This window comes from Methyloversatilis sp. NSM2 (assembly GCF_038066675.1).
GTDB lineage: Bacteria > Pseudomonadota > Gammaproteobacteria > Burkholderiales > Rhodocyclaceae > Methyloversatilis > Methyloversatilis discipulorum_A.
Window position 1 is genome coordinate 917,609 of record NZ_JBBUKV010000001.1, and the last position, 57,671, is coordinate 975,279.

The following is a 57,671-nucleotide window of genomic DNA, read 5'->3' on the forward strand; positions in this document are numbered from 1 at the left end:
CGTGCAGGGCGGCGGCGTCGAGCTGATCTCCAGCTCGGGCCAGATCGGCACCGACGCGCAGGCGCTCGTGGTGCAGACCCAGGCCACGCCGCAGGGCGGTCTGCGCGCTACCGCCAGCGGCGACATCCATCTGATGCAGCCGGACGGCGACATGCAGCTCGACAAGATCGAGTCGCAATCGGGCGACGTGACGCTCACCGCGCTCGGCGGTCGCATCACCGACGGCAACCGCAACGAAACCCGCGATACGCGTGCCGAAGCCGAACTCGATGCGCTGTGGAATGATCTGCGCCTGCGCGAATCGGACGGCGCCGCCGACAGTCTGGCCGACGCGCTGAAGGGCCACCGCTCGCAGATCAGCCGCGAGTACCAGGAGTACTGGTCGCTGCGCAACGTCGAACTGATCGAGGATCCGCAGAACGCCGGCACCTTCGTCTATCGCGCCGACAGCTACAACGCGGCCAGCGCATCGACGCGGCTGCGTACGCTGCACGACAAGCTGAGCGGACTTGGCATCTCGCTCGGGAGCACGGGTGCCAGCTACGACAGCAACTTCAGCTACGTCGGCTCGGCCGCGACCGATAGCGTCATCGCCGGCATGTCCGACGGTACCCATGTGTGGACCGACAACCAGGTGCGCTACGGCGTCAGCGCAGCGATCTACAACAAGTCCACGTCGGACACCGAAACGCGCGTCGAACAGCCCAATGTGGTCGGCCGCCACATCGTGCTGAACGCCAACAGCGCCAATGGCGGCGTCGGCCGCGACGAAGGCCAGTTCACCGTCAGCATCGCCAGTCTGACCGCGCTCACGCCGGATCAGCGCCGCGCGCTGTCGGCGGCCGAGGCTGACGACGTGGCCATCGACACGGTGGCCAAGACCGCCACCGTGCTCAAGCGCGACGACGTCGATATCGCCACCACGGCGGGTGGCTCGGTCACCGTCAACGCGCGCGGCCACGTCTTCCTCGGCGCAGACGACTACGACCGCAACGGCACCGTGCTGCCGGGCGACATCAATCTGGTGTCGCTGGATGCGACCGGCGGCGGCGTCGACTTCAGCAAGACGATACGGCTCAAGGTGTCCGGTGGCATCGTCGATGCCAGCACGACGAACGCGCCGAACCTGCGCGGCGGCAGCACCATCATCGAAGCGGGCAGCGGCAGCATAGGCAGTGCAGCCAGGCCGATCACCCTCGATCTGGGCGAGGCGGCGACACTGACCGCGCGCGCCTCGACCGGCATCTGGCTGAACGAGATGAGCGGTCCGATGCGGGTGGCCGAAATGTTCGCCGGCAGCGGTGGTATCCACCTCAGCAGTGCCGGCAGCATCCTGAGTGCCAGTGGCGCGCAGCGCGCGGTGGCGATGCAGACGGCGGCCGGCGACATCGACCTGGTGGCGCTCGGCGGCAGCATCGGTGCTGACGGCCAGCCGCTGCTGATCGCGCAGGATGCGGGCGGGCTGGTCAATGCGCAGGCCAGCGGCGACGTGCATCTGTCCGGCACGCGGGCGGTCGAACCCGGCCTGTCGCCGGCGCTGACTATCGGCTCCGTCAGTGCCGGTGGTTCGATGTCGCTCGCCGCACCGGTCGGCGATCTGCGTCAGACCGGCGACGCCGAGGCAGCGGGCGATATCGCGGTGCAGGCAGGGCGTTACCTGATGGACGACGGCACTGTGCTGCGCGCCGACAGCGGCACCATCGACATCGAGGCCACCGGCGACGTCGTGGTCGGTCGCATCGAGGCGACGAACAACGCGACTGCCGACGCCATCCGCATCACCACCGGTAGCCGCATTCTCGATGGCGGTGACATCGGCACCTGGGATCTGGTCGCTGCCACGCCCGGTGCCGGCGTCACGCTGGACGCCGCCGGCGGCGTCGGCAACGCAAGCTGGAACAATGGCTCTCCGCGTCCGATAGCGGATGCGCTGGAAACCGACATCGCGAAGATCGACGCCATCAGCACTGCCGGCGGCGTGCATATCGACGAGCGCGACGACATCGAGATCGGCCGCATCGAGGTTCGCGACGACGCCTGGGTACGTGCCGCCGGCGACATCGCCAACGGCACGGTGTATGCATCGCACGGCAATATCGATCTGCTGTCCGGCGGCAGGGTGACCGTGGTCGACGCGACGGCGGACCTGGGCAGCACGACGGTGATCGCCGAGGACGACATCCTGATGGATGCGGTCACCGCCGGCAACGGCGTGACGCTGGAGTCGAACAACGGCAGCGTCAGCGTGTCGCGCATCACCGGCGACATCCTGTCGCTGTCGGCGAAGAAGGATCTGAACCTCGGCACGCTGAGCGTCGGCCGCTCGCTGTACTTCAACTCGGAGTCGGTCACTGCCCGCATCCTGCATACCCGCAACGACGCACCGCTGGCGATGCGTGCGGTCGGCCGTGGCGGCGTGCCGGCGCGCTGGGTCGATCTGACCATCAACAGCGAAATCGGCGTGCGTTTCGATCGCTTCAGCGCACTCGATGCCGAAGTGACGATGGAACGCGGCTTCCTGCGCATCGACCAGGGCCGCATCGAGAACCGTGCGCGCTTCATCAACCCGGTCAGCAACATCTACATGGACAACCTGACCACGGTGGTCGAGCCGGCCGACGTGCAACTGCATCATCCTGGCAAGGTGTTCGGCAACATGCTGCTCGACGACTGGCTGCTGGTGACCGACCCCTACGTCGTGATGCGCGATCCGCTGCACGAGGTCGTGATGAACACCGTGCTCGACTACAGCGGCCGCGAGCAGTCGCGAGAACTCATCGTCACCCGCGTCAATACGCCGGACAAGCAGTCGGCTGCGGGCCAGGTGCCGCAGATCGCATCGGTATCGATCAACGTGCCGCTCGACATCCCGGCCGTGAATTCCGGCGAGGAAGAGAGCGAAGAAGAAGCCGAGGCCCGCCGTCGGGCCGAAGAGGAGGTTGTCGAGTGAGTCGTGCTCAAGGTCGTACGAAGGTGGGGCAGGGCGCAGCGTGCGCACTGGTGTCGGCGTGCTGCGTGCTGCTGTCACAGCCGGTCGGTGCGCAGGCAGTACCGCAGATTCCGGCAGCCGCCGATCCGGGCGTGATCCAGGAGCGCTCGCGCGACATCGAACGACGACTGCGCGAAGAGCGCGAACGACGGCCTGATGACACGCCCACCATCGACGACGACGCGCTGAAGCCGGTGCCGGTCAAGCCGGCTGCCGGTGCGCGTTTCATGCTCAAGCGCATCGATTTCACCCGCTCCGAACTGCTGGACGAGTCCATGCTGCGCGAGCTGGCGGCGGGCCTCGAAGGGCGCGAGGTCACGCTGGGCGAGGTGCAGGAACTGGTCGACCGCATCAACGCGCTGTACCGCGAACGGGGCGTGCCGACCGCGCAGGCGGTGCTGCCGGCGCAGGAGGTGGCCGACGGTGCGATCACCATCAAGCTGGTCGAGGGCCGCGTCGGCAAGGTGGTGATGAGCGGCAACGACAGCACTTCGGAGGCCTTCATCCGCGAGCGTCTCGGCCAGAAACCGGGCGAACTGGCGGACGTCGCCGCGCTCGAGCGCAGCATGATGCGCTTCAACCGCACCCAGGACGTGCAACTGCGGGCCGAGCTGAAGCCGGGCGCGAAGTTCGGCGAGACCGATTTCGCGCTGTCGGTGAAGGAACCGCCGAAGCACGAAATGCGGCTGTTCGCCGACAGCAGCGGCAGCCAGGCGACCGGCGTCTATCGTGTCGGCGCCTTCTACCAGAACCGCAGCCTGCTGGGTTTCCGCGATGCGCTGGGCGTCACGCTGGTTGGCGCCGACGGGCACGAGGGCAGGGCCGTGTCGTACAGCTTCCCGCTCGGTACGCTGGGGACGCGGCTGACGCTGTCATGGTTCAACGACCATACGCGCATCATCGACGGTCCTTTCCGGCCGCTGCGCATCCGCGGCGAGTCGACGGCGTGGACCGCGCTGCTGCGGCATCCGGTGCTGATCGGTGGCAACTACCAGCTCGACCTGCTGGGCGGCGCAAAGAAGCGCAAGACCGAGAGCTGGATTTCCGGACGGCTGTTCCAATCAACCGATATCGACGACCTGTCGCTCGGCGTCGACGGCCAGTGGTGGGAAAAGGACCGCATCTGGACCGGCTCGCTGACCTATTCGAACGGCAAGGCCGACCCGATCGACGACATCGTCAGCACATCGTTCTCGATCTGGCGAGGTTCGCTACGCCGCGTCCAGGATCTGTCGGACGGCTGGTCGGTGCAGAGCAACCTTGCCTTCCAGTACACGCGTGACGAGAACCTCACGTCGAGCGAGCAGTTCCTGATCGGCGGCGACAACAGCGTGCGCGGCTACCAGACCGGCCTGTTCAGCGGCGACAAGGGTCTCGCCGCGTCGATCGAACTGCACCACCCGTTGCCGCAGCCGCCGGTGGCGCCGGTGCGCACGGCCGGCTTCCTCTTCCTCGACTACGGCGCAACCCAGCCTTTCCGTCCGGTCGGTTCGACGCGCGGCACCGACACGCTGGCCAGCTACGGCTGGGGCGTGAACGCCAACATCAACGATCGCGTGTCAGCCCGCCTCACGCTCGGCCTGCCCATTCGCGACCGCGTGCAGGATCCGCGCAACTACTACGTGCACTTCCAGATCGTCGCGCAGCTGTTCTGAGCGACGGCGCACGCGCTCTCCGGACGGTGCGCCCGAGCGGCGACTCCGTCGCGGCCAAGGCCGCTCCCACATGCGGTGCATGAGATCCGCGACCTGAGCCTGGGCCGGGGTTCTGTGGGAGGGGTCTTCTGAGCCCGACTGCAGTCTGAATCGAAGCGGGCAGACCGCGGCGGCCGCGTCGCGGCCGAGGCCACTCCCACAGGAGATGCGCCTGCGCGAGTCAGACCGCGACGAAATCCAGTGTTTTCGACAGCATGAACATGACGGTGCAGCCGGTGTCCGTCTCGTGCGGTCCGTGCACGGTGCCAGCCGGTGCGGCGAACACGGCGCCCGGACCGTAGCGGCGGCCGTTCTCGATGAACTCGCCTTCGAGCACATAGGCGACCTCGTCGGCCTCGGTGTGCAGATGGTTCTGCACCGCCGATCCGGGGTCGAAGCGGTAGACGACGACTGAAGCGCCTTCGGCTGGGTTGCCGTCGAGCACCTTGTAATGCACGCCCTCGATGCCGCTGGCCTGCCAGCTCAGATCGTCGGCGTGGAACTGGGTGGTGTACATGCGGGGCTCCGGAATGGCCGGGTCGGCTTGACCCGCACGACGTTGCGCACGGACCATGCCACCCGCCTCGTCTGCCACACCCGCGCGACACGCCCCCGCACGATGGCGTCGACACGCCGTTTGCCGCCTATCGACGCCATCCGGACATACCTCCGAACGCCGCGGTCGGTCGTTCCACAGACTGAAAGTCGAACCGCCCACCGGCGGGCGGACGAATTCCGGACTGTGGCGATCGCTCGCTGACGATGGCCAGCCGTCTGTTCAGACGCGCCGGCGTGCGATCAGCCCGACCAGACCCAGGCCCGCGGCCAGCATGGCCCAGGTGCCGGGCTCCGGTACCGCCGTCACCTGCAACAACTGGCCGCGGATCTCGCCGCCGGGAAAGACCGCGTTATGGATGTTCACGTAATAGCCCCCCGCCAGCAGATCGGTCAGATCGAGCGCGCCCGGGCCGCTCTGGGTGAATGCGGCGGCTGTCCAGCTGCCGTCGCCCTGCATCGCCTGCAGGATGTCGTCAGCGAAATCGAATACCACTGGTCCGTTGCTGCCGGCCGGACCCTCGTGAATATGGGCGCCGGTCACCGAGGCGGCCAGGCCGCCGGCGCCGAAGATGAGCTGGGTGATGCTGTTCGTGCTGTCGTCGAACGTGAGATAGGCGCTGCCGGACGCCGTGGAGGCATTTGCCGGCACCTGGTTCGCGCCCGACAGGTTGGCGACGAACTGGAAAGTGGCGGCCTGTGCGGACGAGGTGGCCAAGGCGAGGGCGGCAATGACGACTTTGCAGGCTTTCAGACGGGTCATGACGAAATCTCCATAACGGTTGTCGGGAATGTTCCGGCCGGACACGGCATGCATCCTGGGCGGTACCTCTCGTGCTACACGGCAGGTGCCATTCCGGATGCAGGCATCGCCTGAAAGTCGAACCGCCCGGTCGGCGGGCTGCGGCCGATTTTCGGACTTCCCGTCTGGTGCGCTGCAGCGTTTCCCCGTGAGCAGGCACTTCACCTCCTTCCGGACTGGCGTTCCCGTCCATGTTGCGTTGCACACGATGCGCGCCGGCACAGGCTTTGCTGAATCTCCTTGGGACAACTCGCGGCGACGTCGCGAAACACCGATGCAACAAGGAGGAGGCAGATGAAAAAGCTCTACCCGGACGCGAAGAGCGCGCTCAAGGGTTTGCTCAAGGACGGACAGACGCTGGCAGTCGGCGGCTTCGGGCTGTGCGGCATACCCGAGCAGCTGATCGACGCGGTGGCCGATAGCGGCACGCATGACCTCACGGTGATCAGCAACAACGCCGGGGTCGATGGCATCGGCCTCGGCAAGCTGCTGGCCAATCGCCAGGTGCGCCGGATGATCGCGTCCTACGTCGGCGAGAACGAGGAATTCGAGCGCCAGCTGCTGTCGGGCGAACTGGAGGTCGAACTGACGCCGCAGGGCACGCTGGCCGAGAAGCTGCGCGCCGGCGGCGCCGGCATCCCCGCCTTCTACACGCGTACCGGCGTCGGCACGCCGGTCGCCGACGGCAAGGAAACGCGCGACTTCGGCGGCCACCGCTATCTGCTCGAGCACGCACTGCTGGCCGACGTCGCGCTGGTCAAGGCGTGGAAGGCGGACGGCGCGGGCAACCTGGTCTTCCGCAAGACCGCGCGCAACTTCAATCCGATGATCGCCACCGCCGGACGCACGACGATTGCCGAGGTCGAGGAAATCGTGCCGACCGGTCAGCTCGACCCGGACCAGATCCACACGCCGGGCATTTTCGTGCAGCGCGTGATCGTCAATCGCACCCCTTCGAAGCACATCGAAAAACGTACGACGAGGACTGCCTGACATGGCCTGGACACGAGACGACATGGCGCGCCGCGCGGCGCGCGAACTGCGCGACGGCTACTACGTGAACCTCGGCATCGGCATGCCGACGCTGGTGGCCAACCACATTCCCGAGGGCATGGACGTGTGGCTGCAGTCGGAAAACGGCCTGCTCGGCATCGGCCCCTTTCCGACCGAGGACGAGGTCGACGCCGACCTGATCAACGCCGGCAAGCAAACGGTGAGCACGCTGCCCGGCAGCAGCTTCTTCAGCAGCGCCGACTCGTTCGCGATGATCCGCGGTGGTCACATCGACCTCGCCATCCTCGGCGCGATGCAGGTGAGCGAGCGCGGCGACCTGGCGAACTGGATGATTCCGGGCAAGCTGGTCAAGGGCATGGGCGGCGCGATGGATCTGGTGGCCGGTGTGCGTCGTGTCATCGTCATGATGGAGCACTGCAGCCGCAGCGGCGAACACAAGATACTGAAGCAGTGCGACCTGCCGCTGACCGGGGTCGGCGTGGTGAGCCTCATCATCACCGACCTGTGCGTGCTGGCGGTGACGCCGGACGGTCTGGAGCTGCGCGAACTGGCGCCCGGCGTGAGTATCGACGAGGTGCTCGAAAAGACCGGTGCGCCGGTGCTCACTGCACCGGTGGTGCTGTGCTGACGCCGGGCGGTGCGGCGCCTGGCGCCGCCGCGCGTCGCAGCGCGCGCGCCGACGTGATCACGCTGCAGCAGCTGGTGCAGGGCTACGGCATTCCGCTGGCCCGGATTTCCGCCTTCGAGGAGCTCGGCATCATCGATGCGGCCGGTGCCGACCGCTACAGCTGCGACGACGACGACCGACTCATCATCGCCGCGGCCGCCGTGCAGCTCGGCTTCACGCTGCGCGAACTGCGCGAGCTGATGGACCTGTACGACGAAGCGTCGCCGGCGCGCCGCGCATTGCCCAACTTCATGAAGCTGCTCGCCAGCTACCAGCGCCTGATGGCCTGGCGCCAGCCCGAGGGCTACGACCCGCCGCCGGCAGGGCGTCAGCGCAAGCCTTTCCGTGCCCGGCATTTCCGCCCGGAAATCGTCTCTTCAAAGGAATCGACATGAGCATCCTGGTTGGCCAGACGGCGCCGGACTTCACCGAGAACGCGGTATGGGGCGACAACGAGTTCCGCCCCTACACGCTGTCGGACGGTCGCGGGCGCTACACCGTGCTGTTCTTCTATCCGCTGGACTTCACCTTCGTCTGTCCGTCGGAACTGATCGCCTTCGAGCGGCGCATGCCCGAGTTCGCCCGCCGCAACGTCGATGTCGTCGGCTGTTCCATCGACTCGGCCTACACCCACCTGGCATGGAAGAAGACCTCGTATGCCGAGGGGGGCGTCGGTCCGCTCAGCTATCCGCTGATCTCCGACATGACGCATGCGGTGTCGCGTGCCTACGGCGTCGAGGGCCCGATGGGCATCTCGCTGCGCGGCACCTTCCTGATCGATCGTTCCGGCGTGGTGCAGCACCAGATCGTGAACAACCTCGCGCTGGGCCGCGACATCGACGAGTTGCTGCGCGTGATCGACGCCCTGCAGCACACGGAGCTGCACGGCGAGGTCTGCCCCGCCGGATGGCAGAAGGGCAAGGCCGGCATGACGCCGACCGACCGTGGCGTTGCGAGCTACCTCGCCGAACATTCGGACATGCTGTGATGGCACCCTGGGAGAGCGGACACATGAAACTGTACGACTGGCACGCAGCCCCGAACCCGAAGCGGGTTCGCATGTTTCTCGTCGAGAAGGACCTGGACCTGAACATCGTCGAAGTGTCGGGCGAGAACTTGCGCCTGCGCGCCGACTACATCGAGAAGTTTCCGCAGGCCATGGTGCCCATGCTGGAGCTGCCGGACGGCCGCCAGATCGGCGAGTCGATGGCGATCTGCCGTTACCTCGAAGAACTGCATCCGGCGCCGCCGCTGCTCGGTCGCAACGCCTACGAGCGCGCCATCGTCGACATGTGGGAACGGCGTGCCTTCGACGAAGGCATGATGGCCGCCGGTGAAGTGTTCCGGAATACCGCCGACGCCTTCCGCGACCGCGGCCTGCCGGGCTTCGCATCGCCGGTGGCACAGATTCCCGCCCTGGTCGAACGCGGCCGCGAGCGGCTCGGTCATTTCTTCCGCAAGTTCGACCAGCAGCTCGGCAAGCACCGCTACGTTGCCGGCGAGACCTTCTCGGTGGCCGACTGCACCACCTTCTGCAGCATCGAGTTCGCCGGCTGGTCGGATATCGGCATTCCGGCCGACTGCAGCAACCTGCTGCGCTGGCACAAGGACGTGAGCGCGCGCCCGAGCGCGCGCGCCTGAGGACTGCCGCCATGCGATACCGGATGAGTGGCGACACGCTGCAGGGCAGGGCGGCGCGCGAATCCGGATCGCATCGAGGCCACTGAGCACTGCATCGGGGGATGCGCGAATGATCGACCTTTACTCTGCACCGACACCTGATGGCTGGAAGGTTTCGATTGCGCTCGAAGAGCTGCGCATCCCCTATGCCGTGCACCCGATGGAAGCCTGCAGTGGCGAACGCCTGGCGCCGGAGTTCATGCGCGTCAGCGCCTGCGCCTGTTCGCCCACCATCGTCGATCACGACGCAGCGGGTTTTTCGGTCAGCGATGCCGGCCCGGTTCTGGTCTATCTCGCCGAACGCAGCGGTCAACTGATGCCGAGCGACGCCATCGGTCGCTCGCGTGTGATGCAGTGGCTCATGCTGCCGGTCGATGCCGCCGACGCGGCGAAGACGGGCGACGCGAAGGCCGCACGGGCGGAAATGCTTCGTCTGTTCGCGCTGTTCGATCATCACCTGCGCAGCGCCGACTACCTTGCCGGCACGTTCAGCATTGCGGACATCGCACACTGGGCCTGGATGCGCATGCACGCCTGGTCCGACGTGGATATGCATCGCTTCAACGCGCTGGCGCGCTGGCTTCAGCGCGTCGCGGCGCGCGACGCCACGTCGCGCGGCCTGCGCGCGCTGCCGTCGCCGTCGCTCGAACGGCCGGCCGAGCATGTGTGGAAAGTGAAATCCATCCTGCTGCGTTGAGCGGGCGAGCGACCTTGGCCGCGACGCGCCTGTTGCGGGCCGCCGGCTTCGAGCAAGGTCGCAATCGCGAGCAAGCTCGCTCCCAAAGGCTTCGCTCCAGTAACCGCGCGAGGGCGCTCTGCGGGAAGTAGTCATGATTACCGCCTGGGCTTGAACCAAGCGCCGCGCACTGCCCACCGTCGCTGTCGGGGTCAGAAGACCCCTCCCACAGAAAGCCCGGCTTCGACCGCGTGTCGTGCGCACTTCCTGTGGGAGCGGCCCTGGCTAACGCCGAGACCTGAACCGTGCGCCGCGCACTGCCCACCGTCGCTGTCGGGGTCAGATGACCCCTGCCACAAAAGCCCTGGTTTCCGCCTTGGGTCGCGCGCACTCCCTGTGGGAGCAGCCATGGCTATCGCCGAGGCCTGAACCAAGCGCTGCACCACGTCCCTCGTCGCTGTCGCTGTCGAGGTCAGAACACCCCTCTCACAAGAAGCCGGCTTCGACCGCGTGTCGTGCGCATTTCCTGTGGGAGCGGCCTTGGCCGCGACGCGGCTTCGGCTGGCCGCCGGCTTCTATCAAGGCAGCAATCGCCCGAGCAAATTCGCTCTCCCAGTCGTCCCGCGACGCCGCGTGAGCTGCGGAGTTGGCGCAGCCCGGAAGTTGCTGCAATGCACCATGTCAAAACCGTCCGAAACGACCGTCCGACGCGGGTTTCCGGACTGTCCGATCGCACTACGGTCGCCTCATACGATGCCGTCCGAATTCCATCCGTCCGATGCCCGTCGGCCTGTTGTCCCCCGTTCGGGCGGGAAAGTTAACCGTCGACAAATCAATTGCTTGCGAGATTGCGGCGTGCCGGAATCCGCACTGGCACCGTCCTTGCACTTTGAGCTTCGTTCGATCGCGGCCAGATCGATCAGGAAACACCGGCCCACGGGGGTCGGAGGCGAAGAGCAGTTGGACTATTCAAATGGAGACGTGGAGATGACGATCGATAACTCGTCGGTTCAGGTGCTGGGGATTGATGCAGGCGGCACCATGACCGACACCTTCTTTGTCCGTGCGGACGGCCGCTTCGTGGTCGGCAAGGCACAGAGCAATCCCGGGGACGAATCCCTGGCGATCTACAACTCGTCGGTCGATGCGCTGGCACACTGGGGCCGCGAAGTCGACGACGTGTACCCGGAGCTGGTGACCTGCGTGTACTCCGGTACCGCGATGCTGAACCGCGTGCTGATGCGCAAGGGCCTGGACGTCGGCCTGATCTGCAACCGCGGCTTCGAGCAGGTGCATTCGATGGGCCGCGCACTGCAGAGCTACCTGGGCTACGCGCTGGAAGACCGTATCCACCTGAACACGCACCGCTATGACGAGCCGCTGGTGCCGGTGTCGCGTACCCGTGGCGTGACGGAGCGTACGGACGTGCAGGGCAAGATCGTCATCCCGCTGCGTGAAGCCGAAGTGCGCACTGCCGTGAAGGAACTGGTCGATGCCGGCTCGCAGGCCATCGTCATCTGCTTCCTGCAGTCGCACAAGAATGGCACCAGCGAACAGCGTGCGCGCGACATCGTCAAGGAAGAGCTGAAGAAGCTCGGCGTCGATATTCCGGTCTTTGCCTCGGTGGACTACTACCCGCAGCGCAAGGAAAGCCACCGCATGAACACGACCATTCTCGAAGCCTACGGCGCGGAACCGTCGCGCGAGACGCTGAAGAAGGTGAGCGACCGCTTCAAGAAGCACGGTGGCAAGTTCGACCTGCGCGTGATGGCCACGCACGGCGGCACCATCAGCTGGAAGGCCAAGGAACTGGCCCGCACCATTGTGTCCGGCCCGATCGGCGGCGTGATCGGTTCCAAGCTGCTGGGCGAGGCGCTCGGTGACGAGAACATCGCCTGCTCCGACATCGGCGGCACCTCGTTCGACGTGGCGCTGATCACCAAGGGTTCGTTCGCCATCAAGTCCGATCCGGACATGGCTCGTCTGGTGCTGTCGCTGCCGCTGGTGGCGATGGACTCGGTCGGCGCCGGTGCCGGCTCCTTCGTGCGCCTGGATCCGTACTCGAAGTCGCTGAAGCTGGGCCCGGACAGCGCCGGCTACCGTGTCGGCACCTGCTGGCCGGAGTCCGGTCTGGACACCGTGTCGGTGTCGGACTGCCACGTCGTTCTGGGTTACCTGAACCCGAACAACTTCCTCGGCGGCGCGATCAAGCTCGACGTGCAGCGTGCGCGTGACCACATCAAGGCGCAGATCGCCGACCCGCTGGGCCTGTCGGTGGAGGACGCAGCGGCCGGCGTGATCGAGCTGCTCGACCTGACGCTGTCCGAGTACCTGCGCGCCAACATCAGCGCCAAGGGCTACAACCCGGCGGAGTTCACCTGCTTCTCCTACGGCGGTGCCGGCCCGGTACACACCTACGGCTACACCGAGGGCGTCGGCTTCAAGGACGTCGTCGTACCGGCCTGGGCTGCCGGCTTCTCGGCCTTTGGCTGCGCCTGCGCCGACTTCGAGTATCGCTACGACAAGTCGGTCGACCTCGGTGTCGCCCAGCTGGCCAGCGACGCCGACAAGGCGGCCGCATGCCAGACCCTGCAGGCGGCCTGGACTGAGCTGGCGGGCAAGGTGATCGAGGAGTTCGTGATCAACGGCTTCAAGCCGGAAGACGTGATGCTGATCCCCGGCTACAAGATGCAGTACATGGGTCAGCTGAACGACCTGGAAATCATCTCGCCGGTGTCGACCGCAGCGACCGCGTCCGACTGGGACAAGATCGTCGAAGCGTTCGAGAACACTTACGGCCGCGTCTATGCGAGCTCCGCACGTTCGCCCGAACTGGGCTTTTCGGCCACCGGCGCAATCATGCGCGGCACCGTGGTGACGCAGAAGCCGGTGCTGCCGGAAGACCCGGACTGCGGCCCCACGCCGCCGCCGGAAGCGCGCATCGGTACCCGTCCGTTCTATCGCCACAAGAAGTGGGTCGATGCGGTGATCTGGAAGATGGAAGCGCTGAAGTCGGGCAACCACATCGTCGGCCCGGCCATCATCGAATCCGATGCCACCACCTTCGTCGTGCCGGACGGTTTCGAAACCTTCGTCGACAAGCACCGCCTGTTCCACCTGAAGGAAGTCAAGTAAGCGCCGGTTTCCTGAAGGGCTGTCGGCACCCATCCGGGGCCGGCAGCACAGCGACCCGGAAAAAACTCCAAAGGAGAGACTGAATGAACATGTTGAGCAACAACGAGACCGGCTTTGCCGATCTCCTGAAGAACGGCCAGACGCTGAAGCAGTTCCGCGACGGCATCATCGAACGGACCAAGGCGTCCGGCCACTACAACGGCCTGGAGAAGCTTGAGCTGCGCGACGCCGACCCGATCGGCTACGAAAAGCTGTTCTCCAAGCTGCGCGGCGGCCTGGTGCATGCCCGCGAAACGGCGAAGAAGATTGCCGCCAGCCCGATCGTCGAGCAGGAAGGCGAACTGTGCTTCACGCTGTACAACGCGGTCGGCGACTGCGTGCTCACCTCGACCGGCATCATCATCCACGTCGGCACGATGGGCGCGGCGATCAAGTACATGATCGAGAACAACTGGGAAGCCAACCCCGGCATCAATCCCGGTGACATGTTCACGAACAACGACTGCTCGATCGGCAACGTGCACCCGTGCGACATCGCCACCATCGTCCCGATCTTCTGGGAAGGCCGTCTGATCGGCTGGGTGGGCGGCGTGACGCACGTGATCGATACCGGCGCGGTGACCCCGGGTTCGATGTCGACCGGTCAGGTGCAGCGCTTCGGCGACGGCTACATGATCACCTGCCGCAAGACCGGTGTGAATGACACGCCGCTGCGCGACTGGCTGCACGAGTCGCAGCGTTCGGTGCGTACGCCGAAGTACTGGATTCTCGACGAGAAGACCCGTATCGCCGGTTGCCACATGATCCGCGAACTGGTTGAGGAAGTGATCCGTGCCGACGGCATCGAGGCCTACGAGAAGTTCGCCTACGAAGTCATCGAGGAAGGCCGTCGTGGTCTGATGAATCGCATCAAGGCGATGACGCTGCCGGGCAAGTACCGCAAGGTGTCCTTCGTCGATGTGCCGTACAAGCACGAGGATGTGCAGGTGTCGTCCGCCTTCGCCAAGCTCGACTCGATCATGCACTCGCCGTGCGAAATGACGATCAAGCCGGACGGCAAGTGGCGCCTCGACTTCGAAGGCGCGAGCCGCTGGGGCTGGCATACCTTCAACGCCCACCAGGTGGCTTTCACCTCGGGTATCTGGGTGATGATGTGCCAGACGCTGGTGCCGACGCAGCGCATCAACGACGGTGCCTACTTCGCCACCGAGTTCCACCTGCCCAAGGGCACCTGGTGCAACCCGGATGACCGTCGCACCGGTCACGCCTACGCATGGCACTTCCTGGTGTCCGGCTGGGCGGCGCTGTGGCGCGGTCTGTCGCAGTCCTACTTCAGCCGCGGCTACCTGGAAGAGGTGAACGCCGGCAACGCCAACACCTCGAACTGGCTGCAGGGTGGCGGTATCAACCAGGACGGCGAGATCCACGCGGTGAACAGTTTCGAAGCCTCGTCGTGCGGTACTGGTGCATGCGCCGTCAAGGACGGCCTGAACCACGCCGCCGCCATCTGGAATCCGGAAGGCGACATGGGCGACATCGAAATCTGGGAAATGGCCGAGCCGCTGCTCTACATGGGCCGCAACGTGAAGGCCAACTCCGGCGGCTACGGCAAGTACCGTGGCGGCTGCGGTTTCGAGACGCTGCGCATGGTGTGGAACGCTCAGGACTGGACCATGTTCTTCATGGGCAACGGCTTCATGAACAGTGACTGGGGCATGATGGGTGGTTACCCGGCTGCCACCGGCTACCGCTTCGAAGCGCACAAGACCGGCCTGGAGCGTCGCATCGCCAACGGCGAAAGCCTGCCGCTGGGTGGCGACATCGATCCGAGCTCGCCGACCTACGAGCACAACATCGATGCCACCGCACGGATCAAGCGCGACAAGCAGTGCATGACCACGGAAGACTGCTACGACAACCACGATCTGTACCTGAACTACCTGCGTGGCGGCCCCGGCTTCGGCGACCCGATCGACCGCGAGCCGAAGGCGATCGAGAAGGATCTGAACGAGAAGTTCCTGCTGCCCGAGTACGCCCAGAAGGTGTACGGCGCCGTCTTCACCCAGAACGCCAAGGGTGCGTATGTCATCGACGTAGCCAAGACCCAGGCCCGTCGCGCAGAGATGCGCAAGGAACGTCTGGCCCGTGCGGTGCCGGTGCGCGAATGGATGAAGGAAGAGCGCGAACGCATCATCAACAAGCACGCGTCGCAGGCCGTCCAGCACATGTTCGCCACCAGCTTCGCGCTGTCCGAGAAGTTCACCAAGCACTTCAAGGACTTCTGGAGCCTGCCGGCCGAATGGCAACTGCTGGAGACCGAACTGGGCGTTCCGTCCTACGGTTCCAAGCACCGCATGGACCTGTCGCTGATGCCTGACGTCACCACCGTCGTCCAGGTCGAAGAGTGACCTCCAACAGACCGATCACGCGAATCAAGGAGCAATAAATGTCGACTTACACCAACGAGCAGGTCGCTCACCTGGCCGAGGGCACGCTGGACTGGGAGACCACCTTCCGCATGCTGTCGATGCCGAAGGACAACAGCCGCTTCAAGCAGTACGTCGAGGCGCTGCAGAAGAAGGTGACCTTCAAGGACAAGATCGTGCTGCCGCTGGCTCCGCACATGTACATCGTGCAGACCGCGAAGAAGCAGTGGGTCATCAAGTGCGATTGCGGTCACGAGTTCTGCGACTACACCGACAACTGGAAGATGCACGCGCACATCTACGTGCGCGACACGGAAGAGGCGATGACCGAGGTCTATCCGAAGCTGATGGCGCCGGATACCAACTGGCAGGTGTACCGCGAGTACTACTGCCCGACCTGCGGCACGCTGCACGACGTCGAGGCACCGACCCCGTGGTACCCGGTGATCCACGACTTCGAGCCGGACATCGAAGCCTTCTACAAGGAGTGGGTCGGCCTCCCGGTGCCCGAACGGGCGTCGTGATGCAGCACCGGGGCGCCCACAAGGTGCCCCGGTGAAACCGGCCGGGGGAGGCCGGTCGCAGCGACAGCGGCCGGTTCCGGCCGGCCGCCTTCCTCCAAACACCCTGACGCGGAATCGGCAGTACCCGTATGCGGCCTCTGGCGGCTGCAGGGGGCCCCTCACGCCGAAATGTCCGTCCAGGTCATGAAAAGCGTCGTGCGCCCAGCGCACGGAACGGCGCCAGAAGGAGACAGAAGATGCTTCACCAGCTCAAGCGGTTCGGCAGCGGTGCACGTGCCGCGGTCAATGTCGTCACCTCGACGCTTCCCATCGCCATCATCGGTGGTCTGCTGTACGCGGGCTTCTTCGTGAAGGCCGAAGCCGTCATCAACAAGGTCGAGCCCAAGGCAGTCGAGCGGCGCGACAACTTCTTCAGCGTCACCGCACCGAGCGAGCAGATCGCCTGGGCTGCCGGTACCGGCGGCAAGATCGTTCGCAGCGACGACGGCGGAAAGACCTGGCACCGCCAGGTGGCCCCCACCTACGAGAACCTGCAGGGCATCGCCGCCTGGGATGCGCAGCACGCGGTGGTCGCGGGCAATCACGGCGTCATTCTCTACACCGCCGACGGCGGAAGCTCCTGGAAGGCCGGGCAGGTGCCGAAGTCGGACAACCCCAACAAGCTGTTCCGCGTGCACATCTTCGACGGCGTGGCCTGGGCGGTCGGCGAATTCGGTTCGCTGCTGCGCTCGGAAGACAAGGGCGTGACCTGGGCGCGCGCGATGGAAGAAAAGGACCGCGCCTGGAACGACATCTACTTCCGCGGCCAGAACGGCTGGCTGGTCGGCGAATTCGGCACCGTCATGCGCACCACCGACGGCGGCGCGACCTGGACCGAGAACGAACTCGAAAACAAGGTGAGCCTGATGGGCGTCGATTTCCGCGACGACCAGAACGGCGTTGCCGTGGGCCTGACCGGGACTCTGCTGGTGACCAGCGATGGTGGCGCCAGCTGGCGCGAAGTGCCGCGCCTGACCCGCGAACACCTGCTCGACATCGCATGGGACGAGAACCGCTGGGTCGCCGTCGGCGACAAGGGCGTGATGGTCACGTCGGACGCCGCAGCCTCCGAATGGAAGCTCGGTCGCATCTCCGAGGGTGACGTCTCCTGGCGCACGCAGATCGCGCGTGCCGGCAATCGCTACTACGTATCGGGCGCCAATCTGGGCGTGCTCGAGGGCGGCAAGCTGACCATCGTCGGTCGATAAGAAGCGCAGGGGGAGAATGCTGTGAAAAACGAAACTTTCAGCAAGGTCGAACACGCGTTCGCGACGCTGATCCGTCATCGCACCTGGGTGGTGCTGGCGGTGGCGCTGCTGACCGCCGTCATGGGGTATCTCGCGAGCCACGTCGAAGTGAAGACGGTGTTCAGCGACTTGCTGCCGAAGAACCACCCGTACGTCGCGGTGAACCAGCAGTTCAAGTCCACCTTCGGTGGTTCGAACATGGTCAGCATCATGATCGAGGTGAAGGAGGGCGACATCTTCAAGCCCTCGGTGCTGGCCAAGGTGCAGAAGATCACCGTCGGTCTGCAGCAGGTCGACAGTGTCGACACCTACCAGATCATCTCGATCGCATCGAAGAAGATCAAGGAGGTGCGCGCCTCGACCGAGGGCGTCGAGTCGCGGCCCATCATGTGGCCGGAGCTGCCCAAGGGGCCGGCAGAGATGGCGGTGCTGAAGGAGGCGGTGCTCAACAATCCGCTGATCTACGGCCCCTATGTGTCGATGGATCTGAAGGCCACGCTGATCACCGCCGACTTCCTCGACGGTGACATCAATTACAGCAAGGCCTTCGAACAGATCATGGGTCTGGTCAAGGAGGCCGATGGCGACGGCGTGATGGTGCGCGTGGTCGGCGAGCCGGTGCTCTACGGCTGGGTCAATTACTACCTCGACGAAACCATACAGATCTTCTTCGCCGCCATCGCGTCGCTGGTCATCATCCTGATGCTGATCACGCGCACCTGGCACGGCACGGTGCTGCCGCTGCTGGCTGGTGTCATCAGCGCGATCTGGGCACTGGGCGCAGCCAAGCTGATGGGCTTCCACCTCGATCCGCTGGTGATCGTGGTGGCCTTCCTCATTACGGCGCAGGCAATCTCCAACTCAGTACAGCTGATTTCGCGCTACGACGACGAGATCGCGCACGGCGCGACGACGTCGGCCGCGGCCGCGGTGGCGAGCGCGAAGAACCTGTTCAAGCCTTCGATGCTGGCCATCGTCGCCGACGCGGGCTGCGTGCTGGTGGTGGCGCTGACCCCGATTCCGATGCTGGAAAAGATTTCCTACATCGGCACGGTGTGGATCTTCTCGATCTTCGTCAGTGCGCTGATCATGACCCCGGTCATGCTGTCCTTCTTCAAGCCGGGACAGGGGTTCGTGCATCCGCTGAACATCCGCCCGGTGCTCGAAACCATCCTGCGTGCCTGTGCAGGTGTCGTCACCACGCGCCTGCGCTACGTCGTGCTGGCCATCACCGGCGTCGTGTTCGTGGTGTCCGGCTGGTATGCCTTCAACCTGAAGGTGGGTGACGCCAACCCGGGTTCTCCCATCCTGTGGCCGGACTCGTCGTACAACCAGGATGCGTCCGACATCAACCGCCAGTTCCAGGGTTCCGACCGCATGTTCGTCGTGGTCGCCGGCAAGGAGAAGGGCGCGCTGCGCGAGCCCGAAGTGCTGCAGAGCATGGCCAACTTCCAGCGCTACATGGAAGCCCAGCCCGAGGTCGGCGGCAGCATTTCGCTGGCCGACATCCTGCCGCAGGTGCGCCGCGTGCTGCGCGAAGGCAATCCGATGTACGCCGAACTGGGCAACGACGCCGGCGAGAACTCGGAGCTGACCTATATGTTCGTCTCCGGTTCCGATCCGGGCGACATGGACCGCTACGCCGATGCCGACGCGAAGAACGGCGCGGTCACGCTGTTCTTCCGCGACCACCAGGGTGAAACCATCCGTACCGCGGTGGCCCGCGTGCAGGACTACGTGGCGCAGAACCCGATCGAGAAGGCGGACTACCTGCTGGCCGGCGGCCTGGTCGGCGTGCTGGCCGCGGTCAACGAGGTCATCCTCGCCGGCCAGATCGAGGCGATCGCGCTGGCGCTGCTGGTGCTGGTCGTGTGCTGCACGGTGACCTACCGCTCCACGGTGGCCGGGGTGTTCTTCATGATCCCGGTGATGCTGTCCAACACCATCACCTTCAGCTACATGGCATGGCAGGGCATCGGCATGAACATCAACACGCTGCCGGTGGTTGCCCTGGGCATTGGTCTGGGCGTGGATTACACCTTCTACATCGTCGATGGCATCCGCGAGGAACTGCACCACAACCCCAATGTGGAGCGCGCCATCGTCAAGGCGCTGTCCAGCGCCGGCCGCGGCGTGCTGGTGACCGCACTGACGCTGATTACCAGCGTGGGCCTGTGGAGCTTCTCGTCGCTGCGCCTGCAGGCCGACATGGGGCTGCTGATTGCGCTCTGGCTGTTCATCTCCGCCTTCAGCGCGCTCTTCATCATGCCCGCCATCGTCTATGTATTCCGCCCCGCCTTCGTGGTGGGCAGCAAGCAGCGCCCGATCGAGCGCGCCGAAGAACCTGCAGTCGTTGTGTGAGGGCAGCCCGTCGCGCCCGTCGGTGTCAACCGACGGCGACGGGCGTGTGCAGGCGGCTCATGGGTAGTCTCAAACAGGAGGGAGTGGAGACATGAGAAGAAGCAGAACCTTCAGGCGGACCGGCACCGGTCTGGCGGTGGCGGCGGCACTGGCGATGATGGGCATGCCCGTCGCGCAGGGCGCCGAGGAGGCGGCGAAAGAGGGCGGCAACTGGGCGGGTACGGACGATTTCAGTTTCCAGCTGTCGGGTTATGCGCGCGCCTGGGCCTCGTTCAATCTCGAGGATCAACCTGAACTGAGCGCCGTCGGCAAGGACAGCGCGGGCAAGCTGTCGATGTTGCGCGGCTCGGTGCTGCTCGACGCGGACGCGAAGACCGGCCCGGTCAAGTGGAAGGTGATCGGTCGCCTCGACCGCGAGTACAAGACCAACTACCTCGAAGATCTCGAAGACCTGCGTGCCACCAACGGTACGGCCGGAGGCAAGAGCATTACCGAGAACTACAACAACGGTGACATCCGCGAATTCTGGGCGGAGATACCGATCGGCGACCGCATCACGGTCAAGGCCGGTAAGCAGCAGCTGGTGTGGGGTGAGTCGGACTTCTTCCAGGCGATGGACCTGGTTCACGGTTACGACTACAGCTGGCGTCTGTTCTTCGAGGGCGAGAACGAGGAATGGCGCAAGCCGCTGATCATGGTGTCGACCAAGATCCGCATTCCCGAAGCCAAGGGCATGATCGCTGCCTTCGTACGCCCGGGCTGGGACCGCTGCGAGGATATCGGCAACACCTACGATATCCGTGGCGGCCGCTGGTTCTTCCAGCCCTACCGCGGCTTCGACCTGACGCAGGTGACGGACAAGAACTGCGATCACAAGGACGGCGACATGGACGACGTGACCGGCGGTATCCGCTGGTCCGGCGAAGCCTACGGCCTGAACTACTCGATCGCCTACCTGACGACCTTCGCTGCGGATCCGGTGGCCAGTTCGTCATTCCGTCCGCATCAGGGCGTACCGGTGACCGGCGGCGTGTTCGACCTGATCCATCCGAAGATCGACGTGCTCGGCGCGACGGTCAGCGGCTACAGCGAAACGCTGGACGCCGTGATCAGCGCGGAAGTCGCCTTCACCAAGGACCAGCCGTACAACGTCGGGACCGGCGCCTTCAATCCGGGCAATGCCGCCAACCCCGGCATCGGCCTTAACGGCATCAAGAAGAAGGACACGCTGCGGACCATGATCCGCATCGACAAGGACCTGAATCTCGAAGGCATCTTCGGCACCTCACGTCCGTCCTTCTCGTCGGTCCAGCTGTTCAACACCCAGGTGCTGGACTACGACGGCCGTGAGGACCTGGTTCGCCTGTTTGCCTACGGTACGCCGCTGAACGAGCACAGCACCATCCTGACCATGTTTACGACGCTCAACTACAAGAACGACACGATCAACCCCGGCCTGGCCGTGGGCTTCGATCTGTCGAACGGTGGTGGCTTCGCGATCCCGAGCGTGGCGATGACCTTCTCCGACAAGTGGCTGGCGAAGGTCGAAGCGGACATTTTCTGGGACGGCGGCAAGAGCAACAGGACCCAGTTCAGCAATGGTGAATCCCAGCTGTTCGGCTACTTCAGTCGCGCAAGCCAGCTGGTGTTTCGCTTGACCCGGCAGTTCTGATCAAAGGAGGAAGACAGATGTACACGCTCAACACACATATCCCGGCCGGTCGCGCGCGACGCACGGGTGTCGCCGGTGCGCTCGCACTGGTGCTCGGTCTGGCCGCCGGTCAGATCAACGCCAAGGAACTGGAAGCCGGCTTCATCATCGACAAGAGCAACTACGACAGCATCAAGAACGACACCTTCGAGAAGAAGACGATCGCCTCGATGGTGCCGGAGAAGCTGGAGTGGATGATCAAGAACTACAACCTGACCATCAAGCTCGCCAACTCGAAGAAGATCGAGATGGATCCGAAGTACGTCGAGTGGTCGAAGAAGAACGTTGGCACCGTCAAGTTCAATCCGGCGGACCGCACCGTGTCGGGCTGGCAGGCCGGCATGATGTTCCCGCCCGAAACCATCAAGATGGATGACCCGCACGCCGGCGACAAGGTGATCTGGAACCTGCGCGCCGCCACCTACGGCGCCACCATGGACCTGCGCGACATCGCCTGGGCCTTCCTCGATGCGAAGAAGGGCTACGAGCGCGTGCAGGCCTTCCAGTCCCGTCGCTACTACATGGAAGGCCGTCTGGATGGCGGTCCGATCACGGTCGGCGACGGCACCATCGCGCAGAAGACCTACTTCGTCGCCCACTACCCGCAGGACATCCGTGGCCTCGGCACCTTCTCGGTCCGCTACAACCAGGCCGATTCGAAGAAGCCGGACGACTCCTACGCCTACCTGAAGTCGGTGCGCCGCGTACGCCGCCTGTCCGGCGGTGCGTGGATGGATCCGATCGGTGGTACCGACCAGCTGTATGACGACTGGGACATCTGGGACGCCGCGCCCACCAAGTACAAGTCGAACAAGCTGATCGAGAAGCGCTGGGTGCTGGCCATCGCGCATAGCCCGGAAATGAGCGTGGACGTGTCGCAGCCCTACACCGAGCCGCAGAAGCGCTTCCCGCGCATCAACATGAGCGAGGCGCCGTACTTCAACCCGGCCAAGGACATCGGCTGGGAGCCGCGCGAGGTGTACGTGGTCGAGGGCATTCCGCCGGACGAGCATCCGTACAGCAAGAAGGTGGTGTACATGGAAGTGGACTTCCCGCGTCCCTACCTCGGCTATGCGGAAGACCGCAAGGGCGAGTTCTGGAAGATGTTCATCTTCCAGAACCGGCCTGACATCGGCGACGACGGCTACAAGGCGGTCATGCCTGTCATCGGCCACATCATCGACGTCAAGCGCGGCCACGCCACCAACTGGTCGTCAAACATGAAATCCAACCCGAAGGGCGTCAAGGAAACCGACGTATCGCTGAACGTGCTCGAAGAAGTGGCAACGGGCACGGGCAAGTAAGCGCAGTTGAACGCATTGCTGGAACCTCCTCCCGGCATGTTCGCCCGACCCTGTGCAGCGCGGGGTCGGGCTTTTTTCGCCGCGGAAACCGGGTGCGGAGCAGGCCGGCATAAAGAGAACAGGATTCGATCATGAAGGTATTCACGCCATCTGGATACGAGTGGAAGGGCACGCGGCTTGCCCGTTTCATTGAACGTCATGGCTACGGCTCGCTCGATCAGCTGCAGGAGGACGCCGAGCGCGATGCGCCGGTCTTCTGGGACCGCGTCGTGGCCGAGGTGGGGCTCGAATGGAGCACGCCCTACACGCAGACGCTGGACATGAGCGACGGCATCATGTGGCCGCGCTGGTTCGTCGGCGGCCGGCTCGATCTGGTCGACAACATCGTCGGCAAGCACGCGCGCCGCCACCCGGACAAGGTGGCAGTCCGCTGGGAAGGCGACGCCGGCGAAGAGCGACGCATCACCTACGCGGAGCTGGCGCGCGAAGTCGACGGCATGGCAGCGGGGCTGCGTGCGCTCGGCGCAGGCGAGGGCAGCCGCATCGCCATCTATCTGCCCATGGTGCCGGAGGCCGCGGTCATCCTGCTCGCCGCAGCGAAGATCGGCGCCATTTCGGTGCCGATGTTCTCCGGCTACTCGGCCGACTCGGTCGTGCAGCGCGTGCAGGACGCCGCAGCCACCGTGCTGGTGTGCGCCAACGGCTACTTCCGCCGCGGCAAGCCGGTGCGCATGCTGGCCGACGCGCTGGCCGCGGCAGATGCCTGCGAATCGGTGCAGCACGTGGTGGTGGTCGACCGCCTGGGCAACGGACCTTACGCCGGCAGCGAGCATGGCGGCCACTACGATCTGTGCGACTACGCGACGCTCGCGGCCACCCCGGCAGATCCGTCCGCGGCCGAGTCCTTCGGTGCGTCCGACCCGCTGATGCTGGTGTACACCTCGGGTACCACCGGCAAGCCCAAGGGTGTGGTGCACACGCACGGCGGCTTCCCGCTCAAGGCGGCGCAGGACATGGTGATGGCCTTCGATCTGCGCGAGGACGACACCCTGATGTGGGTGACCGACATGGGCTGGCTGATGGGGCCGTGGATGGTGTTTGGCGCGCTGTTGCTGGGCGCCACGATCGTGCTGTGTGAAGGTACGCCCGACTACCCGGACGCCGGCCGGCTGTGGCGCATCGTGCAGCGGCACGGCGTCACCCACCTCGGCCTGTCGCCGACGCTGGTGCGCCTGCTGATGGGCAGCCGCGACGCCGTGCCGCAGATCGGATCGCTCGACACCGTGCGCGTGTTCGGCTCGACTGGCGAGGCGTGGAACGAGACCCCGTGGCTGTGGCTGTTCGAAACGGTCGGTCAGAGCCGTCGTCCCATCGTCAATTACTCGGGGGGGACCGAGATCGGCGGCGGCATCCTCGCCTGTTTCCCCGGTCTGCCGCAGACCGCCTGCGGCTTCAACGGACCGATCCCCGGCATGGCGGCGGACGTCGTGGACGCCGAAGGCAAGCCGGTGCGCGGCAGCGTCGGCGAACTGGTGCTGCGCCAGCCGTGGCCCGGCATGACGCACGGCTTCTGGAACGACCCCGAACGCTACGAGGACACCTACTGGTCGGCGCTGCCCGGACTGTGGGTACATGGCGACTGGGCCAGCATAGACAGCGACGGCTACTGGTTCGTGCACGGCCGCAGCGACGACACCATCAAGGTGGCCGGCAAGCGGCTCGGTCCGACCGAGTTCGAATCGGCGCTGGTGTCGCACCCGCTGGTGGCCGAGGCGGTGGCGGTCGGTGTGCCCGATCCGATCAAGGGCGAGGCGGTGGTGTGCTTCGTCACCTTGCACGACAAGCGCAGCGGGCAGGAGGGCTGGAGCGTGTGGGAAACCGAGCTTTCGGACCACGTCGCACGACTGCTCGGCAAGCCCTTGCGCCCGGCCCGCATCCACGCGCTGACGCAGATCCCGAAGACGCGCAACGGCAAGATCCTGCGCCGCGTCGTGCGCAACGCCTACATCGGCCGGCCGATGGGCGACCTGTCGTCGATGGAGAACCCGCGTTCGATCGACGAAGTGATCGGACTGCGCGCCGCCCGCGTCTGAAGGTCGGACGATCGGACGTCCGAAAGCCGGACGGTTGCAGTATGAGCCGTACAGCTTTCGGACGCACTGTGTCGTCGATTCTCAAGAAATCGGGGCAGGTGGTTGAAAAACCGATGTTTTTTCATTCATCGAAACTGGCCCGCTAATTGCAATTACGTGACACGCGGACGCGCAGCGGCCCGACGGTTGCCGCCTTCCGCGAAGGAGCATCGAGTGAACCAAGTGTCAGATCCCGTAGTCGTCGTGTCGGTCAGCCGCACTCCGCTGGGCGGATTTCTCGGCAACCTTTCGGCGCTGACCGCGCCCCAGCTCGGCGCAAGGGCAATCGCCGCCGCCGTGCAGCGTGCTGGCATCAGTGCCCACGACGTCGAGGAAGCCTATATGGGCTGCGTGCTGCCGGCCGGCATCGGGCAGGCACCGGCCCGCCAGGCGGCACTCCGCGGCGGCCTGCCGGAATCGACTGCCTGCACGACCGTGAGCAAGGTATGCGGCTCCGGCATGAAGGCCGTCATGCTGGCGCACGACGCGCTGCTCGCAGGCTCGGCCGGCATCGTCGTCGCCGGCGGCATGGAATCGATGAGCAACGCCCCCTATCTGCTGGCCCGTGCCCGGGCCGGCTACCGACTCGGTCACGACCGCGTGATCGATCACATGTTTCTCGACGGGCTGGAAGACGCCTACGACGAGCGCGGCACGCTGATGGGCGTTTTCGCCGAGCGCTGCGCCGAGGAATACGGCTTCAGCCGCGCCGATCAGGACGCCTGGGCGCTGCGCTCGCTGAACCGCTCGCTGGAAGCCGACAAGTGCGGCGCCTTCGACTGGGAGATCGCGCCGGTCGAGGTGATCGGTCGCGGCGACTCACGCGCCAGCGTGGTGCGCGACGAGCAGCCGCAGACGGCGAAGCCGGAAAAGATTCCGTCACTGAAGCCTGCCTTCCGCAAGGACGGCACGGTCACCGCCGCCAATTCGAGTTCGATTTCCGACGGCGCTGCGGCGCTGGTGCTGATGCGTGCATCCACCGCCCGGTCGCGCGGCCTGACGCCGCTGGCCACCATCGCCGCCCATGCGGGCCACGCCGGCGCACCGGCGCGCTTTCCGATGGCACCCGTCGATTCGATCCGCAAGGTGCTGGAACGCGCCGGCTGGTCGAAAGCCGATGTCGACCTCTACGAAATCAACGAAGCCTTCGCCGTCGTGACGCTGGCCGCGATCCGTGACCTCGGCCTCGATCCGGATACGGTGAACGTCCATGGCGGCGCCTGCGCGCTCGGCCACCCGATCGGCGCCACCGGCGCGCGGCTGCTGGTCACGCTGATCGGTGCGCTGCGGCGCGGCGGAGGTCGGCGCGGCATTGCCAGCCTGTGCATCGGTGGCGGCGAAGCCACTGCGATCGCGCTGGAGTTGTACGAGAATTGAGCTAACCTGATCTGATTGGCCGGGTGGCGCCCGGCCTGCGCCTTGAAGATTCACCCGGCGGCTGACATTCCGCGGCTGCCGGTGCAACATGGTTTTCAAACAAGCCTGCGAGACGATGCGCCTCGAAGCGGATCGCTACGCCGGTATCGGAGGAGTCGGGTGCTGCATGCATCACGTCCGTGGTGCCCCGCAGCCTGTCTACCTCCACTACAAACAGGAGGTGGCCATGGAATTGCGGGACGACGATCAAAGCCAGATGTTTTCGCGCCCGGAGCGAGACCGGGATGTGATGAACCACTGGGAGCGGCTGCTCAACGGCGAGGAATGCAGTTCCGATGCCCTGCGCCGCCTGATTGACGACTCGTGGCGCCGCTGCCTCAACGCCCACGTCGACCCCAGCAAGTACCAGGCGCCGCCGCCACTGAGCGAGAACTCGCTCTACTCGCTGCAGCAGAAGCACGGGGACCTGCTCACCGCCAGCACGCCGGTGATGGCGATGGCGCGCGACTTCCTCGCCGAAACCGGAACCATCATGGTGCTGACCGACCACAGCGGCACCATACTCAGCCTCGAAGGCGACCCGGCCACGCGCGACGAAGGCGCGATGATGAACATGATGCCGGGGGCGAGCTGGAGCGAAACGGCCTGCGGCACCAACGCGATCGGCACTGCCATCGCGGTGCGCCATCCGGTGCAGATCCATTCCGCCGAACACTACTGCGCCGGCATCAAGCGCTGGACCTGTTCGTCCACCGTCATCCTCGATCCCTACGACAACAGTGTTCTGGGCGCGATCGACGTATCCGGCCTGCAGCAGACCTACAACAAGCACAGCCTGGCGCTGGTGGTGGCCACCGCGAGCAAGATCGAAGGCCGTCTGGCCAAGCACGAGATGGGCATCCGCTTCCGCCTGCTCGAGCGCTGCATGCACCGGCTCACGCACTCGACCTCGGACGGCGTCATCGTGTTCGACCGCCGCGGCAATCCGGTCAAGGCGAATGAGCGCGCCGAACAGGCGCTGAACCAGCTGTCCGAAGGCCGCATCGGTTCGCGCAAGTTGGACATCGCATCGCTCACACTTGGCCATGCGACCGATGACGGTCTGCCGGCCGGCCTGCAGGGCTGGATTGCGCCGGAATGGCTGGAACCGGTTCTGGACAACGGGCAGCGCATCGGCACGCTGCTCACGATTCCGATCTTCAAGCCGCGTTCGGTGCAGGGCACTGCTATGCCGGTCGGCGCTACCAGCGCAGCACACGAGCCAAGCAAGCTCGACTGCGTGGTCGGCAAGGACCCGGTGCTGATGGAAGCGGTCGAGCGCGCCCGTCACCTGTCGCGTTCCAACGTACCGGTGCTGCTGCTCGGCGAGACCGGAGTCGGCAAGGAAGTGTTCGCCAAGGGCATCCATGACTGCGGCAGCGCGAAGGCCGCGCCCTTTGTCGCGGTGAATTGCGGCGGTCTGTCGCGAGAACTGCTGGCGACCGAACTGTTCGGCTACGCCGAAGGCTCATTCACCGGTGCGCGTCGCGGCGGCATGATGGGCAAGATCGAGGCGGCCAACGGCGGCACGTTGTTCCTCGACGAACTGGGCGAAATGCCGCTCGACATGCAGCCGCATCTGCTGCGCGTGCTGGAGGAGGGCGAAATCTACCGCCTCGGCGAGAACACGCCGCGCAAGGTGAAATTCCGGCTGATCGCGGCGACCAACCGCGACCTGCGCAAGGAAGTTACCGATGGCCGCTTCCGCATGGACCTCTACTACCGGGTTGCGGTGACCAGCGTACGCATCCCGCCGCTGCGCGAGCGGCTGGGCGACATCCCGGTGCTGTCGCGCGCGCTGATGGAAAAGCTGGCGGCGCATCACGGCGTGCCGGTGCCGCAGCTCAGCGCATCCGAAATCAGCGAGCTGTCTTCCTACTCGTGGCCGGGCAATGTGCGCGAACTGCGCAACATTCTCGAATCGATGCTGCTCACCGGCGAGCGTCCCCGTTCGCTGATGACACCCGAAGCGCCGCGCGGCATCCAGCTGTTCGATGCGCCGCTGGCCACCGATCACGGCATGGTCTTCGGCGGCGAAACGCGCGAGAACCGCCGGCTCGAAGAAGCCGAGCGCGACGCCATCCTCGGTGCCATCGACGGCAGCCACGGCAATATGGCACTGGCTGCGCGCTCGCTCGGCATCGCCAAGAGCACGCTCTACCTCAAGCTGAAGAAATTCGGCCTCGATGCCCTGGTCGAGCGCGCGCGCGAGGTGCACGCCAAGGGGCACTGAGTCCGTCGCTGGCGGCAACGCCAGCTCTCCGCGTCCTGTCGCTCAGGGTGCGGCGCCGGGCGCTCCACGCCCGGTCCTTCGAGGCCCGCCGCCGCGGTCCTGCGGGGCGGGTCTGTTTCCTGGTACCTCACATCACCTTCACCGCGCGCCCGATGTACAGGATGGGGCCGGTCGGGCGACCGATCGGCGAGCCGTACTCGGGTTCAAGCGTGATTTCGAACAGCTGATTGGGCTCAAGCGGCGGCAGTTCCTTCATCTGCACGTCGAGCGGGCGGCCCGGCTGCACCAGGCCCAGCGAGACCGGACCCTTCCATTTGTCGCCCTTGGTCCAGAACTGCAGCGCCTTGGCCTGCGGCACCTCGGTCATGCCAAGCGGGATGAGCTTGAGCGACTCTTCGGTGCTGGCCTGCACCACCCAGCCCGGCGCCTTGTCGTCCGGCGCTACCAGCACCACCATGAACTTGGGTTCGCCGGCCTGCTGCGTGCCGGGCAGACCGACGACGGCGAGCAGCATCGCGGCAGCGAAACCGGTGACGGCCAGCGAGCGCCAGAAAGCGAGGCTGTCCCAAAGCCGGCTGACGAGCGAGGAGGGGGCCGGTGCGGCGCTCGCGCGCGGCGCCGGCCACAGGCTGCGTTCGATGCGCGACCACAGGCCGGGTGGCAGCGGTTCTGGTTCGACCATGCGTGTCAGCGGCAGAAGCCGCTCCTCCCAGTCGGCGACGCGAGCCCGCAAGGCCGCGTCGTTCTCCATGTCGCGCTCGAACTCGTCGCGGCGGGCGGCGTCGAGCAGGCCCAGTACATAGAGGCCGGCGATGTCTTCGGGGGTCTGGATCATGCGAGGCACTCCTTCAGTGCCTGCAGGCCGCGGCGTATCCAGGCTTTGATGGTGCCGAGCGGCGTTGCCAGCCGGTCGGCGATTTCGCTATGGGTGCAGCCCTCGAGGTAGGCGAGCAGGATGCTGGAGCGCTTCGGCGCGTCCAGCCTCCCGAGGCAGTCATAGAGCAGACCGGCTTCCGACGAAAGCAGTACCTGCTGGTACGGGTCGGGCACCTGCCCGCCGGACTCGTGATCGATGTGCTCGGTCAGTGTGTCGTCGGCCGGCACTTCGCGTGCGTGGTCCCGCACGTGGTTCAGTGCGCCGTGGCGCACGATGCTGTAGATCCAGCCACGGGCGCTGCCGCGGCTCGCGTCGAAGCTCGACGCCTTTTCCCAGATGCGCACGAAGGCGTCGTGTACGACGTCTTCCGCGACGTCACGACGGCGCACGATGCGCAGGGCGACCCCCAGCAGGCGGCTGCCCTCGCGCTCGTATATGCGGCGCAGCGCACTGCGCTCGCCGGCGGCGCAGGCGCCGAGCGCCGCCTCGAAATCGAAATCGTCCGTGCTGCTTGTCATGGTTATGCCTTGAACGGGTGGGAAGGTGCCGGACACCGCCGCGGTCAGCCGGCGCCAGCTTCTCACGCATACCCGCGACCCGCCCGCGTGGATGCAGGCGGATGCGATTTTTTTCGATGCACGCGCCGCTGATTGTTGCAATGCGAAAAAGCGCTTGCAAACATACACGTCTGTCTGTAAAGTTCGCGCCTTCGTGCTTTCCGCGTTGGCTCCCGCCGACGCATTCCCGGTTAGGTCCGGCGCTGGCACGATAAAGTTATCGTCCCTGGCCTGTCTTTTTCTCCCGCCTGTTTGGTCAAGCGTGGTTGATCGGTTAGTGCCGATAGAACGTCGGGATTTCGCCCGACCAACCCGCTCCTTCCGCACTGCTTGCTGCAGCGCGGCGGGTGGCCATTGTGTGGAAAAAATACATGGAATTCTCAGAACTCGGTCTTAACGAATCCCTTCTTGGCGCGATCGTCGAGGCCGGTTACCCCAATCCGACTGCCGTGCAGGAAAAGGCTGTGCCCGCTGCGCTGGCTGGTCGTGACCTGATGGTGTCGTCGCAGACCGGCTCGGGCAAGACCGCCGCCTTCATGTGGCCGGCGCTGAACCGCCTGACGCAGGACTCGGCCGTCAAGGCCCGCGGCCCGCGCATCCTGGTGCTGACGCCGACGCGCGAACTGGCCATCCAGGTCACCGACGCCTGCCGCAAGTACGGTCGTGGCCTGCGCTACGCCAAGGCGGTCAGCGTGGTCGGTGGTACCTCCTACGTGATGCAGAACAAGCTGCTGGCACAGCCCTATGAAGTGCTGGTCGCCACGCCGGGCCGCCTGATCGACCAGATGGACAGCGGCCGCATCGACTTCGGCCGTCTGGAAATGCTGGTGCTCGACGAAGCCGACCGCATGCTGGACATGGGCTTCATCGAGGACATCGAAGCCATCGTCGACCGTCTGCCGCAGAGCCGTCAGACCCTGCTGTTCTCGGCCACCTTCGAGCCGCGCGTCTGCCGTCTGGCCGAGCGCCTGACCAAGGACGCACAGCGCATCGAGATCCAGGCAACCGCCGCCCAGCACGAGAACATCGAACAGCGTCTGCTGTTCGCCGACGGCATGGGCCACAAGCAGCGCCTGCTCGACCACCTGCTGCGTGACGAAGGCGTCGAACAAGCCATCGTGTTCACCGCCACCAAGCGCGACGCCGACCAGATCGCCGAGCAGCTCGGTGAGAACGGCTTCCTGGCTGCGGCACTGCATGGTGACATGCACCAGGGCGAACGCAATCGCACGCTGGGCCATCTGCGCCGCGGCGCGCTGCGCGTGCTGGTCGCCACCGACGTTGCCGCCCGCGGCATCGACGTGGCCGGCATCAGTCACGTGATCAACTTCGATCTGCCGAAGTCGGCGGAGGACTATGTGCACCGCATCGGCCGTACCGGTCGTGCCGGCCGCAGCGGCATCGCGGTCAGCCTGGCTTCCGGCGATGACGTGCGTCGCGTCAAGACGATCGAACGCTTCATCCGTCACACCATCCCGGTGCACACCATTCCGGGTCTGGAGCCGCGTGTGCAGCCGCGCACGTCCGCTCCGCGCGGCCCGCGCACCGGCACCGGTCGTCCGGGCAGCTGGGGCAACAAGCCGGGCAATGGCCCGCGTCGTCCGGGTGGCGGTGCGCCGCGCAGCGAAGGCGGCTGGCGTGGCAACAGTTCCGGCCGCAGCGACCGCGCGCGTCGTGCAGACTGATCGCTGACGCACGCTGAAGCATAGAGGGTCGACCAGACCCCAGAGGGGCACCGGGCAATCGGTGCCCCTTTCGTTTTTTCCATGTTTGTCGATTCGCTGTCGCGCGGGTGTAGAATCCGCGCCTTTTTCCGGGCCGACGAGGCCGGCGAAGGATGAAGCCGATGAGTGCTGAAGACCACGCCCGCACGCCGCTGGTTGGCGTCGTGATGGGATCGAACTCCGACTGGGACACCATGCGCGCCGCCTGCGCCATGCTGGAGCAGTTCGGTGTGCCGTTCGAGGCGCGCGTCGTATCGGCGCACCGTACACCGGACCTGCTGTTCTCCTATGCCGAGGAGGCACGCAGTCGCGGCCTGCGCGCCATCATCGCCGGTGCCGGCGGTGCTGCCCATCTGCCGGGCATGCTGGCGGCCAAGACTACGGTGCCGGTGCTCGGCGTACCGGTGCAGTCGCGGGCGCTCAACGGCATGGATTCGCTGCTGTCCATCGTGCAGATGCCCAAGGGCATTCCGGTCGCCACCTTCGCCATCGGCGAGGCCGGTGCAGCCAATGCCGGACTGTTTGCAGTGGCCTTGCTGGCGGGCGAAGATGCGTCGCTTGCGCAGGCGCTCGAGGACTTCCGCGCTCGGCAGGCCCAGACCGTGCTGGACATGAAGCTCGAAGGCTGACCGCCGTCGCTGCGGCTGCCGTCCGCTGCATCCATTTTCAGGTTTTAATCCGCGTTCATCCGCCACATCCGCATCCGTCCGCGGTCACGAGAAGTTGAGCCGGATCTTTCGGAGCCTTTGCAGATGATTCTTCCTCCCGCAACCCTCGGCATGCTCGGCGGCGGTCAGCTCGGCCGCTTCTTCGTGCTGGCCGCGCATGAAATGGGCTATCGCGTCGTTGTGCTCGACCCGGACCGCAACAGCCCGGCCGGCAAGGCAGCGGACGAGCACCTGTGCGCCGCCTACGACGACATGCAGGCGCTGGAGCGACTGGCGCAGACCTGCGCCGCGGTGACCACCGAGTTCGAGAACGTTCCGGCCGACACGCTGGATCACCTGTCTAAATTCATTCCGACCCGCCCGAACGCCGCCTGCGTCGCGGTGGCGCAGAACCGCATCGCGGAGAAGACCTTCCTGTCCGACCGTGGCTTTTCGGTTGGCCCGTTTGCCGCGATCCGCAGTGTGGCGGACATCGAGGCGGCCGATCCGTCGCTGTTTCCGGCCGTGTTGAAAGTGGCGCGTTTCGGCTACGACGGCAAGGGGCAGGCGAGGGTGGCCAATGCCGCCGAAGCGAGGGCAGCGTTCGAGAGCTTCAAGCGCGAAGCCTGTGTGCTGGAGCAAATGCTGGCGCTCGAACTGGAGGTGTCGGTGGTGCTGGCCCGCGACGCGGCCGGTCGTGTCGCGCCCTTCCCGGTGGCCGAGAACAGCCACAGCAACGGCATTCTCGACGTGACCATCGCGCCGGCGCGCATCAGCGGTGCGCTGGCCGCCGAAGCGACCGAAATGGCTTCCGGCATTGCCGCCGAACTGGGTTACGTCGGTGTGCTCGGCGTCGAGTTCTTCATCGCCGGTGGCCGGCTGATGGTCAATGAGATGGCGCCGCGCCCGCACAACAGCGGCCATTACACGATCGATGCCTGCGTCACCAACCAGTTCGAACAGCAGGTGCGCATCCTGTGCGGCCTGCCGCTGGGCGACGCACGCCAGCATTCGCGCGCGGTGATGGTGAATCTGCTTGGCGACCTGTGGTACCAGCAGGACGCCCATCACGCCCATGAACCGGACTGGTCGCGCCTGCTGCGCCAACCGGGGCTGAAACTGCACCTCTACCAGAAGCATCACGCACGTCCTGGTCGCAAGATGGGCCACTTCACCGTGCTCGGCGAGAGCGGTGATCCGGTCATCGACACCGCGATGAACGCACGCGGCGCCATCGGCATCGCCGGCTGAACGATGAGCGCGTCGGACGCCGACATCGCTGACGCTGCGCGCCGGCTGCGCGCCGGCGAACTGGTCGCGCTGCCGACGGAAACCGTCTACGGACTGGGCGCCGACGCGATGAACCCGGCGGCGGTGCGCCGCATATTCGAGGCAAAGGGTCGCCCCGCCGACCATCCGCTCATCGTGCATCTGCCGGACGCCGAACAGATGACCGTCTGGGCGCGCGACATTCCGCGCGAGGCGATCGCGCTGGCGCAGGCCTTCTGGCCGGGCCCGCTGACCCTGATCCTGAAGCGGGAGGAAGACGTGCCGCTCGAGGTGACCGGCGGTCAGGACACGGTGGGACTGCGTGTGCCGGGGCATCCGGTGGCGCTGAAGCTGCTGCGCGCCTTCGGCGGCGGCGTGGCCGCACCGTCAGCCAACCGCTTCGGTCGCATCAGCCCGACGACCGCGCAACACGTGCGCGACGAGTTCGGTGACTCGGTCACCGTGCTCGACGGCGGGCCGTGCGAGGTCGGCATCGAATCGACCATACTCGACCTGTCCGGAGACACTCCGCGCATCCTCAGGCCGGGCGCCATCAGCGCCGGGCAGATCGCTGCAGTGATCGGTCGCATGCCTGCGGGCAAGGGCGACGAGAACTCACCGCGGGTGTCCGGGGCGCTCGCCGCGCATTACGCGCCGCGCAGCGCGATGCGCAAGATTGCGCCTGCGCGGCTGCGCGACTTCCTGAACGCCTTCCGTCACAGCGGGCGACATTGTGCGGTGATCGCACACAGCCAGCCGCCACTGTCCGACTGTCCGCATCGCTGGTTCATGCTGCCGGCCGAACCAGCCGGCTACGCACGCGGGCTCTACGCCGCGATGCGCGACGCGGACGCGGTCGGTGGTTCGATGATCGTGATCGAAGCCATTCCGGAGACGCCCGAGTGGGCCGCGGTGAACGACCGCCTCGGACGTGCGCTCGCGGGCGCCGGCATCACGCCACAGTAAAGCGGGTCAGCTCCCACACGACCCAGTCCTCGCGCAGCAGCGGATGGCGGCTGCGCAGCTTGGGCATGTACTGGCCGCGCCACTCGCGCTTCACCCAGCGTTTTACTTCGGGCACGAACCACAGGTGTTCGACGCGTTCCGACTGTGTGCGGAAGAAATCCGGGTGTTCGAACTTGATCAGCCGACGCACGCGCAATGCTTCGAATTCACCCGCCGGTACAGTCACGCGCTCGTAGCCGAGCGTGTCGATCTGCACGTGCCAGCGGCGCGGCCGCTCCTTCGGATCGGTGGTCACCATCGACTGCCACGCCTCGCGCACGCCGGGTTCGAGCAGCGCCGGCAGCACCGGCAACGGTGCGTCGTAGCGGTTGTCGCGGTCATACACGGTGTCGCGGCTAACCACCCAGGGCGCTGCGTACTCCTCGAACTGGCCGCTGCGCAGACTGCTCAGCGGCTTGCCATCGACCTCGATGCGCAGGCGCGGCGGGTCCGCCTGCTCGACGACGTAACGGATCCCGGCTTGCCGCTCGCGGTTGTAGCCATTCAGTTCTTCGTACATCCACTCGTCGCCGACAGCGAGCTGCGCCGCCATGTGCTCGGCCTGCTCGTACTGCCGCGCTGTCGCGCAGCCTGCCAGCCACAGCGGCGACGCTATGAGCAGCGCCCCAGCCGCGCCACCGCCGATGAAGCGCCTGCGATCCATTCCGTCGATTCTCTTTTTCATCGTGTCTGAAATCCGTACCGATCGTGATGCTGCGACCGCGTGATTCTGAGCGATGTTCCTTCACAACCGGCATCCGAGGCCCTATAATCCGCAGCCGTTGGGGGGGTAGCTCAGCTGGGAGAGCGTCGCGTTCGCAATGCGAAGGTCGGGAGTTCGATCCTCCTCCTCTCCACCATCAAACACTAAGCCCGTGGTCTACCGGCAACAGCCGGATAGACACGGGCTTTTTTTGCAAGATTTGGTTGCGCCGTCGATATATCCGCAAAGGCTTCCGACCCGATGCGTAGACTGCTTGCGCCAACTTTCCGGCGGGTCAGCGTTCGCCCCTGGTCTTGCGAGGATGCAGCCCAATGCCCGCCGCCTCTCTCCCTTCTGATCCTACGTGTCAGGATGACGTCGAGGAAGGGATGGGGGCGTCGTTGATCGTGCTAAGTGATCAGTGCAACCAGAGTCCGAGGCGGCTGGCGTGCGACAGTGACGCGGGGGCATTACAGCCACGGCCGCAGTCCTCCTTTGCTCGCTCGGGCTCCCGTACGTCCTGACGGCATTCCATGATTGTAGCCGTGTTACCAGGCTAACACCGCGTCGACGTCGTCCCTCGATCCCGAGTGTTGGAATTGGGGCGACGTCCCTGCCTTCCCTGCCATCCCTTCCGGTAAATCATGCATTCTGATTGCGGAGGTTGTCTTGGAATGATATATTCCGACGCTTGTGAGGCTGCGAGCGGATTTCATGAATGAGTGCGATTGCGCGGGTTTGGGACGAATTCGTTTAACGCGTATTTTGTTTTGTGAAAGTTTATTTTGTTGTTTTTCGCTCGCCAGTACGGTGATTTCAGTTTGGCCTACGCCTTTGAGGCAGGGGTTTCTCTTGTGTTGTTTTGATTAACTTCCATCTAAGCGCACTGTGAATTGTATGTTTGAGCGAGAGTTTCTTGATGAAGATCCCTTTATCATCGCGGAGGTTGGTCAAAATCACCAAGGTGATCTTGACATTGCACGTGAATATATTCGAATATTCGCATTCGAGGGGGCGGATGCAGTAAAGTTTCAGACGCGGAATAATAAATACTTGTTTTCAAGAGAGGCCTATGAGGCTCCGTATGAAAGCGAGAATGCTTTTGCTGAAACATATGGTGCTCACCGCGAAAGGCTTGAGCTCAAGCCTGAGTGGCTCCCCATTTTGAAGCAGGACTGCGAGAAATACGGCGTTAAGTTCATGTCCACGCCGTTCGACGAGCCGAGCCTCGAGTTGCTGGGGGAAGTGGGTGTGGATATCCTGAAGGTGGCCTCCTTCGATTTGGGTAATCTACCGTTGATCCACCGGATCGGAAAGACGGGAAAGCCGGTGGTAATGAGCATCGGTGGCGGTAAGATCGACCAGATTCGTTCCAGCATCGAGGTGCTGCGCAGTCATCACGATGACGTGGCAATTCTTCATTGTGTCTCGGAGTATCCGTGCGAATACAACAGGCTCGGGCTCGATAACATCCCAGTCCTGAAGACGGAGTTTCCGGGCTGTGCCATAGGCTTGTCCGATCATTTCAACGGTACTCTGTCGGGTCCGGTGGCATACCTCAAAGGTGCGCGCGTTTTCGAGAAGCACGTAACGTTGAATCGTGCATGGAAAGGCACCGATCACAGTTTTGCGCTTGAGCCAGAAGGTTTTCGGAAGTTCGTTCGGGACATCAAGAGGGTTAGGCACATGATGGCGCCAAAGCCTGAGGTCGAACTCGGCAGCGAGCGCGTGTTCAAGAAGCTTGGAAAGTCCCTGGTGGCCTATGTGGATGTCAAGGCTGGGGATGAAATCACCCTTGACTCTCTTTCTGGGCGGATTTTCAACGTGGGTTACATTCCTGTTCGTGAAGCGAATCGGATCGTTGGATGTGTGGCCAAGCGCGATATTGCAAAAGGTGAGCCGATCGATTACTCCGATATCGAAGGAAAGCGTGCGTGACGCTTTCCGCTGAAAGTCTGTCTGGAGTCGAACTCGTTGCCTTCGATTTCGACGGTGTTTTTACCGACAACACCGTCTACGTTTCACAGGATGGCGTCGAATCAGTACGTTGCTGGCGGAGTGATGGGCTTGGTTTGTCGCGCTTGCGCGCATTGGGTGTTCGCTTGCTCATTATCTCGACCGAAGTCAACCCCGTTGTGACGGCCCGGGCAAACAAGCTGAAGCTGCCGTGCAAGCAAGGTGTTGAAGACAAGGCTGCGGAGATCCTCCGTACGTGTCAGGAACTCTCCGTCCCGCCCGCCAGAACCATGTTCGTCGGCAACGACATAAACGATATCCCTGCTTTCCGTGCAGTGGGTATTCCTGTCGCTGTGGCTGATGCTTACCCGGAAGTTATTCCTCATGTCGTTTATCGCACCAGCAGACCTGGCGGCCAGGGGGCCGTTCGAGAAGTGTGTGATCTGATCTTCCATGCCAAGCAGGACGCTCAAAAATAACGTGAATTACCTTCCTACTGAGTCACTCTTCTCTGTCAGCGACGAAATCGTTGTCATTACGGGCGTTTCGGGCCAACTCGGCTCCCAGTACGCACGTGCGTTCCTCCAGCGCGGTGCCAGAGTTGCCGGCCTGGATGTAAGGCTCTCTGGCGATGGGGAGGCGCTGTCCACGGATTTTCCCGATCACTTCTTCTTCTGTGCCGTGGATGTGACTGTCAGAACGACGCTGGAAACGGCACTGGTCGAGATTCGGGCTCGTTTCGGAGCACCCACCGTGCTGGTCAACAACGCGGCCATCGACTCTCCCCCCTCCGCACCTCTCGACGAGAATGGCCCGTTCGAGGACTATCCGGAATCTTCGTGGGACAAAGTGATTGACGTTAACCTTAAGGGTGTCTATCTCTGTTGTCAGATATTCGGCGGTGCGCTCGCAAGCGAAGGGCGAGGGTCGATCATCAACATCGCCTCAATCTACGGTGTAGTGTCACCGGATCAGAGCCTCTACGACTACCGTCGGCAGCGCGGCGAGGTGTTCTTCAAACCGGTCGCCTACGCTGCATCGAAGTCAGGGGTTCTCAATCTGACGCGCTATCTCGCGGTGTACTGGGCCAAGCGCAATGTCCGGGTGAATTCCCTGACGATCGCCGGTGTTTTCAATGGGCAGGAGCAGGCTTTCCTTGATGCCTACTGCGGTCGCATTCCGATTGGCCGCATGGCCAATCCGGACGAATACAACGGCTCTGTGCTCTTTCTCGCAAGCCCTGCGTCGCGCTATATGACAGGAGCGAATCTGGTGATCGATGGTGGCTGGACGGCGATCTGATGACGAACACTTCACGCATAGGCAACTGGATTAAGGGCGAAGTACAACTGCCGAGCAGTGATCGGTGGCTCGATAAGTTTAGTCCTCACGATGGCCGACTGCTGAGTCACTTCGCCGATTCATCGGCCGCTGACGTCGATTCCGCAGTCCTGGCAGCAAGCGTCGTATTTCCGGCATGGTCGGATGTGTCGCCAGTGAAACGCGGGCAAATCCTCGGCGACTTGGTGTCCGTGATGAAGCGACGCAGCGACGAACTTGCTCACTGCGTCGCTCTGGAAACCGGAAAGTCGCCGCAGGATGCCCAGGGCGAAACGGCAGGCGCCATTCTTCAGGGCGAGTATTTTGCCGGCGAGGGCATGCGCCTGCACGGCCGCTCACTGACGTCAGGAGTGCCCGGAAAGTACAGCCACACGGTGCGCCAGCCACGCGGCGTGGCGGGTTTGATCGTGCCAGCCAATACGCCGATCGCAAACATTGCCTGGAAGGTCTTTCCCGCACTCGTGTGCGGTAATGCGGTTGTTCTCAAGGCAGCCGAAGATACGCCGCAGATCGCGCAGCTTTTCGCCGAGATGACGCGGGAGGCGGGGCTGCCGGACGGCGTCTTCAACGTCATTCAGGGAAGAGGGCAGCTATCCGGGGCTGCGCTGGTGAGTGACGAGCGTGTCGCCGTGATCAGTTTTACCGGCTCCACGGGAGTAGGTCGCTGGATAGCTGAAACGGCCGGGCGACGTTTGGCGCGAGTGTCACTTGAGCTCGGAGGAAAGAATCCATTCGTTGTCTGTGATGACGCAGACCTCGAACAGGCCGTCCATTGGGCGGCATTGTCTGCGTTCAGCAATGCGGGGCAGCGCTGCGCTGCAGGCAGCCGAATTATCGTCTTCCGGAAGGTCTTTGACGCCTTCCGGGACGCTTTCGTAGACAGGGCCCGAGGTCTGAAGCTCGGAAACGGTCCGGGTTGCGACCTGGGGCCTGTCGTCAGCAGGCGCCAGCAGCAGTCAGTTCTCGCCGCGATCGAGCGTGCTCGAGAACAGGGCGGGCGCATTCTGTGCGGAGGAGGCGCACCTGCCGACCCGTCTCTGACGCAGGGGTACTACGTGGAGCCGACAGTCATCGATGGACTGGCCCCCGAGGCAGAACTCTGCGGGAAGGAAATTTTCGGTCCTGTCGCCACCTTGCATCCAGTCGAGAACCTGCAGGAGGCACTTGTCTTCTCCAATGCCACGGAGTACGGACTGACGGCTGCGATCCACACCCGCAATGTGGATCGGGCGATGTGGTTTGCCCAGCGCGTGCGGGCCGGCGTGGCGAACGTGAATATGGGCACCTACGGCAGCGAACCGCACATGCCCTTCGGCGGTTTCGGATCGTCCGGCAATGGCAGCCGGGAGCCAGGTCTCGAAGCGCTCGATGTCTATTCGGAACTCAAGAACATTTCCTTCCTTGCCCGCGCCCAACTGATCTGAACATGAAACCGAAATCCGTTGCCTTCATCCCGGCCCGCTCGGGTTCCAAGCGGGTGCCGGACAAGAACATCCGACCGCTGGGCGAACATCCCATGCTGGCGTATTCCATCAGGTCTGCGATCGATAGTGGCGTGTTTGATGCGGTGATCTGCGCCACTGACAGTGAGCGCTATGCGGACATCGCGCGACATTACGGTGCGGAGGTGCCGGTACTGCGTGCAGCGGAGATATCCGGTGACAAGTCTCCGGATATCGAATGGGTGGTGTGGATGCTCCGCCAACTGGCAGCGGCGTCCCGCGAGTTTGAAGTGTTCAGCATCCTCCGCCCGACAAGCCCTTTCCGGCAGCCCGATACGATACGCCGCGCCTGGGCGCGTTTTATCGAAGATCCGCGTGCCGATTCACTGCGGGCGATCGAGAAGTGCAAGCAGCACCCGGGAAAGATGTGGGTTATCCGCGGCAACAGAATGCTGCCCTTGCTGCCTTTCGCCAACGGAACGACACCGTGGCACAGCAGCCAGTACGCAGCGTTGCCAGAGGTCTATGCGCAGGACGCTAGTCTGGAAATCGCCTGGTCGCGCGTGCCGCTTCAGCAGAACAGCATTGCAGGGGAGTCCGTCATCCCTTTCGTCAGCGAAGGCTACGAGGGTTTCGACATCAACGAACCCGAAGACTGGTGGCTGGCTGAACGACTGCTGGCGACGCAGGCGGTGACGTTGCCTGCAGTCGCGCAGTCTTCCTACCAATTTGCAGTATGAACCGGAGTAAATCGTGGGTGATCTCGTAGGGCAAGCTGTCGAAGGAACGCTGTACTACCTTCCTTACCCAGAATTTGAGCGCGCCAGAGGGCTGGATGTCGAGCCTGAACAACGGGCAGGCATCTTTGCCGACATGTGTCGGCTGAATGCGCTCTACATGATCGCGTGTGCTGGCTCGGGTCATATCGGCAGCAGTTTCAGTAGTCTGGATATCGTCAGTTGGCTGTTGCTCGAGGAAATGAATGACGACGACGTCTACTTCAGTTCGAAGGGACATGACGCGCCGGGCTTCTACGCGGCACTGATAGGCACGGGGCGCCTCGATTTCGCGCTTACGCACCGTCTGCGGCGGATTGACGGACTGCCCGGACACCCGGACGTCGGGACTCCGGGCATTGTGACCAATACCGGTTCGCTAGGCATGGGGGTTTCCAAGGCAAAAGGCATGATCCTGGCCAACCGTCTGTTGGGACGATCCGGCCGCGTCTTCGTCATGACCGGCGACGGCGAGTTGCAGGAAGGGCAGTTCTGGGAGTCTCTCGTTTCCGCTGTTAATTTCGACCTGCACGAACTGGTCGTCGTCATCGACCATAACAAGCTCCAGTCGGATACCTTCGTCAAGAACGTGTCGGATCTTGGCGACCTCCTGGCCAAACTAGAGGCCTTCGGCTGGTGCGTTGCACGGTGCGATGGCCACGATATTCCTGCTCTTGCCCGTGCGCTGTCGGCCTTGGAGACGGACCCTCGTCCCAAGGTGATCATCGCCGATACCGTCAAGGGTCGGGGCGTGTCCTTCATGGAGCACACGGCGCTTGACTCTGATGTGGCGATGTATAGGTTCCATAGCGGCGCCCCGGATGCGGGCGCTTATCGCAAGGCCGCGCAGGAACTGATTGACCGTCTGGAGCAGCGCATTGCTGCAGTGGGCGCGCCTTCCCTCGAATTCGAGACAGTCGTGCGAGAAGCGCCTCTGCCAGTAGCGGCCGAACAGCAACGTCTGGTTGCTGCCTATTCCCGTGCGTTGATTGAACAGGCGGACAGACACCCTAACCTCGTGGCCCTTGATGCCGACCTCATTCTGGATACCGGCTTGATTCCGTTTCGCGAAAAGCATCCGGGTCGTCTGGTGGAATGCGGCATCGCCGAACAGGACATGGTGTCGATGGCCGGGGGCATGGCACTCAACGGGTTGATGCCGATCGTCCATTCGTTTGCATGTTTCCTATCGGCTCGCCCCAACGAGCAGATATACAATAACGCGACCGAAGAAACGCGGATTCTCTACGTCGGCTCTCTGGCCGGTGTCGTCCCCGGCGGACCGGGGCATTCGCATCAGGCCGTGAGGGACATCTCGACACTTGCCGCCGTGCCGGGAATGACGCTGGTCGAACCCTCCTGCGAAGCCGAGGTTGGCATGCTCGTGGACTGGTGCGTAAATGAGGCGCCGGGCAGCAGCTATCTGCGCCTCGTCTCCCTTCCGTGGAACGTGCCATTTAACTTGCCGGAAGACTACCGCCCGGTGCCGGGTCGCGGCGTATGTGTTCACCCGGGGCGTGATGTCGCCATCATTGCTTACGGCCCGGTGCTGCTCAGCGAGGCGGTCAACGCGGCGCGGCGTCTCGCCGACGAGAAAGGACCGAGCGTCAGGGTGATCAATCTTCCCTGGCTCAATCAGGTGGATACAGAGTGGCTGCGCGGCGAACTTGCCGGTTGTCAGAAGGTGTTCTGTCTGGACAACCACTACGCGGACGGAGGGCAGGCTGACATGATTCTTTCTGCCCTCGCGGTCGGCAAGGGAATTCCTCCGGACATGCAGTTCGTCCGTGTCGGCATCGAATCCATTCCGCCGTCGGGCTCGGTAGCGGAAGTTCTCCGCGCCTGCGGCCTGGATGCAGATTCGCTGGTCAGTCGCGTGCGGCAGGGCACATGAAGGGATGGATCAAGTAATGCCTTCCCGGGAACCCAGAAAGGTTGACGTCCTCTGGCTGGTCGAACATGTCGCGCGAGAGCTGGACGTCGCCTGCGCAGTCAAGGCCATTGCGCTCGTGGAGCACGGTCTGCGTGTCGAGGTGCGAAACCTCTACCAGCACATTCAGAGCTATCTGACCGAGTTCGATCCGGCCGTCATTGTTCATCCATATGTCTATTTCGTCGAGGGCGCACTCGCCACCGAGGACGTTTTCCGGCGCTGGCCTGACGCGATCCACGTCAATGCCGCCTGGGAGCAAATCCACTACAGGGCTCACTACAAGATCAAGGCCCCGGCTGACGACATCGCGCGCAAACAGGTCATCCATTTTGCATGGGGACAGTTCTTCAAGGACTATCTGACCGAGTTCGGTGTTCCGAATGAGAATGTCGTCGTCAATGGACATCCTGCCTACCAGCTCTACCAGGAGCCATACAAGGCGTACTTCGACACCCGTCGTTCCATTGCGGCGAAGTTCGGTCTGGATGTCGACAAGACTTGGGTGTTCGTTCCCGAGAACTACCGCTGGGCTTTCGCGCAGAAGAAACTCGATTTCTTCGTCTCTCTGGGCGGTGACCGCGATGAGCTCAACGAACTGATCAATTTCTCGATACCGTCACTGCGCGAGTTGCTCACGGCGTCCCGCGCGGCATCGCTGCGGGACGACGTGGAGGTGATCTTCCGCCCGCGGCCGGCCATCAATACGGCGAAGATGCTGGATTTCTTCCACCGGGAAGTAGGCCAAGATACCGGGCGTATTCACTTCATCAAGGAAGGCACGGTCAGAGAGTGGATACTGGCCAGCGATCACATCGTTTCTTCCTACAGCACGAGCCTGCTCGAGGCATCCGTCGCCGGCAAGCGGGCATGGATGTTCGAGCCTATCAAGATTCCGGACGGTCTTCATTGCGAGTGGTACGACGCGGCACCTCGCCTCCGTACAGTCGACGATTTCTGCGGGATGCTGGATGAGCGCATGGATGTTCGGGTTGATCGGCTCGCAGTCTGGGCGCGCGACAACCTGTTACCAGCCGGGGACCCGATCAGGAATATCGTCGATCAACTGGTCCGCTTGCGTGCGCAAGCCGTCGATGGACGAGCCATGGGCGTGTTGCCGCGAAATCCGGGCGACAAGAAGTATTTCAACAAGGACTCCCATGAAATGGACGAGTTCTCGGCCGAAGCGGTCGAGGCGAACAGCCGCCGCTGGGCCGGGCAGCTCTACGGGTATGCCGCCACAGACGATACAGCAGGAAGCAATGAGGTAAAGATGATCAACAACAAGTCGATGAACCGTGATGATCTGCTCACGCCCGACGCGCAGCAGATCGTGAAGGATCTGAACAGGCTGATCGAAACGATTTATGAACACGAGATCGCTCCGTCCTCTTGGGTGGGAACACTCCCCAAGCGCCCGATCGAGCGCGAGAAGGCATCGATCTGGAAGCGGTTGCTGGGACAGAAGGTCCGTGGCGCATACCGGACCGATGCCGGCGAAATCAAGGCACTGACACGCGGGGACGAGCAGCGTCTCGACTATCAGCCGCTGGTGGGAGCGGCCGATGATCTGCGCTACCCTTGGTTTCTCTACTGGGAAATCTACTGGGTGCTGCGCTACATGAGGCCGCTGCTGAAGCCGGGGCAGCGACTGCTCGACGCGGGCGGTGCCGCGTCCCTGTTCACCTGCTACATGGCGAGCCAGGGCTACGAACTGCACTCCGTCGATCTGAACGAGAAACTGCTCGCCCACGGTGACGACATCGCCCGGAAGATGGGATGGACCACCATGCACTCGTATTGCATGGATATGCGCAAACTCGACTTCCCCGATGACTACTTCGATCACGCGTTCTCGATCTGCGTGTTCGAACACCTCGATTTCGACATCAAGCAGTCTGCACTGCGGGAGATTTCACGCTGCCTCAAGCCAGGAGCCATCCTGTCGCTGACATTCGACTACCGGAATCCTGCTCCGGGCGTCGTGGGCATAGGCAAGGATCCGAGTCCGCGCAACGCGCTCAAGGACAAGGAAGACATCGCCCGGAGTTTTCTTGGCACCGGGTTGTTCGAAATTGCGGACGGCACCGAGTTCGTTGACGATGGACGGAGCTATCTGCAGCACCCGACCTTCAACAACGGACCCTACACGTTTGGTGCGATCTTCCTGCGCAACATCAAGCCGGCAGAATAGGCCGCATGGAAGTGGCACGACTTGCAATGCCGGTGCACAACGCCGGTGACGGACTCCGACTTGCGCTCGAATCGGTGTGCGGTCAGAGCAGCGGTGACTTCTCGCTTACCGTGCTCGATGATGGATCGACCGATGGCTCCTGGGATATGCTCCAGTCCTATGCGAGTCGGGATTCACGCATCCGGCTTCATAGGAATGAAAGCCGCGCGGGGCTCGTGGCGGCGTGGGACAAAGTGGCCGCGCTCGCGGTGTCGGAGAGCGGTGATTACTTCGGGTGGGTGGCAGATCACGATAGGCTCGATCCCGACTGGCTGGAGGTACTGGCGGGCTCGCTCAAAGCGCGGGAGGAAGCGGTTCTCGTTTATCCGAAGACGTGTTACGTGCACGATCTCGCCAACGCGGATGAAGTCTTCGCTTTCGGGCCCTCGATTGATTCCGCTGACTATTCAAATTACGAATGGCTGACGCGCCTGCCACAAATGGGCCAGTTCGCGGGCGACATGATCTATGGCTTGATGAGGAGCTCGGCGCTACGACGGATGGGGGGCTTCCCGGCCTCCATTTTTCCTGATCGGCTGTTCGTCCTGGGGCTCGCGCTGATGGGCGGAATCGTTCACGAGTCAGGAACGATCCGCTACAGGTATGTGCCCGAGGGCAGTAACGCCTATCGGGCGCCGATGGAGAAGCAGCTGACGACGTTGTTCAATACCGGAAATCGCCCCTCGTTCCCCTACCTGTCTGCCGCATTGCATTTCCTGCGCAGCCCTGACCCGGCGTCAGCGGGCGCGGTAACCGACGAGGACGCGAAGTCCCTTCGTGGGTATATGGGACTGCTTCACGCCCAGTACATGGCCAACAATTATCGTGAAGAGATATCCCTCGAATTGCGCGCTCCCAATGTGGCCGACGCATTTCCGCGCGGGCTGATCTACTTCATGGAAGCCGGATTGAGTGGCGACTGGTCGCTCCTCTTCGCGAATATTTCCCGGACACGGGACAAACTCAAGGCGGCCTACGCAAATTTGAACGAGTGCCGGGCGCGGGTCCAGCAGCTCAAGGAAGAATTGAGAGGAAAACGCAGATGAACGTCCAGGCGGCCGATGTGTCACATGACGGTTCTCACCGTCTGGTTGATGTTGCCATTTGCACATTCAATCGTTCGCGTTTCCTGAGGATATGCCTTGACGCACTGCTGCCTCAATTCAACGACGAGTACAGCCGGCGCGTCGGAGTTCTTGTCATCGACAACAACTGCACCGATGACACCGCTCGGATGGTCAGCGAGTTGCAGCGCACTTATCCCTTCATCCGCTATCTGCAGGAGCCGAAGCAAGGACTGTCGAATGCGCGGAACTGCGGTGAGAGAAACAGTGAAGCGCAGTACATCTGTTATCTCGATGATGATGGAAAGCCGGGAGAAGCCTATCTCGAGACCTTGGTCCGCATCCTTTCCGAGGAAAATCCGGATTTCGCAGGCGGGCCGATTCTTCCGTATTACCTGAGCGAACGGCCCGCCTGGTTCAAGGACGAATTCGAGATCAGGAGACATGCGCCGGGTACAGGATTCTTCGACTGTCCCATCAGCGGGGGGAATTTTGTGGTGCGGCTTTCATTGCTGCGCGAACTGGGCGGCTTTGCGCCGCATCTCGGAATGGTCGGAAACAAGGTCAGACTGGGAGAGGAGCGAGAACTGATTGAGCGGTACCGGCGGAGGTGTTCCGAGGCGGAACGACGGATCTATTACGCTCAGTCCCTTTTCATCTACCACTACGTTCCGCCGGTGAAGATGACCATGCGCTACATGCTCGGGCGGGCGTATCAGTCGGGCAAGATGTCGGTCGTCGTAAAGCGCGAGAGCGTGCGCTCGCTGCCCTGGATACTGACCAAGCTGTTCCGCGAGACAGTGTCCCTGATCAAGCTATATAGAGCCAGAGCACCGGTGGACCTCCGGGTGAATAAGCTCAGAGGCGCTGCTCTGCTGATCGGAAAGCTCGTGGGCCTGGTTAGACAGGCCTGTTTCCTGCCCGCCAAGATGGTGCGCTCGTCGTTCAAATGGCGTTCTTTTTCCAACCACGGTTCATGAGATCTCGCGGCGAATCCAATGCAGGATGAAACTCTTCTGTCCTTTGTCATCTGCACTTTCAACCGCGCTGCATTCCTCGAACACTGCGTGAGCGACCTGGCGAAACAGATAGAGGAGTTCGGTGGCCGGAATATCGAAGTCCTGATTGTCGACAACAACAGTAATGACGATACGGCGTCGGTCAGTGAACGACTGTGCGCCCGCTGGCCATGGACACGCTACCTGTTCGAAGGGACGCAGGGGCTGTCGCATGCGAGAAACTGTGGCTGTCTGGCCGCTTCCGGGGCATATGTCTGCTATCTCGATGACGATGCCTTGCCCGGGACGGACTATGTGCGGAATGTGATGGGGGTCGTTGCCGGTCACTCTCCAGATATTGCCGGAGGGCCGGTGTTCCCGTTCTATACGTCGAAGAAGCCCTTCTGGTTTCAGGATGAACTCGAGATCCGCCGGCACGCACGAACAACCGGATTCGTTGACTGTCCCGTCAGCGGCGGGAATTTCATCATCCGCCGCCGTTTGTTGCTGGATCTGGGGCTGTTCTCAAGCGATTTCGGCATGGTAGGCACTCAGCTCCGTCTTGGCGAAGAGCGCAATCTGATCGAACGGTACCGGCTCTGTACCGAGCCGGAAAAACGCAGGATCTACTATTCGCAGGACTGTTTCATCTTCCACCATGTACCGGCCGAGAAGATGACGCTGGCCTACTTTGTGCGTCGCGCCTTCGAAAGCGGTCGCTTGCGGGCGTCGATCGAGAAGGTGCGCCGAGACAATGGAACGGGCATCTCTGACCAAGCCCCTCCCGGAAGAGGCCTGTTACGGCGAATTCTGGTCGGTGAAAGAGGAATTCATCTGCCTCTCCGTGTCCTGCACAGGGCAGCCCTGATTGCCGGATTGCTGTCAGTGCGCATGCACGACAAATTGACGACGAGATTGTCCAAAGGATAACGATGGAAAACGAAGTCAACGATACGCGTCGTTTGAGCGACGCCGACTCTGCGGAACTGGTGCCTGGTGACGAGCACTATCGGGCCTTCGTCGGTCCGCCCGGCCGCTACGACCTGATGGGTGCCGCCCAGTTCCGCCTGCTGACGACACTCGGTCTTCGCGAAACGCATCGGGTGCTGGACTTCGGCTGCGGCTCCCTGCGGGCCGGGAGAATGCTTTTATCCTATCTTCAGCAGGGGGGGTACTACGGCGTCGAGCCGAACCAGTGGTTGCTCGACGATGCCGTCGAACGCCAGTTGGGTGGAGATATTCTGAGAGTCAAGCAACCCAGGTTCTCGACCAACGCGGACTTCACCGTGCCGTTCCGCGATCAGCCTTTCGACTTCGTGCTTGCTCAGTCCATCTTTTCCCATACCGGCCGAGCGCTGGTGAGGAAGCTGCTCGGTGAGTTCGCGCAGGTGTTGGCACCCAAGGGAATGATTGCCGCGACGTTTTCCATCGGAGACGCCGCGAATGCTACCCCTGAAGATGTGTGGGTCTATCCTGGATGCGTCCGCTACCGTCAGGACGACGTGGTGGAACTGGCGCACCAGGCGGGTCTGGCTGTGACGCCGATTCCCTTCTTTCACCCGACGCAGCGCTGGTTCCTCATGGCGGGTGCGGAGGACGTGCTGCCGTCCCGGGAGCACCACTGGCTCCTTACCGGTGGCGTTTTGAACGTCACAGAGTTTGCTGGCAGTCTCGGCAAACCGAAGGAGTGACCTGACATGACGGATTCCTATGTCATCAGGCCGGTTCCTGCCCGGGTCACGATTGCGGATCTGTGGCGGGTACGCTGGATGTTCTTTAGTCTTGTTCGGACCTCCGCGCTATTACCCTACAGCGAGACGCGCTACGGTGCCGTGTGGACCCTCCTTCGGCCATTCATATTTCTTGCAGTGATGGTCTTCATCAAGCAGCAGTCTGCGAGTCGTATGGGCGAGGAGGTGGCCTATCCGCTTTTCCTCTATACCGGCCTGGTTTTCTGGTGGTATCTGGTGGATGCGATGAAGGCAGCTGCACGCAGTCCCTTCTCCTACAAGGGGTTGATCACCAAGATCTACTACCCCCGGATCATCACGCCAGCCATTCCCGTGCTCGGGCGTCTGTTCGATCTGGCCATCCAGGGCGGGGGCATCATTTTCATGATGTTCGCGTACGACCAGTTCCCCGGGGGAAATATCTGGTTGCTGCCGGTCGCGATCTTCAACATCTTCCTCCTTGCACTGGGTCTCGGATACCTGTTTGCAGTGGCAGTGGTCGCGTTTCGCGACGCTGAGCGCATCCTCGACTACCTGCTCTACATCGGCCTGTTCCTGTCACCGGTGCTGTACGCACCCGCGATTGTTCCAGAGGAATACCGCAGCCTTTACGGGTGGATCAATCCGGCGGTGGGGCCGCTGACGGCCTTCCGCGCCGCGCTGTTTTCAGATGTCCGAATGACCTATGAACCGCTCGTCTCGTCCCTTGTCGTCTCGAGCGTTCTGTTCTTCGTCGGCATTTGGCTGTTTCAACGTGCTCAAGCCGGCTTCGCCGAGAAAATGTGATGGAACCGACGAACGATCTGGCGCTTTCGGTGCGCTCACTCGGCAAGGCATACGCGCGTGGCAACAGCCCGGGCTTGGGAATGTTCGGCAAGGGACGGTCCGAGAAGGATCAGTTTTGGGCACTTCAGGATGTCTCCTTCGACGTTCCGAGAGGGACTGGGGTGGGCATCATCGGGGGCAATGGCGCCGGAAAGAGCACGCTTCTCAAGATACTCGCCCGGATCGTGCTGCCGACCACTGGCGAGGTGGTGGTGCATGGCAAGGTCAATTCCCTGCTTGAAGTGGGAACCGGCTTTCAGTCCGACCTCTCCGGCCGCGCGAACATCTACCTGAATGCCTCGATACTTGGCATGAGCAAGGAGGATGTGGACTCGGTGTTCGATGAAATCGTCGATTTTTCGGGGGTTGGCGAGTTCATCGACATGCCGGTGAAGCACTATTCCAGTGGTATGTACTCCCGGCTGGCCTTTTCGGTTGCGGCGAACGTCACCGGCAACATACTGTTGCTTGACGAGGTGCTTTCCGTCGGCGACGCCGAGTTCAGGAAGAAATGCCTCGGGCGGATGAACAGCCTGCTCACCTCGGAGCAGCGCACCGTACTGTTCGTCAGCCACAGCATGGAGTCCGTGATGCGCTTCTGTTCAAAGGCGCTATGGCTCGATCGGGGCAGAGTGCGGGCCTTTGGCGATTCGGAGGACGTGGTGACCGAGTACCTCCGCAAGGTCAATCAGCTCAACGCGAAGTACGTGGCACCTGATGCGAATGCCAGGAAGGAGAGCGCTCCGGTTGCCGGCGCGGAAGCCGTTCCGCAGACATCCGAGGTGGTGGCGGTATCGACGGAGGTCGCGGCCGGTTTCTCGCCTGCTGCGAACATCATGTCGGTCGTGGTCACCAGCGACAGCAACGACAACGGTAGCGAAGTGATTCGCCGGGATGAGGCGATCACGGTCGAACTGAGTTGCGAGATGGTCTCCACCGCTTATGTCGTGTATCCGGTTGTCCATCTGTATTGCATGCCACGCGCAGGGGTGCTGGAAGAGGTCAATGTGTTCACCAGCGTGGGTGATCCGATGCCCCAGAGCCTCGGCCGACACCGGGTGATCGCCCGAATTCCGGCAGGACTGCTGACCGTGGGGCAGTACTACATTTCGGTCGCCCTCATCTCGCGAGCAAGGCCTCAGATCCGTCATTGCAAGCTGAATCGCGTGCTGACTTTCCAGGTAATCGATCCGAAACGCGAAGAGGCAGCATTCCTGCTGGAGCAATTGCATGGCGTGATTCAGCCCAGGCTTGACTGGTCGTGCCAGATCACGGCCGGAGGCGAGTGAGCCGATGTCGGAACTGGACAACAGGATTGCCCGGCTGCATGAAGTCGTGACCCGGCAGGGCATGAATCTCGCGCCGGTCGTCGTTCTGGGCATGCATCGCTCCGGTACCACCATGCTGGCGAAGCTGCTGGAGACGGCCGGGGTGTACATGGGAGATCGTCTCAGCGGAAATTATGAGCCCCGTCTTTTCCAGGATGCCAACCGGCAGATATTCGATTACTTCGACGCCAGCTGGCTGTCCCCTGATCGTCTGCCGGGAGCGATGGAGTTGCACAGGGGCTTCGGAGGACTGACGTCCGAGATCGCCCGGCGGCTGATCGAGGACTTCGTGCCGAGCTTCTGCAACGCTTCGGAACGGTACTCCGCTTCATGGGGATTCAAGGATCCGCGCACATCGGTGACGGCCGGACTTTTCCTCCGGCTGTTTCCGGACGCGAAGGCGGTCTTCATCCATCGTAATGGCGAGGATGTTGCAGCCAGTGTGCTCAAGCGGGAGCTCAGGATACGCAGCAAATTTCCGGCCGGTTCGGGCGTCTTGTTCGAACCACCTGCCGCGGTACTGTCACGAGCGGTCCGGGCGTGGGAAATCTACAACGATCGCGCGTTGGCAATGCTTTCGTACTTCCGAGAGCATGCGACCTTGCGTTACGAGGATGTGGTGGCCTCACCGGAACGCCTCTTGCCGCGAGCCTTCGAAAAAGTCGGTGTCGACATTTCCGGGCCAACGATACAAAGCGCCGGCATTTCGGCAGAGCGCATCGGCGGCGGCGCAGAGTTCGCCGAACATTTTGTATCGGTGCGCGAGCACCTGGCCCGTTCGCCTGTGCGCGAAGCACTGGACAAAGGATGACTTCGACGGGTCGCTCAGATGGCCGTGCCGCCTCTGCCACGAGTTTGCCTCAATCCGGAGCGTTCCTTCGGCGAACACTCGCATGATCTGTCTTGATGTATGAAATCTCTTGTTAAGTCGACGCTGGGGCAGCGCCTTCTACGACACTGTCGCCCTCACTCCCAGGTCCGCGCCGACTGGCGCCAGCTGGCTGCCTCACCGCAGTGGAGGGAACGGGTGTTGCAGGCAAGGGGCGGAAAACGCGTCCTCATCGCCACCGGCACAGGATCGAACTGGACATGCAGCAGCCTGGAAAGTGCGCTGGGTGTGGCTCTGACTCTGCGCGGTGCCGAAGTCAGTTTCCTGTTGTGCGATGGCGTTCTGCCGGCCTGTCAGGAGTGTGATCACCAATGGCTTTCCGAGCCTGATTTCGAGCGTTACGGTCCGCAACGCCATCTCTGTAGCACCTGTTATGAACCGGCGCGAGCCATGCTTGCTCCGCTCGGTCTTCCTATCCTGACTTACGGCCAGTTCCTCGACTCCACGCCCCCGTCGCCGCCGCCCGCAAGCCTCGCCGAACATGCGCATGCCGGTGCTCTGCGCTATTACGGCAGGGGAACGCTGCCCGAAACCCGGGCCGCACGCCGGATCGCACAGCGCTATGAAGCGGCAGGCGAACGCACTGTTGCGGCCCTGCGCGGGCTGCTCGAGCAGCAGCAACCGGATGTGGCTCTTTTTCACCACGGAATCTACATCCCGCAAGGCGTGGTGGGCGCCGTGCTGCGCGAGGCCGGTTGTCGGGTGGTGAACTGGGGGCTGGCCTATCGCAAAGGGACCGTGCTGGTCAGTCACGACGACAGTTATCACTACACCATGATTGACGAGTCGCCCTCGAACTGGGAGGACATGGCGTGGTCGGCGGAGCATGAGCAAACACTGCTCTCCTATCTGCGTAGCCGCTGGACCGGAGGCAACGACTGGATCAATTTCCAGCAGGACGCGGAAATCGACCGCGCCACGATCGTAAGCGCTCTGGATCTGGATCCGGGGCGGCCGGTGATCGGCCTGCTCACGAACGTGATCTGGGACGCGCAGCTGCACTTCCGGCAGTCGGCTTTTCCTTCGATGCTCGAGTGGTTGTTCGAGACCATCCAGTACTTCATTACGCGACCGCAGTTCCAACTGGTGATCCGCGTTCACCCCGCAGAGATACTGGGAACGGTACCGTCGAGACAGCCTGCCGCCGACGAGATCGCGGCGCGTTTCGGTGATCTGCCTCCTCACATAAAGATTGTGGGTCCCGAAGCCAAAGTTTCTACCTATGCATTGATGGAAGCGTGCGACTGCGCATTGGTATACGGGACGAAGACCGGGCTTGAGCTGGCCTGCATGGGCATGCAGGTGGTCGTGGCAGGCGAGGCGTGGTCTCGTGGCAAGGGGTTCACGTGTGATGTGTCGACTCGGGATGAGTATTTCTCGCTGCTTGGCCAGCTGCCGCTGGGCAGCCGACTGCAGCCGGACCGGGTGCTGGCTGCACGGAAGTATGCCTATCACTTCTTCTTCCGTCGGATGATTCCGCTCGCGTTCCTGAAGCCGGCGAAGCGTTTCGGACCTTACAGGCTGGCGATCGATTCGCTCGACGAGTTGCTGCCCGGGCGCGACCCAGGGCTGGACATCTTCTGCGACGGCGTGCTGAACGGGGGGGCATTTGTCTTCTCGTAACGATGTCTTCCATCGATGGGTGCTGCATGATTATCTGCAGGTCAATGGAGGGGCCGAGCGGCTGGTCAATATCCTGGCGAGCGGACTGCCCGGTTTCTCCTTGGGTGTGTCCGGCATCTATTCCGGCTTTTCCGGCTCAGGCAACCTTGACGGGGTAGCCCTCAGGTGTCTGTCTGGGCCCTACGGCATGTTGCCGCGAATCCCGCGAGCATTGCTGACATTCCGTCATCTGCGCCTCCTCGCCGACGCGGAATGCGTCGTGTATAGCGGCTTCTATGCACCGCTCGCCGTACGTTCGCAGCAGCGGGGCCGGAAACTGATGTATTGCCATACCCCCCCTCGTTTCGCCTTCGATTGGGAGGAGCAGTACTTGGGCCGTGTGAGTCCGGGGCTGCGACCGTTGTTGCGTAGGGTCATCGGAAGTTACCGGGAGAGTTACCTCGAGGCACTGGCCCATATGCAGGTTCTGGTGACCAATTCGGAACACGTCCGGCGACGTGCGCGGGATCTCACTGGACGAGATTCGATAGTGGTCTATCCGCCGGTTGCCACGGATCTATTCCGCTGGTCCGGACAGGGGGATTACTATCTGTCGCTTGGCCGTCTTGAGCCGAACAAGCGGGTCGACCGCGTCATCGCCGCTTTCCGGGCGATGCCGGACAAGCAACTGGTGGTCGCATCAGGGGGTAGTGAGCTGGCCCGTTTGCGTCAGCTTGCCGCGGGCGCACGCAACATCCGCTTCACCGGCTGGATTGACGACGCCGCGCTCGCCGAACTGATCGGGCGCGCGCGCGCGTGCATCTACATTCCAAAGGACGAGGATTTCGGGATGTCCGCAGTCGAGGCGATGGCGGCCGGCAAGCCCGTAATCGGCGTCGACGAAGGAGGGCTCCGGGAGAGCATTCTGCACGGAACGACGGGTCTCCTGCTTGCTGCCGATCCGAGTGCGGACGAACTGGCCGACGCAGTGCGCGTCATTACGGCTGAGCGTGCGATGGAAATGCGCAATGCATGTGAAGCGAAAGCAGCGGAGTTCTCGTCGCACCGTTTCCTGAGATCGATGGCGCAACTCGCCGGGTTGGCGCCGGAAACCGTCGAACAACCGATTACTGGACACTGAGTTGCGGGTACTGCATTTCTACAGAACGGCTTTCCCTGACAGCATGGGTGGCGTCGAGCAGGTGATTCATCATCTCGCCAAAGGCGCTGTCGGCTTGGGTATTGAAGCCGACGTGTTGTCGCTGACGCCGGCCCAGGTGCCTCGCACGATCGAGATCGATGGCTACCAGGCCCATCGAGCGCGCCTGGATATACAGATCGCGTCGACCGGCTTTTCGACCTCTGCATTTCTGCGCTTTGCCCAGCTTGCGCGAAAAGCTGACGTGATCCACTACCATTTTCCATGGCCATTTATGGACGTGGTTCATTTTGCGACCGGGGTCAGCAAACCGACGGTGGTGACCTACCACTCAGACATCATCCGGCAGAAGAATCTGCTGAAGATCTATCGTCCACTCAAGTGGAAGTTCCTCGGCGATGTGAGCAGGATAGTCGCAACCTCGCCTAACTATCTCGCGACCAGTGACGTATTGGCGCGCTACAAGCATAAGGTCAGCGTCATACCGATAGGGCTGGACAAGTCCACCTATCCGAAGCCACTTCCGGAGCGGATGAAATACTGGCGTGAGCGGCTCAGCCCGAAGTTCTACCTGTTCGTCGGCGTGCTCCGTTACTACAAGGGCCTTCATATTCTCATTGAGGCCGCCAAGGGTGCTGATTATCCTATCGTCATCGTTGGTGCAGGCCCCATCGAGGAGGAGCTCAAAGCCCAGGTGGCGCAGCTGGGCCTGAGAAACATTCATTTTCTGGGGCACCTTCCGGATGAGGACAAGGTTGCCCTGTTGACGCTGTGTTTCGGGGTGCTGTTTCCGTCCCATCTGCGCTCGGAAGCGTTCGGAATATCGCTGCTCGAAGGTGCGATGTATGGGAAGCCGATGATTTCGAGCGAAATCGGAACCGGCACCACCTTCATCAACATCGGTGGTGAAACCGGTCTGGTTGTCCCTCCCAGCGATCCTCAGGCTCTGCAGTGTGCAATGCGCCATCTATGGGAAAGGCCGGAGCTGGCGGCTGAACTCGGGCACAAGGCGGAAGAGAGGTATTGGCAGCTGTTCACTGCTGACCGGATGGTCAGATCCTATGTCGAGCTCTATCATGAGCTGAGCGCGGGGTGGCGAGGGGGCTGAGCGCTCAGAGTATTCACTCCGCCGGTCAGCAAGGTATAAACGAAACAGTGCCGGAGAGGACTTGAGGTCTCGCGGCGGATGCGACATCGAGCAGGAGGTTCCCATGAACACTGTTTTCCATATCCAGGAGACGGCGAGTGCCGACCTGCCGCGACGTCTGGTCGATATTCTTGCCGACGGCGGCGAACGCCTGCTCAAGCTGCAGGCCGAGTCGGTCAGTTCCGCGCTGACCAGCCAGATGCGGGCCATCGAGCCGCCGCAGACGGTGGCCGAGGCGATGTCCGCGCTGTGGCAGTTGCCGCAGCTTTACGGTGCGCTGCTCGAAGAGATGGCCGAGCACGCGCGGCAGTCGTATCACATCCTGTCGCAGGTGCAGAACGAGCTGGTCGACCTGGCCTGTGATTCGGTGGTGCAGCAGGCGCCGGCGCTGACCGAGGCATTGAGCAGCGGCAACGTGCTGTTTGCCGACCGGCGTCACCGCTCGGTGGTGATCAACTTTCCCGACCGCCGCGGCATGATTGCACGCAGCCGCTCGCAGAGCGCCTGACCACGGCGCCGAGCGGCGCAGTTCGGTACCTTCCGGCGGTTGCCGGCGGTGTCGTTGCACGGCATTCGCCGGGAACTGCCGCGCCGCGGTAAAATCTCGACCCTTTCGCACGGGCGGCCTGTCCGACGCCGTGCGGCCCGCTATTTCCGCACCTTCCGGTTCCCCAACACGATGAGTACATTGACGCACCTGCAACGGCTGGAAGCCGAGAGCATCCACATCATGCGCGAAGTGGTGGCCGAGGCCGAAAACCCGGTCATGCTCTATTCGGTCGGCAAGGACAGCGCCGTCATGCTGCACCTCGCCGCCAAGGCCTTCTATCCGTCGGTCCCGCCCTTTCCGCTGCTGCACGTCGACACCACCTGGAAGTTCAAGGCGATGTACGAGTTCCGCGACGCGATGGCGCGCAAGCTCGGCATGGACCTGCTGGTGCACATCAATCCCGACGCCAAGGCGCGCAATATCAATCCGTTCGACCACGGCTCGGCGCTGCACACCGACATGTGGAAGACCGAAGGCCTGAAGCAGGCACTGGACAAGTACAAGTTCGACGCCGCTTTCGGCGGCGCCCGTCGCGACGAGGAAAAGTCGCGCGCCAAGGAGCGCATCTTTTCCTTCCGTACCGCGCAGCACCGCTGGGACCCGAAGAGTCAGCGTCCGGAACTGTGGAAGCTGTACAACGCGCGCAAGCACCCGGGTGAATCGATCCGCGTGTTCCCGATCTCGAACTGGACCGAGCTCGACATCTGGCAGTACATCCACCTGGAGAACATTCCCATCGTGCCGTTGTACTTCGCGGCACCGCGGCCGGTCGTCGAGCGCGACGGCACGCTCATCATGGTGGACGACGAGCGCATGCCGCTGCGTCCGGGCGAGACACCGCAGATGAAGAGCGTGCGTTTCCGCACCCTGGGCTGCTATCCGCTGACCGGCGCGGTCGAATCGACCGCCGCGACGCTGACCGACATCATCCAGGAAATGCTGCTGACCACGACGTCGGAGCGCCAGGGCCGCGTGATCGACCACGATTCCGCCGGTTCGATGGAAAAGAAGAAGCAGGAAGGGTATTTCTGATGGCACACGTTTCCGACCTCATTTCGCAGGATATCGAGGCCTACCTGAAGCAGCACGAGCACAAGAGCCTGCTGCGCTTCATCACCTGCGGCAGCGTCGATGACGGCAAGAGCACGCTGATCGGCCGCCTGCTGTACGAATCGAAAATGCTGTTCGAGGACCAGCTGGCCGCGCTCGAAGCCGACTCGAAGAAGGTGGGCACCCAGGGCGGCGACCTCGATTTCGCGCTGCTGGTCGACGGCCTGGCCGCCGAGCGCGAACAGGGCATCACGATCGACGTCG

At 63.3% G+C, this 57,671-nt stretch carries 47 protein-coding genes and 1 tRNA gene (2 of these 48 running past the window's edge); 43 read left to right on the forward strand and 5 right to left on the reverse strand.

Going from position 1 to position 57,671, the window contains the following annotated elements:
* Together WJU27_RS04155 and WJU27_RS04160 are read left to right on the forward strand one after the other, a co-directional pair.
* Positions 1 to 2,950, forward strand: partial view of a leukotoxin LktA family filamentous adhesin gene (locus tag WJU27_RS04155; protein ID WP_341421209.1) — the 3' end only. It extends 13,310 nt beyond the left edge of the window; the window shows 2,950 of its 16,260 coding nt (coding positions 13,311-16,260); its start codon lies beyond the left edge, outside the window; the stop codon is at positions 2,948 to 2,950.
* Complete coding sequence (locus WJU27_RS04160; protein ID WP_341421210.1) at positions 2,947 to 4,644, forward strand: ShlB/FhaC/HecB family hemolysin secretion/activation protein; 1,698 nt, start codon at positions 2,947 to 2,949, stop codon at positions 4,642 to 4,644. Before WJU27_RS04155 ends, WJU27_RS04160 begins: the two co-directional genes overlap by 4 nt.
* A 220-nt stretch (positions 4,645 to 4,864) precedes the next feature.
* On the opposite strand, the gene WJU27_RS04165 is transcribed toward WJU27_RS04160, so the two are convergent.
* Complete coding sequence (locus WJU27_RS04165; protein WP_341421211.1) at positions 4,865 to 5,200, reverse strand: cupin domain-containing protein; 336 nt, start codon at positions 5,198 to 5,200, stop codon at positions 4,865 to 4,867.
* A 261-nt stretch (positions 5,201 to 5,461) separates the two neighbouring features.
* Entirely contained in the window at positions 5,462 to 6,001 is a 540-nt protein-coding gene (locus WJU27_RS04170) for a CHRD domain-containing protein (protein ID WP_341421212.1), read from the reverse strand.
* Positions 6,002 to 6,334: 333 nt separating this feature from the next.
* On the opposite strand from WJU27_RS04170, the gene WJU27_RS04175 reads away from it, so the two are divergent.
* The 16 genes from WJU27_RS04175 (at position 6,335) to WJU27_RS04250 (ending at position 28,605) form a co-directional block, all read left to right on the forward strand.
* Entirely contained in the window at positions 6,335 to 7,033 is a 699-nt protein-coding gene (locus tag WJU27_RS04175) for a CoA transferase subunit A (protein ID WP_019918094.1), read from the forward strand.
* Position 7,034: 1 nt separating this feature from the next.
* Entirely contained in the window at positions 7,035 to 7,682 is a 648-nt protein-coding gene (locus WJU27_RS04180; protein ID WP_304027014.1) for a 3-oxoacid CoA-transferase subunit B, read from the forward strand.
* Positions 7,676 to 8,116, forward strand: a complete 441-nt coding sequence (locus WJU27_RS04185) for a hypothetical protein (RefSeq protein ID WP_341421213.1) — start codon at positions 7,676 to 7,678, stop codon at positions 8,114 to 8,116. The genes WJU27_RS04180 and WJU27_RS04185 overlap by 7 nt, the downstream gene beginning before the upstream one ends.
* Complete coding sequence (locus WJU27_RS04190) at positions 8,113 to 8,709, forward strand: peroxiredoxin (protein ID WP_019918097.1); 597 nt, start codon at positions 8,113 to 8,115, stop codon at positions 8,707 to 8,709. Before WJU27_RS04185 ends, WJU27_RS04190 begins: the two co-directional genes overlap by 4 nt.
* A 23-nt stretch (positions 8,710 to 8,732) precedes the next feature.
* The gene (locus WJU27_RS04195) at positions 8,733 to 9,362 is read left to right on the forward strand and encodes a glutathione S-transferase family protein (RefSeq protein ID WP_024300415.1); all 630 of its coding nucleotides are present in this window, start codon (positions 8,733 to 8,735) and stop codon (positions 9,360 to 9,362) included.
* A 109-nt stretch (positions 9,363 to 9,471) separates the two neighbouring features.
* Entirely contained in the window at positions 9,472 to 10,098 is a 627-nt protein-coding gene (locus WJU27_RS04200; protein WP_341421214.1) for a glutathione S-transferase family protein, read from the forward strand.
* 966 nt (positions 10,099 to 11,064) lie between these two features.
* On the forward strand, positions 11,065 to 13,212 hold the full coding sequence (locus WJU27_RS04205) for a hydantoinase/oxoprolinase family protein (protein ID WP_341421215.1): 2,148 nt from the start codon (positions 11,065 to 11,067) through the stop codon (positions 13,210 to 13,212).
* 83 nt (positions 13,213 to 13,295) lie between these two features.
* Positions 13,296 to 15,620, forward strand: coding sequence for a hydantoinase B/oxoprolinase family protein (locus WJU27_RS04210; RefSeq protein ID WP_341421216.1), 2,325 nt, complete (start codon positions 13,296 to 13,298; stop codon positions 15,618 to 15,620).
* 38 nt (positions 15,621 to 15,658) lie between these two features.
* Positions 15,659 to 16,162 (forward strand): acetone carboxylase subunit gamma, encoded by a 504-nt coding sequence (locus WJU27_RS04215; protein ID WP_019918104.1) that lies wholly within the window; start codon positions 15,659 to 15,661, stop codon positions 16,160 to 16,162.
* A gap of 236 nt (positions 16,163 to 16,398) precedes the next feature.
* Positions 16,399 to 17,409: a WD40/YVTN/BNR-like repeat-containing protein gene (locus tag WJU27_RS04220; RefSeq protein ID WP_341421217.1), complete on the forward strand. Its 1,011-nt coding sequence runs from the start codon at positions 16,399 to 16,401 to the stop codon at positions 17,407 to 17,409.
* Positions 17,410 to 17,430: 21 nt separating this feature from the next.
* A complete protein-coding gene (locus WJU27_RS04225) occupies positions 17,431 to 19,809 on the forward strand; it encodes an efflux RND transporter permease subunit (protein WP_341421218.1) in 2,379 nt (792 codons plus the stop codon).
* A 91-nt stretch (positions 19,810 to 19,900) separates the two neighbouring features.
* The gene (locus tag WJU27_RS04230) at positions 19,901 to 21,481 is read left to right on the forward strand and encodes a DUF1302 family protein (protein ID WP_232416026.1); all 1,581 of its coding nucleotides are present in this window, start codon (positions 19,901 to 19,903) and stop codon (positions 21,479 to 21,481) included.
* 17 nt (positions 21,482 to 21,498) lie between these two features.
* Positions 21,499 to 22,824, forward strand: a complete 1,326-nt coding sequence (locus tag WJU27_RS04235) for a DUF1329 domain-containing protein (RefSeq protein WP_296811760.1) — start codon at positions 21,499 to 21,501, stop codon at positions 22,822 to 22,824.
* A gap of 131 nt (positions 22,825 to 22,955) precedes the next feature.
* Entirely contained in the window at positions 22,956 to 24,917 is a 1,962-nt protein-coding gene (locus WJU27_RS04240) for an AMP-binding protein (RefSeq protein ID WP_341421220.1), read from the forward strand.
* A gap of 213 nt (positions 24,918 to 25,130) precedes the next feature.
* Positions 25,131 to 26,333: an acetyl-CoA C-acyltransferase gene (locus WJU27_RS04245; protein WP_341421221.1), complete on the forward strand. Its 1,203-nt coding sequence runs from the start codon at positions 25,131 to 25,133 to the stop codon at positions 26,331 to 26,333.
* A 226-nt stretch (positions 26,334 to 26,559) separates the two neighbouring features.
* Positions 26,560 to 28,605 (forward strand): sigma-54-dependent Fis family transcriptional regulator, encoded by a 2,046-nt coding sequence (locus WJU27_RS04250; RefSeq protein ID WP_020164840.1) that lies wholly within the window; start codon positions 26,560 to 26,562, stop codon positions 28,603 to 28,605.
* 127 nt (positions 28,606 to 28,732) lie between these two features.
* On the opposite strand, the gene WJU27_RS04255 is transcribed toward WJU27_RS04250, so the two are convergent.
* Complete coding sequence (locus WJU27_RS04255) at positions 28,733 to 29,440, reverse strand: anti-sigma factor (RefSeq protein WP_341421223.1); 708 nt, start codon at positions 29,438 to 29,440, stop codon at positions 28,733 to 28,735.
* Positions 29,437 to 30,000, reverse strand: a complete 564-nt coding sequence (locus WJU27_RS04260) for a sigma-70 family RNA polymerase sigma factor (RefSeq protein WP_020164838.1) — start codon at positions 29,998 to 30,000, stop codon at positions 29,437 to 29,439. The genes WJU27_RS04255 and WJU27_RS04260 overlap by 4 nt, the downstream gene beginning before the upstream one ends.
* Positions 30,001 to 30,410: 410 nt before the next feature.
* Here WJU27_RS04260 and WJU27_RS04265 point away from each other — a divergent pair, with 410 nt between their 5' ends.
* The 4 genes from WJU27_RS04265 to WJU27_RS04280 all read left to right on the forward strand — a co-directional run bounded on the left by WJU27_RS04265 (position 30,411) and on the right by WJU27_RS04280 (position 34,645).
* Positions 30,411 to 31,724, forward strand: a complete 1,314-nt coding sequence (locus tag WJU27_RS04265) for a DEAD/DEAH box helicase (protein WP_019918114.1) — start codon at positions 30,411 to 30,413, stop codon at positions 31,722 to 31,724.
* A 161-nt stretch (positions 31,725 to 31,885) separates the two neighbouring features.
* On the forward strand, positions 31,886 to 32,392 hold the full coding sequence (gene purE / locus WJU27_RS04270; protein ID WP_020164837.1) for a 5-(carboxyamino)imidazole ribonucleotide mutase: 507 nt from the start codon (positions 31,886 to 31,888) through the stop codon (positions 32,390 to 32,392).
* 123 nt (positions 32,393 to 32,515) lie between these two features.
* Positions 32,516 to 33,661: a 5-(carboxyamino)imidazole ribonucleotide synthase gene (locus WJU27_RS04275; RefSeq protein WP_029143704.1), complete on the forward strand. Its 1,146-nt coding sequence runs from the start codon at positions 32,516 to 32,518 to the stop codon at positions 33,659 to 33,661.
* A gap of 3 nt (positions 33,662 to 33,664) precedes the next feature.
* Entirely contained in the window at positions 33,665 to 34,645 is a 981-nt protein-coding gene (locus tag WJU27_RS04280; protein WP_020164835.1) for an L-threonylcarbamoyladenylate synthase, read from the forward strand.
* On the opposite strand, the gene WJU27_RS04285 is transcribed toward WJU27_RS04280, so the two are convergent.
* Positions 34,632 to 35,369, reverse strand: coding sequence for a DUF3108 domain-containing protein (locus tag WJU27_RS04285; RefSeq protein ID WP_341421224.1), 738 nt, complete (start codon positions 35,367 to 35,369; stop codon positions 34,632 to 34,634). The two genes, WJU27_RS04280 and WJU27_RS04285, sit on opposite strands and share 14 nt — an antisense overlap.
* A gap of 99 nt (positions 35,370 to 35,468) precedes the next feature.
* On the opposite strand from WJU27_RS04285, the gene WJU27_RS04290 reads away from it, so the two are divergent.
* The 21 genes from WJU27_RS04290 to cysN all read left to right on the forward strand — a co-directional run.
* Positions 35,469 to 35,544: transfer RNA gene (locus WJU27_RS04290), tRNA-Ala, on the forward strand.
* A 740-nt stretch (positions 35,545 to 36,284) separates the two neighbouring features.
* Complete coding sequence (locus WJU27_RS04295) at positions 36,285 to 37,325, forward strand: N-acetylneuraminate synthase family protein (protein WP_341421225.1); 1,041 nt, start codon at positions 36,285 to 36,287, stop codon at positions 37,323 to 37,325.
* Entirely contained in the window at positions 37,322 to 37,822 is a 501-nt protein-coding gene (locus tag WJU27_RS04300; protein ID WP_341421226.1) for a KdsC family phosphatase, read from the forward strand. Before WJU27_RS04295 ends, WJU27_RS04300 begins: the two co-directional genes overlap by 4 nt.
* Position 37,823: 1 nt before the next feature.
* Complete coding sequence (locus WJU27_RS04305) at positions 37,824 to 38,645, forward strand: SDR family oxidoreductase (RefSeq protein ID WP_341421227.1); 822 nt, start codon at positions 37,824 to 37,826, stop codon at positions 38,643 to 38,645.
* Entirely contained in the window at positions 38,645 to 40,108 is a 1,464-nt protein-coding gene (locus WJU27_RS04310; protein WP_341421228.1) for an aldehyde dehydrogenase family protein, read from the forward strand. Before WJU27_RS04305 ends, WJU27_RS04310 begins: the two co-directional genes overlap by 1 nt.
* Positions 40,109 to 40,110: 2 nt before the next feature.
* Positions 40,111 to 40,866: an acylneuraminate cytidylyltransferase family protein gene (locus tag WJU27_RS04315; protein ID WP_341421229.1), complete on the forward strand. Its 756-nt coding sequence runs from the start codon at positions 40,111 to 40,113 to the stop codon at positions 40,864 to 40,866.
* 13 nt (positions 40,867 to 40,879) lie between these two features.
* Positions 40,880 to 42,796 carry a transketolase C-terminal domain-containing protein gene (locus WJU27_RS04320; protein ID WP_341421230.1) on the forward strand — a complete coding sequence of 639 codons (1,917 nt, stop codon included), beginning with the start codon at positions 40,880 to 40,882 and terminating at the stop codon, positions 42,794 to 42,796.
* A gap of 16 nt (positions 42,797 to 42,812) precedes the next feature.
* Entirely contained in the window at positions 42,813 to 45,026 is a 2,214-nt protein-coding gene (locus WJU27_RS04325) for a methyltransferase domain-containing protein (protein WP_341421231.1), read from the forward strand.
* A 5-nt stretch (positions 45,027 to 45,031) separates the two neighbouring features.
* Entirely contained in the window at positions 45,032 to 46,111 is a 1,080-nt protein-coding gene (locus tag WJU27_RS04330) for a glycosyltransferase family A protein (RefSeq protein ID WP_341421232.1), read from the forward strand.
* Positions 46,108 to 47,109 (forward strand): glycosyltransferase family 2 protein, encoded by a 1,002-nt coding sequence (locus WJU27_RS04335; RefSeq protein WP_341421233.1) that lies wholly within the window; start codon positions 46,108 to 46,110, stop codon positions 47,107 to 47,109. The genes WJU27_RS04330 and WJU27_RS04335 overlap by 4 nt, the downstream gene beginning before the upstream one ends.
* Before the next feature lie 18 nt (positions 47,110 to 47,127).
* Complete coding sequence (locus WJU27_RS04340; protein ID WP_341421234.1) at positions 47,128 to 48,057, forward strand: glycosyltransferase family 2 protein; 930 nt, start codon at positions 47,128 to 47,130, stop codon at positions 48,055 to 48,057.
* Between the two features lie 2 nt (positions 48,058 to 48,059).
* Positions 48,060 to 48,818 carry a class I SAM-dependent methyltransferase gene (locus WJU27_RS04345; protein WP_341421235.1) on the forward strand — a complete coding sequence of 253 codons (759 nt, stop codon included), beginning with the start codon at positions 48,060 to 48,062 and terminating at the stop codon, positions 48,816 to 48,818.
* 6 nt (positions 48,819 to 48,824) lie between these two features.
* Positions 48,825 to 49,643 (forward strand): ABC transporter permease, encoded by an 819-nt coding sequence (locus tag WJU27_RS04350; protein ID WP_341421236.1) that lies wholly within the window; start codon positions 48,825 to 48,827, stop codon positions 49,641 to 49,643.
* A complete protein-coding gene (locus WJU27_RS04355) occupies positions 49,643 to 50,971 on the forward strand; it encodes an ABC transporter ATP-binding protein (RefSeq protein WP_341421237.1) in 1,329 nt (442 codons plus the stop codon). The genes WJU27_RS04350 and WJU27_RS04355 overlap by 1 nt, the downstream gene beginning before the upstream one ends.
* Positions 50,972 to 50,975: 4 nt before the next feature.
* Positions 50,976 to 51,821, forward strand: coding sequence for a sulfotransferase (locus tag WJU27_RS04360; RefSeq protein WP_341421238.1), 846 nt, complete (start codon positions 50,976 to 50,978; stop codon positions 51,819 to 51,821).
* A gap of 306 nt (positions 51,822 to 52,127) precedes the next feature.
* Positions 52,128 to 53,522, forward strand: coding sequence for a capsule biosynthesis protein (locus tag WJU27_RS04365; protein WP_341421239.1), 1,395 nt, complete (start codon positions 52,128 to 52,130; stop codon positions 53,520 to 53,522).
* Positions 53,509 to 54,642, forward strand: a complete 1,134-nt coding sequence (locus WJU27_RS04370) for a glycosyltransferase (RefSeq protein WP_341421240.1) — start codon at positions 53,509 to 53,511, stop codon at positions 54,640 to 54,642. The genes WJU27_RS04365 and WJU27_RS04370 overlap by 14 nt, the downstream gene beginning before the upstream one ends.
* A 1-nt stretch (position 54,643) precedes the next feature.
* On the forward strand, positions 54,644 to 55,768 hold the full coding sequence (locus WJU27_RS04375) for a glycosyltransferase family 4 protein (RefSeq protein WP_341421241.1): 1,125 nt from the start codon (positions 54,644 to 54,646) through the stop codon (positions 55,766 to 55,768).
* Between the two features lie 103 nt (positions 55,769 to 55,871).
* Positions 55,872 to 56,315 (forward strand): phasin family protein, encoded by a 444-nt coding sequence (locus tag WJU27_RS04380; protein ID WP_341421242.1) that lies wholly within the window; start codon positions 55,872 to 55,874, stop codon positions 56,313 to 56,315.
* 171 nt (positions 56,316 to 56,486) lie between these two features.
* The gene (gene cysD, locus WJU27_RS04385) at positions 56,487 to 57,389 is read left to right on the forward strand and encodes a sulfate adenylyltransferase subunit CysD (protein ID WP_029644289.1); all 903 of its coding nucleotides are present in this window, start codon (positions 56,487 to 56,489) and stop codon (positions 57,387 to 57,389) included.
* On the forward strand, positions 57,389 to 57,671 hold the start of the coding sequence (gene cysN / locus WJU27_RS04390) for a sulfate adenylyltransferase subunit CysN (RefSeq protein WP_020164830.1). Its footprint extends 1,448 nt past the window's final position; only the first 283 of its 1,731 coding nucleotides appear in the window; its start codon is at positions 57,389 to 57,391; its stop codon lies beyond the right edge, outside the window. The genes cysD and cysN overlap by 1 nt, the downstream gene beginning before the upstream one ends.

Excerpts from the sequence above, each read along its gene's own strand:
- WJU27_RS04165 (WP_341421211.1), bottom strand. The coding sequence starts at position 5,200 with ATGTACACCACCCAGTTCCACGCCGACGATCTGAGCTGGCAGGCCAGC.
- WJU27_RS04170 (WP_341421212.1), bottom strand. The coding sequence starts at position 6,001 with ATGACCCGTCTGAAAGCCTGCAAAGTCGTCATTGCCGCCCTCGCCTTG.
- WJU27_RS04175 (WP_019918094.1), top strand. The coding sequence starts at position 6,335 with ATGAAAAAGCTCTACCCGGACGCGAAGAGCGCGCTCAAGGGTTTGCTC.
- WJU27_RS04180 (WP_304027014.1), top strand. The coding sequence starts at position 7,035 with ATGGCCTGGACACGAGACGACATGGCGCGCCGCGCGGCGCGCGAACTG.
- WJU27_RS04190 (WP_019918097.1), top strand. The coding sequence starts at position 8,113 with ATGAGCATCCTGGTTGGCCAGACGGCGCCGGACTTCACCGAGAACGCG.
- WJU27_RS04195 (WP_024300415.1), top strand. The coding sequence starts at position 8,733 with ATGAAACTGTACGACTGGCACGCAGCCCCGAACCCGAAGCGGGTTCGC.
- WJU27_RS04200 (WP_341421214.1), top strand. The coding sequence starts at position 9,472 with ATGATCGACCTTTACTCTGCACCGACACCTGATGGCTGGAAGGTTTCG.
- WJU27_RS04205 (WP_341421215.1), top strand. The coding sequence starts at position 11,065 with ATGACGATCGATAACTCGTCGGTTCAGGTGCTGGGGATTGATGCAGGC.
- WJU27_RS04210 (WP_341421216.1), top strand. The coding sequence starts at position 13,296 with ATGAACATGTTGAGCAACAACGAGACCGGCTTTGCCGATCTCCTGAAG.
- WJU27_RS04215 (WP_019918104.1), top strand. The coding sequence starts at position 15,659 with ATGTCGACTTACACCAACGAGCAGGTCGCTCACCTGGCCGAGGGCACG.
- WJU27_RS04220 (WP_341421217.1), top strand. The coding sequence starts at position 16,399 with ATGCTTCACCAGCTCAAGCGGTTCGGCAGCGGTGCACGTGCCGCGGTC.
- WJU27_RS04230 (WP_232416026.1), top strand. The coding sequence starts at position 19,901 with ATGAGAAGAAGCAGAACCTTCAGGCGGACCGGCACCGGTCTGGCGGTG.
- WJU27_RS04235 (WP_296811760.1), top strand. The coding sequence starts at position 21,499 with ATGTACACGCTCAACACACATATCCCGGCCGGTCGCGCGCGACGCACG.
- WJU27_RS04240 (WP_341421220.1), top strand. The coding sequence starts at position 22,956 with ATGAAGGTATTCACGCCATCTGGATACGAGTGGAAGGGCACGCGGCTT.
- WJU27_RS04250 (WP_020164840.1), top strand. The coding sequence starts at position 26,560 with ATGGAATTGCGGGACGACGATCAAAGCCAGATGTTTTCGCGCCCGGAG.
- WJU27_RS04255 (WP_341421223.1), bottom strand. The coding sequence starts at position 29,440 with ATGATCCAGACCCCCGAAGACATCGCCGGCCTCTATGTACTGGGCCTG.
- WJU27_RS04260 (WP_020164838.1), bottom strand. The coding sequence starts at position 30,000 with ATGACAAGCAGCACGGACGATTTCGATTTCGAGGCGGCGCTCGGCGCC.
- WJU27_RS04265 (WP_019918114.1), top strand. The coding sequence starts at position 30,411 with ATGGAATTCTCAGAACTCGGTCTTAACGAATCCCTTCTTGGCGCGATC.
- purE (WP_020164837.1), top strand. The coding sequence starts at position 31,886 with ATGAGTGCTGAAGACCACGCCCGCACGCCGCTGGTTGGCGTCGTGATG.
- WJU27_RS04275 (WP_029143704.1), top strand. The coding sequence starts at position 32,516 with ATGATTCTTCCTCCCGCAACCCTCGGCATGCTCGGCGGCGGTCAGCTC.
- WJU27_RS04280 (WP_020164835.1), top strand. The coding sequence starts at position 33,665 with ATGAGCGCGTCGGACGCCGACATCGCTGACGCTGCGCGCCGGCTGCGC.
- WJU27_RS04285 (WP_341421224.1), bottom strand. The coding sequence starts at position 35,369 with ATGAAAAAGAGAATCGACGGAATGGATCGCAGGCGCTTCATCGGCGGT.
- WJU27_RS04295 (WP_341421225.1), top strand. The coding sequence starts at position 36,285 with ATGTTTGAGCGAGAGTTTCTTGATGAAGATCCCTTTATCATCGCGGAG.
- WJU27_RS04310 (WP_341421228.1), top strand. The coding sequence starts at position 38,645 with ATGACGAACACTTCACGCATAGGCAACTGGATTAAGGGCGAAGTACAA.
- WJU27_RS04315 (WP_341421229.1), top strand. The coding sequence starts at position 40,111 with ATGAAACCGAAATCCGTTGCCTTCATCCCGGCCCGCTCGGGTTCCAAG.
- WJU27_RS04325 (WP_341421231.1), top strand. The coding sequence starts at position 42,813 with ATGCCTTCCCGGGAACCCAGAAAGGTTGACGTCCTCTGGCTGGTCGAA.
- WJU27_RS04330 (WP_341421232.1), top strand. The coding sequence starts at position 45,032 with ATGGAAGTGGCACGACTTGCAATGCCGGTGCACAACGCCGGTGACGGA.
- WJU27_RS04335 (WP_341421233.1), top strand. The coding sequence starts at position 46,108 with ATGAACGTCCAGGCGGCCGATGTGTCACATGACGGTTCTCACCGTCTG.
- WJU27_RS04340 (WP_341421234.1), top strand. The coding sequence starts at position 47,128 with ATGCAGGATGAAACTCTTCTGTCCTTTGTCATCTGCACTTTCAACCGC.
- WJU27_RS04345 (WP_341421235.1), top strand. The coding sequence starts at position 48,060 with ATGGAAAACGAAGTCAACGATACGCGTCGTTTGAGCGACGCCGACTCT.
- WJU27_RS04350 (WP_341421236.1), top strand. The coding sequence starts at position 48,825 with ATGACGGATTCCTATGTCATCAGGCCGGTTCCTGCCCGGGTCACGATT.
- WJU27_RS04355 (WP_341421237.1), top strand. The coding sequence starts at position 49,643 with ATGGAACCGACGAACGATCTGGCGCTTTCGGTGCGCTCACTCGGCAAG.
- WJU27_RS04360 (WP_341421238.1), top strand. The coding sequence starts at position 50,976 with ATGTCGGAACTGGACAACAGGATTGCCCGGCTGCATGAAGTCGTGACC.
- WJU27_RS04380 (WP_341421242.1), top strand. The coding sequence starts at position 55,872 with ATGAACACTGTTTTCCATATCCAGGAGACGGCGAGTGCCGACCTGCCG.
- cysD (WP_029644289.1), top strand. The coding sequence starts at position 56,487 with ATGAGTACATTGACGCACCTGCAACGGCTGGAAGCCGAGAGCATCCAC.